This window comes from Kitasatospora sp. NPDC008050 (assembly GCF_042957465.1).
Lineage (GTDB): Bacteria > Actinomycetota > Actinomycetes > Streptomycetales > Streptomycetaceae > Kitasatospora.
Genome location: NZ_JBIBIJ010000025.1, coordinates 56,696 through 113,973 on the forward strand (window position 1 = coordinate 56,696; position 57,278 = coordinate 113,973).

Annotated in this window: 46 protein-coding genes and 2 CRISPR repeat arrays (1 of these 48 cut by a window edge); of the genes, 22 read left to right on the forward strand and 24 right to left on the reverse strand. The window is 71.6% G+C overall.

Annotated elements, in window-relative coordinates; genetic code table 11:
• The 3 genes in view from ACFZB9_RS33360 to ACFZB9_RS33370 are tightly spaced (at most 11 nt apart) and all read right to left on the reverse strand, a layout consistent with a single transcriptional unit that may run on beyond the window.
• On the reverse strand, positions 1-180 hold the 5' portion of the coding sequence (locus tag ACFZB9_RS33360; protein ID WP_391453476.1) for an SDR family NAD(P)-dependent oxidoreductase. It extends 582 nt beyond the left edge of the window; the window shows 180 of its 762 coding nt (coding positions 1-180); the start codon lies at positions 178-180; its stop codon lies beyond the left edge, outside the window.
• Positions 177-1,514: an L-fuconate dehydratase gene (locus ACFZB9_RS33365; protein ID WP_391453477.1), complete on the reverse strand. Its 1,338-nt coding sequence runs from the start codon at positions 1,512-1,514 to the stop codon at positions 177-179. Before ACFZB9_RS33365 ends, ACFZB9_RS33360 begins: the two co-directional genes overlap by 4 nt.
• A gap of 11 nt (positions 1,515-1,525) precedes the next feature.
• Positions 1,526-2,377, reverse strand: a complete 852-nt coding sequence (locus ACFZB9_RS33370; RefSeq protein ID WP_391453479.1) for a fumarylacetoacetate hydrolase family protein — start codon at positions 2,375-2,377, stop codon at positions 1,526-1,528.
• 506 nt (positions 2,378-2,883) lie between these two features.
• Between ACFZB9_RS33370 and ACFZB9_RS33375 the strand changes: the two genes are divergently transcribed.
• From ACFZB9_RS33375 to ACFZB9_RS33400, 6 genes are all read left to right on the forward strand, one after another.
• Entirely contained in the window at positions 2,884-3,927 is a 1,044-nt protein-coding gene (locus ACFZB9_RS33375) for a sugar ABC transporter substrate-binding protein (protein WP_391453480.1), read from the forward strand.
• Between the two features lie 94 nt (positions 3,928-4,021).
• Positions 4,022-5,578, forward strand: a complete 1,557-nt coding sequence (locus ACFZB9_RS33380; RefSeq protein ID WP_391453481.1) for a sugar ABC transporter ATP-binding protein — start codon at positions 4,022-4,024, stop codon at positions 5,576-5,578.
• Complete coding sequence (locus tag ACFZB9_RS33385; RefSeq protein WP_391453482.1) at positions 5,562-6,587, forward strand: ABC transporter permease; 1,026 nt, start codon at positions 5,562-5,564, stop codon at positions 6,585-6,587. Before ACFZB9_RS33380 ends, ACFZB9_RS33385 begins: the two co-directional genes overlap by 17 nt.
• 204 nt (positions 6,588-6,791) lie before the next feature.
• Positions 6,792-7,574 (forward strand): FadR/GntR family transcriptional regulator, encoded by a 783-nt coding sequence (locus tag ACFZB9_RS33390; RefSeq protein ID WP_391453484.1) that lies wholly within the window; start codon positions 6,792-6,794, stop codon positions 7,572-7,574.
• A gap of 3 nt (positions 7,575-7,577) precedes the next feature.
• Positions 7,578-8,618 carry a sugar ABC transporter substrate-binding protein gene (locus ACFZB9_RS33395; protein ID WP_391453485.1) on the forward strand — a complete coding sequence of 347 codons (1,041 nt, stop codon included), beginning with the start codon at positions 7,578-7,580 and terminating at the stop codon, positions 8,616-8,618.
• Between the two features lie 188 nt (positions 8,619-8,806).
• Positions 8,807-9,004 (forward strand): hypothetical protein, encoded by a 198-nt coding sequence (locus ACFZB9_RS33400; RefSeq protein WP_391453486.1) that lies wholly within the window; start codon positions 8,807-8,809, stop codon positions 9,002-9,004.
• An 82-nt stretch (positions 9,005-9,086) separates the two neighbouring features.
• Positions 9,087-9,602: direct repeats of the CRISPR family, unit length 28 nt; unit sequence GAGCAACCCCCGCGAGCGCGGGGCCGAG.
• 18 nt (positions 9,603-9,620) lie between these two features.
• Here ACFZB9_RS33400 and cas2e read toward each other — a convergent pair.
• From cas2e to ACFZB9_RS33450, 10 genes are all read right to left on the reverse strand, one after another.
• Positions 9,621-9,899: a type I-E CRISPR-associated endoribonuclease Cas2e gene (gene cas2e / locus ACFZB9_RS33405; RefSeq protein ID WP_391453488.1), complete on the reverse strand. Its 279-nt coding sequence runs from the start codon at positions 9,897-9,899 to the stop codon at positions 9,621-9,623.
• Positions 9,896-10,912, reverse strand: coding sequence for a type I-E CRISPR-associated endonuclease Cas1e (gene cas1e, locus ACFZB9_RS33410; protein WP_391453489.1), 1,017 nt, complete (start codon positions 10,910-10,912; stop codon positions 9,896-9,898). Before cas1e ends, cas2e begins: the two co-directional genes overlap by 4 nt.
• A 3-nt stretch (positions 10,913-10,915) precedes the next feature.
• Positions 10,916-11,686, reverse strand: coding sequence for a type I-E CRISPR-associated protein Cas6/Cse3/CasE (gene cas6e, locus ACFZB9_RS33415; protein ID WP_391453491.1), 771 nt, complete (start codon positions 11,684-11,686; stop codon positions 10,916-10,918).
• 4 nt (positions 11,687-11,690) lie between these two features.
• The gene (cas5e, locus tag ACFZB9_RS33420; protein WP_391453493.1) at positions 11,691-12,554 is read right to left on the reverse strand and encodes a type I-E CRISPR-associated protein Cas5/CasD; all 864 of its coding nucleotides are present in this window, start codon (positions 12,552-12,554) and stop codon (positions 11,691-11,693) included.
• Positions 12,554-13,690, reverse strand: coding sequence for a type I-E CRISPR-associated protein Cas7/Cse4/CasC (gene cas7e, locus ACFZB9_RS33425; protein ID WP_391453495.1), 1,137 nt, complete (start codon positions 13,688-13,690; stop codon positions 12,554-12,556). The genes cas5e and cas7e overlap by 1 nt, the downstream gene beginning before the upstream one ends.
• Positions 13,691-13,780: 90 nt before the next feature.
• On the reverse strand, positions 13,781-14,347 hold the full coding sequence (gene casB / locus ACFZB9_RS33430) for a type I-E CRISPR-associated protein Cse2/CasB (protein ID WP_391453496.1): 567 nt from the start codon (positions 14,345-14,347) through the stop codon (positions 13,781-13,783).
• A 14-nt stretch (positions 14,348-14,361) separates the two neighbouring features.
• The gene (gene casA / locus ACFZB9_RS33435; protein ID WP_391453498.1) at positions 14,362-16,074 is read right to left on the reverse strand and encodes a type I-E CRISPR-associated protein Cse1/CasA; all 1,713 of its coding nucleotides are present in this window, start codon (positions 16,072-16,074) and stop codon (positions 14,362-14,364) included.
• Between the two features lie 208 nt (positions 16,075-16,282).
• On the reverse strand, positions 16,283-19,156 hold the full coding sequence (cas3, locus tag ACFZB9_RS33440; protein ID WP_391453500.1) for a CRISPR-associated helicase Cas3': 2,874 nt from the start codon (positions 19,154-19,156) through the stop codon (positions 16,283-16,285).
• A 341-nt stretch (positions 19,157-19,497) separates the two neighbouring features.
• A CRISPR array of direct repeats spans positions 19,498-19,771; the repeat unit is 23 nt; unit sequence GTCAGCCCCGCGCTCGCGGGGAT.
• A 165-nt stretch (positions 19,772-19,936) separates the two neighbouring features.
• Positions 19,937-21,853: an ABC transporter ATP-binding protein gene (locus ACFZB9_RS33445; RefSeq protein ID WP_391453501.1), complete on the reverse strand. Its 1,917-nt coding sequence runs from the start codon at positions 21,851-21,853 to the stop codon at positions 19,937-19,939.
• Positions 21,850-23,688 (reverse strand): ABC transporter ATP-binding protein, encoded by a 1,839-nt coding sequence (locus tag ACFZB9_RS33450; protein ID WP_391453502.1) that lies wholly within the window; start codon positions 23,686-23,688, stop codon positions 21,850-21,852. Before ACFZB9_RS33450 ends, ACFZB9_RS33445 begins: the two co-directional genes overlap by 4 nt.
• Positions 23,689-23,991: 303 nt before the next feature.
• On the opposite strand from ACFZB9_RS33450, the gene ACFZB9_RS33455 reads away from it, so the two are divergent.
• The 7 genes from ACFZB9_RS33455 to lanL all read left to right on the forward strand — a co-directional run bounded on the left by ACFZB9_RS33455 (position 23,992) and on the right by lanL (position 32,517).
• Positions 23,992-24,141: a hypothetical protein gene (locus ACFZB9_RS33455; RefSeq protein WP_391453503.1), complete on the forward strand. Its 150-nt coding sequence runs from the start codon at positions 23,992-23,994 to the stop codon at positions 24,139-24,141.
• 146 nt (positions 24,142-24,287) lie between these two features.
• Complete coding sequence (locus ACFZB9_RS33460) at positions 24,288-25,061, forward strand: hypothetical protein (protein ID WP_391453504.1); 774 nt, start codon at positions 24,288-24,290, stop codon at positions 25,059-25,061.
• 71 nt (positions 25,062-25,132) lie between these two features.
• Positions 25,133-25,942 carry a hypothetical protein gene (locus tag ACFZB9_RS33465; RefSeq protein WP_391453506.1) on the forward strand — a complete coding sequence of 270 codons (810 nt, stop codon included), beginning with the start codon at positions 25,133-25,135 and terminating at the stop codon, positions 25,940-25,942.
• The gene (locus tag ACFZB9_RS33470; RefSeq protein WP_391453507.1) at positions 25,930-27,063 is read left to right on the forward strand and encodes an insulinase family protein; all 1,134 of its coding nucleotides are present in this window, start codon (positions 25,930-25,932) and stop codon (positions 27,061-27,063) included. Before ACFZB9_RS33465 ends, ACFZB9_RS33470 begins: the two co-directional genes overlap by 13 nt.
• The gene (locus ACFZB9_RS33475) at positions 27,060-28,259 is read left to right on the forward strand and encodes a hypothetical protein (protein WP_391453508.1); all 1,200 of its coding nucleotides are present in this window, start codon (positions 27,060-27,062) and stop codon (positions 28,257-28,259) included. Before ACFZB9_RS33470 ends, ACFZB9_RS33475 begins: the two co-directional genes overlap by 4 nt.
• A gap of 166 nt (positions 28,260-28,425) precedes the next feature.
• The gene (locus ACFZB9_RS33480; protein ID WP_391453510.1) at positions 28,426-29,646 is read left to right on the forward strand and encodes a cytochrome P450; all 1,221 of its coding nucleotides are present in this window, start codon (positions 28,426-28,428) and stop codon (positions 29,644-29,646) included.
• A gap of 6 nt (positions 29,647-29,652) precedes the next feature.
• Complete coding sequence (lanL, locus tag ACFZB9_RS33485) at positions 29,653-32,517, forward strand: class IV lanthionine synthetase LanL (protein ID WP_391453511.1); 2,865 nt, start codon at positions 29,653-29,655, stop codon at positions 32,515-32,517.
• Positions 32,518-32,745: 228 nt separating this feature from the next.
• On the opposite strand, the gene ACFZB9_RS33490 is transcribed toward lanL, so the two are convergent.
• From ACFZB9_RS33490 to ACFZB9_RS33505, 4 genes are all read right to left on the reverse strand, one after another.
• Positions 32,746-34,020, reverse strand: coding sequence for a glycosyltransferase (locus tag ACFZB9_RS33490; protein WP_391453513.1), 1,275 nt, complete (start codon positions 34,018-34,020; stop codon positions 32,746-32,748).
• A 178-nt stretch (positions 34,021-34,198) separates the two neighbouring features.
• On the reverse strand, positions 34,199-34,528 hold the full coding sequence (locus ACFZB9_RS33495; protein ID WP_391453515.1) for a hypothetical protein: 330 nt from the start codon (positions 34,526-34,528) through the stop codon (positions 34,199-34,201).
• A 65-nt stretch (positions 34,529-34,593) separates the two neighbouring features.
• Entirely contained in the window at positions 34,594-35,979 is a 1,386-nt protein-coding gene (locus ACFZB9_RS33500) for a DUF4331 domain-containing protein (RefSeq protein WP_391453516.1), read from the reverse strand.
• Positions 35,980-36,093: 114 nt separating this feature from the next.
• The gene (locus ACFZB9_RS33505) at positions 36,094-36,447 is read right to left on the reverse strand and encodes a hypothetical protein (protein WP_391453518.1); all 354 of its coding nucleotides are present in this window, start codon (positions 36,445-36,447) and stop codon (positions 36,094-36,096) included.
• 607 nt (positions 36,448-37,054) lie between these two features.
• On the opposite strand from ACFZB9_RS33505, the gene ACFZB9_RS33510 reads away from it, so the two are divergent.
• Complete coding sequence (locus ACFZB9_RS33510; protein ID WP_391453520.1) at positions 37,055-38,680, forward strand: M4 family metallopeptidase; 1,626 nt, start codon at positions 37,055-37,057, stop codon at positions 38,678-38,680.
• 481 nt (positions 38,681-39,161) lie between these two features.
• Positions 39,162-39,908 carry an SOS response-associated peptidase gene (locus tag ACFZB9_RS33515; RefSeq protein WP_391453522.1) on the forward strand — a complete coding sequence of 249 codons (747 nt, stop codon included), beginning with the start codon at positions 39,162-39,164 and terminating at the stop codon, positions 39,906-39,908.
• Positions 39,909-40,101: 193 nt separating this feature from the next.
• On the opposite strand, the gene ACFZB9_RS33520 is transcribed toward ACFZB9_RS33515, so the two are convergent.
• Both ACFZB9_RS33520 and ACFZB9_RS33525 read right to left on the reverse strand, forming a co-directional pair.
• Positions 40,102-41,364 carry a CynX/NimT family MFS transporter gene (locus ACFZB9_RS33520; RefSeq protein WP_391453524.1) on the reverse strand — a complete coding sequence of 421 codons (1,263 nt, stop codon included), beginning with the start codon at positions 41,362-41,364 and terminating at the stop codon, positions 40,102-40,104.
• Complete coding sequence (locus ACFZB9_RS33525) at positions 41,357-42,088, reverse strand: FadR/GntR family transcriptional regulator (protein ID WP_391453526.1); 732 nt, start codon at positions 42,086-42,088, stop codon at positions 41,357-41,359. The genes ACFZB9_RS33520 and ACFZB9_RS33525 overlap by 8 nt, the downstream gene beginning before the upstream one ends.
• Positions 42,089-42,364: 276 nt before the next feature.
• Between ACFZB9_RS33525 and ACFZB9_RS33530 the strand changes: the two genes are divergently transcribed.
• Together ACFZB9_RS33530 and ACFZB9_RS33535 are read left to right on the forward strand one after the other, a co-directional pair.
• Positions 42,365-42,757: a PPOX class F420-dependent oxidoreductase gene (locus tag ACFZB9_RS33530; protein WP_391453527.1), complete on the forward strand. Its 393-nt coding sequence runs from the start codon at positions 42,365-42,367 to the stop codon at positions 42,755-42,757.
• Between the two features lie 163 nt (positions 42,758-42,920).
• The gene (locus ACFZB9_RS33535) at positions 42,921-44,318 is read left to right on the forward strand and encodes a condensation domain-containing protein (protein ID WP_391453529.1); all 1,398 of its coding nucleotides are present in this window, start codon (positions 42,921-42,923) and stop codon (positions 44,316-44,318) included.
• A gap of 9 nt (positions 44,319-44,327) precedes the next feature.
• Here the strand turns inward: ACFZB9_RS33535 and ACFZB9_RS33540 are convergent, their stop codons facing one another.
• The 3 genes from ACFZB9_RS33540 to ACFZB9_RS33550 all read right to left on the reverse strand — a co-directional run bounded on the left by ACFZB9_RS33540 (position 44,328) and on the right by ACFZB9_RS33550 (position 48,234).
• Positions 44,328-46,982, reverse strand: coding sequence for a SpoIIE family protein phosphatase (locus ACFZB9_RS33540; protein WP_391453530.1), 2,655 nt, complete (start codon positions 46,980-46,982; stop codon positions 44,328-44,330).
• Positions 46,983-47,100: 118 nt separating this feature from the next.
• Positions 47,101-47,712, reverse strand: coding sequence for a GDSL-type esterase/lipase family protein (locus ACFZB9_RS33545; protein WP_391453531.1), 612 nt, complete (start codon positions 47,710-47,712; stop codon positions 47,101-47,103).
• A 132-nt stretch (positions 47,713-47,844) separates the two neighbouring features.
• Entirely contained in the window at positions 47,845-48,234 is a 390-nt protein-coding gene (locus tag ACFZB9_RS33550; protein WP_391448536.1) for a lytic transglycosylase domain-containing protein, read from the reverse strand.
• A 598-nt stretch (positions 48,235-48,832) separates the two neighbouring features.
• Here ACFZB9_RS33550 and ACFZB9_RS33555 point away from each other — a divergent pair.
• The 3 genes from ACFZB9_RS33555 (at position 48,833) to ACFZB9_RS33565 (ending at position 52,478) form a co-directional block, all read left to right on the forward strand.
• Positions 48,833-49,351 (forward strand): signal peptide protein, encoded by a 519-nt coding sequence (locus ACFZB9_RS33555; protein WP_391453533.1) that lies wholly within the window; start codon positions 48,833-48,835, stop codon positions 49,349-49,351.
• A gap of 50 nt (positions 49,352-49,401) precedes the next feature.
• Positions 49,402-50,148, forward strand: a complete 747-nt coding sequence (locus tag ACFZB9_RS33560) for a (2Fe-2S)-binding protein (RefSeq protein ID WP_391453535.1) — start codon at positions 49,402-49,404, stop codon at positions 50,146-50,148.
• A gap of 155 nt (positions 50,149-50,303) precedes the next feature.
• Positions 50,304-52,478, forward strand: a complete 2,175-nt coding sequence (locus tag ACFZB9_RS33565) for an MMPL family transporter (RefSeq protein ID WP_391453537.1) — start codon at positions 50,304-50,306, stop codon at positions 52,476-52,478.
• A 238-nt stretch (positions 52,479-52,716) separates the two neighbouring features.
• Here ACFZB9_RS33565 and ACFZB9_RS33570 read toward each other — a convergent pair whose 3' ends face one another.
• Entirely contained in the window at positions 52,717-54,351 is a 1,635-nt protein-coding gene (locus ACFZB9_RS33570) for a flavin-containing monooxygenase (RefSeq protein WP_391453539.1), read from the reverse strand.
• Positions 54,352-54,631: 280 nt separating this feature from the next.
• Here ACFZB9_RS33570 and ACFZB9_RS33575 point away from each other — a divergent pair, with 280 nt between their 5' ends.
• Entirely contained in the window at positions 54,632-55,189 is a 558-nt protein-coding gene (locus ACFZB9_RS33575) for a GNAT family N-acetyltransferase (RefSeq protein WP_391453540.1), read from the forward strand.
• A gap of 104 nt (positions 55,190-55,293) precedes the next feature.
• Positions 55,294-55,995, forward strand: a complete 702-nt coding sequence (locus ACFZB9_RS33580; RefSeq protein ID WP_391453542.1) for a DUF3592 domain-containing protein — start codon at positions 55,294-55,296, stop codon at positions 55,993-55,995.
• A gap of 242 nt (positions 55,996-56,237) precedes the next feature.
• On the opposite strand, the gene ACFZB9_RS33585 is transcribed toward ACFZB9_RS33580, so the two are convergent.
• Positions 56,238-57,278 (reverse strand): IS701 family transposase (locus ACFZB9_RS33585; RefSeq protein WP_391453544.1); only part of this gene is annotated, 1,041 nt, incomplete at its 5' end.

A 57,278-nucleotide genomic window follows, 5' to 3' on the forward strand; every position in this document is an offset into this window, starting at 1 on the left:
CGACGCGTCGTCACCGAGGTCGGCGGTGAAGCCGAGCAGCGGCGGCTGGGCGCCGCGCGGGTCGAGGTCGAGCACCGCCACCCGTGCGCCGCGCTCGCTCAGCAGCCGGGCCGTGGCCAGGCCGATGCCCGAGGCGCCGCCGGTGACCAGGGCGCGCAGACCTGACAGATCGTTCGTCATGCGCTGAGCTCCGTCTCGGTGAGCCGGTCGGCGGCCCAGAAGACGCCGTCGCGGTAGGTGTAGGTGTCGATGCTGGCCTGGTGCATGGTGGCGGAGAAACCGGGGGCGGTGGGCGCCTGGTAGTGGCCGTCGTGGATCACCACGGGGTCCACGAAGTGCTGGTGGAGGTGGTCGACGTACTCGATGACGCGGTTCTCGGTGGTGCCGCAGAGCGCGACGTAGTCGAACATCGACAGGTGCTGGACCAGTTCGCACAGGCCCACGCCGCCGGCGTGCGGGCAGACGGGGACGCCGAACTTGGCGGCCAGCAGCAGGATGGCGAGGTTCTCGTTCACACCGCCGACCCGGGCGGCATCCAGCTGGAGGACGTCGATGGCTCCGGCCTGGAGCAGCTGCTTGAAGATGATCCGGTTCTGGACGTGTTCGCCGGTGGCGACCTTGACCGGCTGGACGCCGCGACGGACGGCGGCGTGGCCGAGCACGTCGTCGGGGCTGGTGGGCTCCTCGATCCAGTACGGGTCGAACTCGGCCAGCGCGTTGGTCCACTCGATGGCCTGGGCGACGTTCCAGCGCTGGTTGGCGTCGATCGCCATCCGGATGTCCGGGCCGATCGCCGCGCGGGCGGTGCGGCAGCGGCGGATGTCGTCGGCCAGGTCGGCGCCGACCTTGAGCTTGATCTGGGTGAAGCCGGCGGCCACGGCCTCCTTGGCCAGGCGGGTCAGCTTCTGGTCGCTGTAGCCGAGCCAGCCGGGGGAGGTGGTGTAGCCGGGGTAGCCGCGCCGGCGCAGCTCGGCCTCGCGGTCGTCGGCGCCCTGCTTGCCCCGGCGCAGCAGATCCAGCGCCTCCTCGGGGGTCAGGGCGTCGCTGATGTAGCGGAAGTCGACCTGGGAGACCAGCCAGGCGGGGTCGGCGTCCGCGAGCAGCTGCCACAGCGGCTTTCCCTCGCGCTTGGCCGCCAGATCCCACACGGCGTTGACGACGGCGCCGATCGCCATGTGCATCACGCCCTTCTCGGGCCCCAGCCAGCGCAGTTGGCTGTCGCCGATCAGGTCGCGGCTCAGCGATCCGGGGTCCGCGCACAGCTCGGCGACCGGACGTCCGACGATGTGCTCGCGCAGTGCGTCGATCGCGGCCACCTGGACGTCGTTGCCCCGGCCGATGGTGAAGGTGAAGCCGTGGCCCTCGTGGCCGCCCTCGGAGGTGCGCAGGACGACGTAGGCGGCGGAGTAGTCGGGGTCCGGGTTCATCGCGTCGGACCCGTCCAGCTCGCGCGAGGTGGGAAAACGGATGTCGTAGGTGTCGACGGCGGTGATCCGTGCGGTGTAGGCGGACAACTCGGTGCCTCTCAAGCGTTGGCGAAGGTCTGGCACTGGGTACCGAGAGCGTCGATGGACAGCTCGACGGTGTCGCCGTCGCGCAGGTACGGGGTGCCGGGCAGGCCCAGCGCGACTCCGGCCGGGGTGCCGGTGTTGATGACGTCGCCCGGGTTCAGCACCATGTACTGGCTCAGGTACCACACCAGGTAGTTGACGTCGAAGATCATGTTCTTGGTGTTGCCGTCCTGGCGTGCGGTGCCGTTGACGGCCAGGCGCAGGCCCAGCAGCTGCGGGTCGCCGGCCTCGTCCGGGGTGACCAGCCAGGGGCCCAGTGGGTTGAAGGTCTCGCAGGACTTGCCGAGATCCCACTGGGCGGAGAATTCGAGCTGGAACTCCCGCTCGGAGACGTCGTTGCTGATCGCGTAGCCGGCGATCACACCGGCCGCGTCGGCGGGGGATCCGAGGTAGCGGGCCTGGCGGCCGATCACCACGGCGAGCTCCACCTCCCAGTCCGTCTTCACCGAGTTCCGGGGGATCAGCACCCGGTCGTAGGGGCCGACCACGGTGGCCGGGTCCTTCATGAAGACCACCGGGCGCGGCGGGATCGCGGCGCCGGTCTCCTCGGCGTGGTCGCGGTAGTTGAGCCCGACGCAGACCACCTTGCCCGGGCGGGCGACCGGGGCGCCGACGCGCAGCCCGGCCGGATCGAGGAGCGGCAGTGCCTCCTCGGCCAGCGCGCGCCGGACCCGCTCGATCCCGTCCGCAGCGAGGAACGCCCCGTCGATGTCGCCGGTCAGGCCCGACAGCGCGAACGTCCGGCCGTCCCCGGTCTGGACCGCAGGAGCCTCCGCTCCCGGATTTCCGAGCCGCAGCAGCCTCATCTCTCGTCTCCCGTCGTTCTGGAGGTGGGAACCTCCGCCATCGAGCGCAGCCCAATACATCGGATCTCTGTGCTGCCGTCAGACCATACGAGCAGAGAGCCCGAGACTGCAAGAAGTCCTCCGATGACTCTTCTCGGCTGAGCACGGGGTCCGATAACACCGCACCCCAGGTGGGATATTCGCTTCTCGCGGCACATGCTGGAAGCTCGGACATAACGGTTGAGATTCATCAGAGGTCTTCTCTTGCCAGCCAGGTTGTCGGCTCATAGGGTCCTCGGTACCGTGATCCATCCGATGACTGCGGGAGACGCACTCCGTCGCCCCAGCAGAGCACCGCAGATCGACACCAGCCGCCCCTCTCGGAAGAGGGCTGAGAGGGGCGGTCGCGTGTCGAACTCCGGAAACAAGCTCACCACAACGGCCGCCGGTTCCCGCGGTCTCGCACAACACCAGTTCCCACCCTGCCCCTTCGGGCACCCGGCATCCCAGCCAAGGAGATCAGCACCATGAAGCCTCGCGTCCCCACCAGAATCGCGGCGACCGCCGCCACCCTCGTCGTGCTGGCGGGGTTCGCCACGGCCTGCAACCGGAGCAGCAGCAGCGCCGCCGGCGGCAAGCCGGCGATCGGGATCGACCTGCCGCGGGCCGACTCCGACTTCTGGAACTCCTACGCGCAGTACATCAAGTCCGACGTGTCCGACCAGGGCCTGCACGCGCTGCCGGTCAGCAACTCGCAGAACGACGTCACCAAGCTGGTCTCCAACGTCCAGGTGTTCGAGAGCACCGGCGCCAAGGCCGTGGTGATGGCCCCGCAGGACACCGGCGCGATCACCTCCACCCTGGACGCGCTCGCCGCCAAGAAGATCCCCGTGGTCAGCGTCGACACCCGCCCCGACAAGGGGCAGGTGTACATGGTGGTCCGCGCGGACAACAAGGCGTACGGCACCAAGGCCTGCGAGTTCCTGGGCAAGCAGCTCGGCGGAAAGGGCAAGGTCGCCGAACTCCAGGGCGCACTCGACTCGATCAACGGCCGCGACCGCTCGGAGGCCTTCGCCGCCTGCATGAAGAGCGAGTTCCCCGGCATCCAGGTGATCGAGCTGGCCACCGACTGGAAGGGCGACGTGGCCTCCGCCAAGCTGCAGTCCACGCTGGCCGCCAACCCCGACCTGAACGGCATCTACATGCAGGCCGGCGGCGTCTTCCTGCAGCCCACCCTCGCGCTGCTGCAGCAGAAGGGCCTGCTCAAGCCGGTCGGCACCCCGGGCCACATCGCGATCATCTCCAACGACGGCATCCCGCAGGAGTTCGACGCGATCCGCAAGGGCCAGATCGACGCCACGATCTCCCAGCCGGCCGACCTGTACGCCAAGTACGCGCTCTTCTACGCCGAGGCCGCCGCCGAGGGCAAGACCTTCCAGGCCGGCCCCACCGACCACCAGTCCACCATCATCACGCTGCCCAACGGACTGGAGGACCAGCTGCCCGCCCCGCTGATCACCAAGGACAACGTGGACGACAAGACCCTCTGGGCCAACAACATCGCCAAGTAGTCCGACCACGTAATCCCACGCCCCCGGTGCGGCGGTACCCGACCACCCTCGAAACCGCCGCCCCCGGGTCTTCTGCGGAAAGGACATCCCCGCCATGGCGGACTCCAGCCCTATCCGGGGCCCCGTTGTCGAGGCCGACGGGATCAGCAAGCGCTTCGGCGCCACCGTCGCGCTGCGCGACGCCCGCATCTCGGTAGCACCCGGCGAGTCGCACGCCCTGGTGGGTCGCAACGGCGCAGGCAAATCCACGCTCGTCTCCATCCTCACCGGACTGCAGAACGCCGACACCGGCACCCTGCGCTTCAACGGCGACCCGGCCCCGGCTCCCGGGGACACCGACGCCTGGCGCTCCCGGGTCGCCTGCGTCTACCAGCGCTCCACGGTCATCGGGACTCTCACCGTCGCGGAGAACCTCTTCCTCGACCGGCAGAGTGCGCGGGCGCTGCGTCCGATCAGCTGGCGGCAGCTGCGGCTACGTGCCGCCGAACTGCTCGCCGAGTACGGCGTGGACGTCGACCCGAGCACTCGTGCCGAGGAACTCACCGTCGAACAGCGCCAGTTCGTGGAGATCGCCCGGGCGCTCTCGTTCGGCGCCCGGTTCATCATCCTGGACGAACCGACCGCCAAGCTGGACGCCCGTGGCATCGAGCGGCTCTTCGCCAAGCTGCGCGAACTCCAGGGCCAGGGCGTGGCGTTCCTCTTCATCTCGCACCACCTCCAGGAGGTCTACGATCTCTGCGACACCGTCACCGTCTACCGCGACGCGCGGCACATCCTCACCGCCCCGGTCGCCGGACTCGACCAGCACGAGCTGGTCGAGGCGATGACCGGTGAGGCCTCGCGGGGCGCGGAGCCGTCCTGGTCGGCCACCGGAGGAACCCGCGCGGCGGGCGACGTGCTGCTCAAGGTCACGGACCTCGACCTGCCCGGGGCCTACCAGGGGATCTCGCTGACCGCCCGGGCCGGCGAAGTCGTCGGCCTCGCCGGGGCCGCGGCCAGCGGCAACGTCCAACTCGGCGAGACCCTGGCCGGACTGCACCGCCCCAAGGCCGGGACCATCACGGTCGCCGACCGCCCGGTGCGCCCGGGCCGGGTGCCGGCAGCGCTGGCCGCCGGGATCGGGTTCGTCCCCGAGGACCGGCACCTTCAGGGCTTGGTCCCGCAGCGCAGCGTCGCCGAGAACGCCACCCTGACGGTGACCGACCAGTTGGGCCCGTTCGGCACCGTACTGCCCTCCCGCACCCGGGAGTTCGCCCAGCGCATGATCACCGACCTGGACATCAAGACCCCCGGACCGGCGACGCCCGTCTCCGCCCTGTCCGGCGGCAACCAGCAGAAGGTGGTGATCGCCCGGGCGCTGGCCACCCAGCCGCACGTCCTGGTCGCGATCCGCCCCACCAACGGCGTGGACATCAAGTCCAAGGAATCCCTGCTCGGCACCATCCGGGAGGTCGCCGACAGCGGCCGGAGCGCCGTCATCGTCTCCGACGAACTCGACGACCTGCGGGTCTGCGACCGGGTCGTGGCCATGTTCCACGGCCGCGTCGTCGCCCAGTTCCCCTCGGGCTGGAGCGACGAACAGCTGGTCGCAGCCATGGAGGGCATGGCCGGCACGACTGACACGAAGGAAGACCATGGCCCCCACCACTGACCTCGCCGCACCCCCCGCCGTCGCCACCGCGGCGGGCCGCCGCTTCGACCTCGCCCGCTACCGCGACCTGTCGCTGCTGCCGGTCCTGCTGGTCCTCGGCGTGATCGGCTTCGCCGTCTCACCGGCCTTCCTGACCAGCGACAACCTGCTCGGTGTCGGCCAACAGGCCACCGAACTCAGCCTGCTGGTCCTGGGTGAGGCCCTGATCCTGATCAGCGGCCGGATGGACCTCTCGCTGGAGTCCACCATCGGTGTGGCCCCCGTGATCGCGGTCTGGCTGGTCCTGCCCGACCACGGCTCCCGATTCAACGGCATCGGCCTCTTCCCGGGCTGGACCGCGATCCCGCTCTGCCTGGCGGTCGGCGCGCTGATCGGCGCGATCAACGGCTTCCTCATCCTCAAACTGCGGCTCAACGGATTCATCGTCACCCTCGGCGCGCTCACCCTGCTGCGCGGACTCCAAGTAGCCATCTCCCAGGGCCAGTCCATCGTCAACCTGCCCGGCTCCTTCAGCTACCTCGGCAGCGCCTCCTGGTTCGGCGCACCCGCCGCGATCTGGATCTGCGCGCTCCTGTTCGCCGTCGGCGGCGCGGCGCTGGCCTGGCTGCGGCACGGCCGGGCGCTGTACGCGATCGGCGGCAACCCCGAGGCGGCGCGGGCCGCCGGGATCCGGGTCGACCGGATCACCTGGATCGTGCTGATCCTCGGCGGCGTGCTGGCCGCCTTCGCCGGCATCCTCTACACCGGCCACTACGGCTCCATCTCCGCCGACCAGGGCAACGGCTGGATCTTCCAGGTCTTCGCCGCCACCGTCATCGGCGGGGTCAGCCTCAACGGCGGCCGCGGTACCCTCTTCGGCGCCCTCACCGGCGTGCTGACACTGCAACTGGTGGTCAACGTGATGACCCTGGCAGGCGTACCGCCGCTGTGGAACCAGTTCCTCAACGGCGCGATCATCATCATCGCCCTGATCATCTCCCGCTTCGCCTCCGGCGAGAAGCAGGAGTGACGGAAGGTCAGGCCCGATAGCCGCCGACGCGGCGCGATCGCACAGGTCGGGCAGCCGATTGTGCCGCTTCGACAACCCGCACGGACCCACGGAGGCCCTCCGGGGGTCCGTCGCGGGTCCGTCGAGGGCCCGTCGGGGGTCCGTCGGGGTCCGCCGAGGGGGAGAGGCCCCGCGAGTCCGATCCACCACGGAGGTGCGAGCAGCATGGCGGTGACCGACCAGGCCATCGAGCGGATCAAGGAGATGATCGTCTCCGGCGTCCTGCAACCGGGCACGCGGCTGCCCAACGAGGCCGACCTCTCCGAACAGCTCGGACTGTCCCGCAACTCGCTGCGCGAGGCCGTCCGAGCCCTCACCGCCATGCGGATCCTGGTCGCCAAGCAGGGCGACGGCACCTACGTCTCCGGGCTGGAACCGCATCTCCTGCTGGAGGCGATGACCTTCGCCGCCGACGTCTCCCACGGCCACAGCGCCCGCCAACTCCTGCAGGTCAGAAGCCTGCTGGAACCGCCGGCCGCCGCCCTCGCCGCCGGCCGGCTGACCGGGGAGCAGCTCGAAGCGCTGCGGAGCATCCTCGACCGGTGCGCCGGCGAGATCGAGGTCGAGGAGTTCGTCGAGCTCGACATCGAGTTCCACCGCACCATCGCCGACTCGGTCGGCAACCCGGTCCTCTCCACCCTGCTGGGCATCCTCTCCACCCACACCCAGCGGCTGCGCATCGTCCGCGGCACCAGCCACTCGACCGCCCGTCAGCAGGCACATCGCGAGCACGAGGCCATCTGGCGAGCTCTGGCCGCCCGCGATGCGGGGCTCGCGGCCGCTACCAGTGCGGTCCACGTCGCCGCAGTGGAGGAGTGGCTGGCCGCCGGGACCACCATCGACTCCGTCGCCCTCGACACGCTCACCTCCCAGCCACGTGCCAGGGCCTCGGTCCTCCGCCCCTCTCCGCCACACGGCGAGAGAAACCCCATCCCCAGGACGGTCTGACAAGTGAAGAGAAGTATCGCCCCTTCCGCAGCGGTCGGCGGCGCCATCCTGCTGCTGACCGGATCACTCAGCGGCTGCGGGGCGACCTCGCCCACCACCCGCAGTGCGTCGGCGGGCATCGGGATCGACATCCCGCGAACCGACTCCGCCTTCTGGAAGGCGTACGCGCAGTACCTGAGAGCGGACATCGCCGAGCAGAAGCTGAACGTCCTGCCGATCACCGAGTCGAACGGTGACGACACCAAGCTCGCCGCCAACGTCAAGGCGCTCGCAGCCAAGCGGCCCACGGCGATCGTGATGGCCCCGCAGAACACCACGGGCACCTCAGCCATGCTGGACGACCTGCTGGCCCGGCACATCGGCGCCATCAGCGTGGACACCGTGCCGGAGAGCGGCGAGACGTACATGGTGGTCCGCGCCGACAACCGCGCGTACGGCACCAAGTCCTGCGAGTACCTGGGCAAGCAACTCGGCGGAAAGGGCAAGGTGGCCGAGCTCCAGGGCTCACTCGGCTCGATCAACGGCTACGACCGGTCCCAGGCCTTCGCCTTCTGCATGCGCAGCGAGTTCCCCGGCATCCAGGTGATCGAGCTGGCCACCGACTGGAAGGGCGACGTGGCGTCCGCGAAGCTGCAGAGCACGCTGGCCGCCAACCCCGACCTGGCCGGCATCTACATGCAGGCCGGCGGTGTCTTCCTGCAACCGACACTGGACCTGCTGCAGCAGAAGGGCCTGCTCAAGCCGGTCGGACAGCCCGGCCACATCGTGATCGTCTCCAACGACGGCATCCCGCAGGAACTCGACGCGATCCGCCAGGGCCAGATCGACGCCACGTCCAGCCAGCCGGCCGACCTGTACGCGAAGTACGCCCTCTTCTACGCCCAGGCCGCCGCCGAAAACAAGATCTTCCAGGCCGGTCCGACCGACCACGGCTCCACCATCGTTCTGCTGCCCAACGGCATGGAGGACCAACTCCCCTCCGTTCTCGTCACCAAGGACAACGTGAACGACCCCTCGCTCTGGGCCAACCACGTCACCTCCTGACCGCCGGGCCGCCACCATCCAGCGGCCGAGCCTCCCCCACTCACCACACCGCGCGCCAGGGCCGTTGCCGCCCTGGCGCGCGGTGCTCGTGGGCCAGCCACCCATGACAGAGACCTGGCCTGGCCCACGCCCGCGAAGGGTTCGACGCCTTCATCTCGTACTGCAACCACGAGAGCCGGCGCTCAGGCATGGGCTACCACACCCCCGCCAGCGTCCACTTCGGCACCGCTGACGAGGTGCGCCACCAGCGGGCCGACACCCTCAACGAGGCCTACACCCGACACCCCGAACGCTTTGGCCGCCGCCCTCGACCGCCCGAGATACCGCACACGGCGTGGATCAACGACCCGGCCAAGCGCCGCGAGCCCGCACCACAAACCTCATAGCGTCACGACCGTCTCGCTGGACTTGAAGTCTTCCGAGCGCGGGGCCGACGCTTGAAGCGCCGTCAGCTCGATGCGGCGCCACGGACTACTCCCGCGAGCGCGGGGCCGAGTTGTTGGCGATGTAGACGTCGCGGAACACCAGGGAGCAACCCCCGCGAGCGCGGGGCCGAGCGCACAGCGCCCTGGCCGCCGGTCCTGCTCGTGGAGCAACCCCCGCGAGCGCGGGACCGAGCTTCTCCGGCTTCACCGGCATCCCGGGCATGCTGAGCAACCCCCGCGAGCGCGGGGCCGAGCCGGTGAGCGCCCACCGGAGCACCGCCCGGCTGGAGCAACCCCCGCGAGCGCGGGGCCGAGCTCCTTAAGGACTTTGGTCCATGCGCTCAGCGAGAGCAACCCCCGCGAGCGCGGGGCCGAGCCGGTCAGGGTCAGGGCGGCGCCGTCGAGACTGGAGCAACCCCCGCGAGCGCGGGGCCGAGTTCCCGGCCGCTGACGTGCTCACCCCCTCGTCGGAGCAACCCCCGCGAGCGCGGGGCCGAGTCCTGGAACTGCTCTGCGGTCAGGTCGTCATAGGAGCAACCCCCGCGAGCGCGGGGCCGAGGCTTCATGACCTGCGACGTTAGCGCTGTGAGCGCGCGGAGAGAATCAGTCCGTCGTAGTCGACCGGGCGCCAGCGGTCCTTGCCGGCTGTTCGGACGGTCCATCCTTGTTCATTGTCAGCAGGTTCCACGAGGACGGCTTGGCCGTCGCCGATGCGGGTGGCGAGGAGGTCCCAGATGCGGTCGCGGATGCGCCGGCTGGGGTTGCCGACGAAGACGCCGGCGTTGACCTCGACCATCCAGCGGGTCAGGTGGCCTCGGAGTCCTTCGGGGGCGGCGATGAGGATGATCACGGTCACGTGCTGGGCCTCTGCGCCGGGGCCTGCTCGAACTCGGGTCCGATGACGGCAAGGTGCTCGTCGCCCATGCCTGGATCGATCAGTGCCGTGGTGTGGGCCCAGTTGGCGCCGCCGGGGACAGCGCCGAGGCGTTCGTCCCAGAGTTCGTTGGCTTCGGTGTCTGGGATCTCGGTTCCCTCGGGGGTGAGCAGCGACTTCACGTCGGTCACGATGCGGCCGAGCAGACGGTTCTCGGCGACGCGGTCGCGTAGGGCGAGGCGGGCATCACGTTCCTCGGTGAGGCCTTGTTTGGCGAGGTCGAAGGCGAGCGGGATGGTGTGGTCGGCTTTGTAGAGGTCGGCGATGTCCAGGACGAAGGAGGTGGCCAGGCCTGTGTGGACGAAGCCGAGGCCGGGGCTGGCGCCGAGCCCGGTGATGACGGCGTGGCAGATGCCGTAGAGGGCGGCGTTGGCGGCTGAGAGCAGGCGGTTGAGGTCGTCGCCAGCTGCGTGGGCGTCGCCGGGTTGGTAGACGCGTCCGTTCCACGGGACGTCGGTGCGGCGCGCTTCGGCTTGGTAGAGCTTGCGGATGCGGGCGCCTTCGCGTCCGCGCAGCTGTTGCATGGTGGCGGTGTCGACGTCCTCACCGGGGAAGCGCATCCGGTACATGGCGCGGGCGACGGCGAGGCGCTCCTTGGTTCGGCTGACCAGCCAGGCCTGCCGGTTGAGCAGGCCGGCTCCGCGGCTTGGGCCCAGGCCTGCAGCGTACATGCGTACGCCCTGCTCGCCGACCCAGCAGACGGTGGTGCCGGAGTCGGCGAGCAGATTGATGGCACCGTGGGTGACGCGGGTGCCGGGGCCCAGGAGGACGACGGCGACCATGGCGGCGGGTACGCGCACCGTCTCGCGTTTGTTGATGATGACGACGGCGTTCTCGTCGCGGTCGAGGTGGCTGCGTTCGATGTAGAGGCTCGAGACGCGGTCGGCAAGGCGATGCAGGTCGTGGGGGTGGGATTTCCACCAGATGTCGGCCACTGGTCAGTGCTCCAGGGGGCGCAGCGGGGCGAGGGTGAGTAGGCCGCAGCCGTAGGCTTTGGAGGGACCGATGCCGTCGAGGAGAGCGGCTTCCAGCAGTTTGGGGTCGGTGATGCGCAGTCGACCTTCGAAGGTGGCGGTGGTGAGGGTGACGCGGGTGCGACTGTCTGGTTTGGTAAAGGTGTGACGGTTGCGGTCGGTGATGCGCACGTCGCGCGCCGGTTCGCCGTCCGGCGGAGTCGGCTGGTCGGCCTCCAGACCGGGGGCGGCGGGGTCGGTACGGGCGAGCGGGATCTCGAACCCCCAGCGTTCGGTGCGCTCGAGGAGCCAGCCGAGTTGGTGGGCGGCCGTGCGGTGCGGGACCCGATAGGAGCGGTGGCGCAGCTCGTCGGCGGTCTTGGTGCGATGGGGGCTGGACCCTGCCGGAGTCGACGTGTTCTGGACCGGGCTGGCGGTGAGCCGGAACGCGAACTCACGGCCGGTGGCGAGCTGGGTGAGTAGCGGGGCGTAGTCGCGGATGGCGTAGTGCTCGCCGTCGGTGTCGGGCCACCCAGCCTGTTCGACGATGTGGTTCCAGTCGGGCCTGGCGGGGGTGAGGACGAGCAGTTGGGGGCGGCGCGGGTTGTCGCTGTCCAGACGCCAGAGGACTCGCTGGGCGGTGGGGGTTTCGGCGATGCCGGCGGTGACGGCGCCGTGCAGGGCGCGGGGGTTGGCGAGCAGGGTGCGGCTGGCGGCGCGCAGCGGGTTGATGCGGATGCGGGAGAGGTAGGTCATCGGGTCACCAGCCCAGCAGGGCGAACGGGTCGTGGCCGGCATCGGTGCCGGTGTCGGCGTCGCGGTGGGAGGTGGTCTGTACCAGACCGGTGGGCACGTCCAGCCAGATGTGGCGGACACGGCGGGTGGTGAAGCTTCGTCGGCGCGGGTCGAAGGTTAGCGGGACGTCCTGCCAGCTGTCCTCGCCGCCCGGGTCTTCCAGGGTGGCGGGCAGGTCGACGCGACTGGTGAGGGTGACCGGGGTGCGACGCTGGAACGCTTCGCGGTCGTGATGTCCGGCCTGCCAGGGCTCATCGCGCAGGGCCCGCTCCAGGCCGGGCCCGCGCAGGTCACCTAGGACGAGGGGCTGGGTGGGTGCGCAGCAGCGCCGGCCGAGGGCGAGGGGGAACGCCGGGTGGCGCATCGCCTCGGCGAGGGCAGCTAGGAGGGGCCGGGGGCCTTCGAGGGCGCAGACGAAGACCGCGTCCTGTAGGTAGAAGCGCTGGGTTACGTGGGTGTCCTTCGCCGGGGAGGTGGGCCTCTGGAGGCCTTTGGCGTTGACCCCGGCCTGGGGCAGCGGCCTGCCGCGGTAGTCGCTGACTGTGTGGTAGTCGCGCAGCAACGTTCCGGGCTGATCGATGCGCATGCCCAGTTGAAGGCCGGTCAGGTCGGTGATGTCGGCCTCGCGGGGGCGGCCGGCGGCTGCGGCGAGCAGCCCGACGACGCCGGACTTCGTAGGCTGCGGACGGGTCTCACGTCGATTGAAGGCGCTGCGATCGCCCCAGGACTGCATGGGACCGGCCAGGCGCAGCAGTAGGACGGCGCGCGTCGGCGCGGCGGTTGGCGGGGGAGCGGTGTCCGCCTGCTGCGGGCGGGAGTGAGGGGGCATCAGCGGGCGTCCAGTTCGGCGCCGAGGGCGGCTTTGAGGGCGTCGAGGAGTTGCGGGAAGGTCTTGTTGGTGCCGAAGGCCTCGGCCAGCTCGGTCCCGTCCGCATCGTCGTCGCCCAGGGTGTGGCAGACCGCGGTCAGCAGCGGGGCGTCGCCCCACTGGCGGGTCGCGGTGCGGTACTCGTCGGCCAGGCGGCGGGCGGAGGCTGAGACGACGCCGTCGCCGTTCGGGACGGGCCGCTCGTAGGCGGAGACCAGGTTGACCGGCTGGTCGGTCCGAACGACAACGGCGACCAGGCTCGGCCGGGTGCGGTGGGCGAAAGAATTCGCGTAACCGGTGGGCATGGAACGGGAGAAGGAGTCGACGAACAGGTCGATGGCCTCGATGGCGGCCTTGTCCTCGCCGAGGTTCTCCTGCAGCTGGTGCACGCCGACGGTGGCGTAGCGGTAGAGCGTGGCGGAGTTGAAGCCGATGGTGCCGATCATGCCGGCGCCGGTCTCGTCCGCGGTGTTCTCGTCGTCCACCGCCGTGTAGTAGTCGAACTCCAACTCGGTGGCGTGCGTGGAGATCGCATGGGCGACCTGGGTTGCTGCGTCGACGTTCAGCCCGGGAATGTCGGCCACCATCCGGCCGAACAGCGCCACATCGGCCGGATGCCCGTTCTGCAACTGCTCGCGAACCGGCAGGCCGGCTACCGCCTCCTCCAGCGCCTTGTCCTCCAGCGCTGACAGGTCGGTGGCGTCATCGGCGACCAGACCGACGATGCTCTCCAGCTGGCGGCGGCCGAAGAAGAGGAGGTAGGCGGTGTCACCGGCCTTCTTGCCCGCGGTGATGCCCATGGGCTTGAGGACTGCCCCGGCGATCCGCTCCGCGTCCTGCGCTGCGATCCCGGTGCGCTCCTGCAGCCGCTTGGCGAGCTGACCGGCGATCCGCTTGGTCCGCGTCGCCAGGTCCTGCGGACCGCACCGCTCGGCGAAGTGCATACGCGTCGCGCGCTTCCAGGCCTGGGAGGAGACCCGGGAGCGGCGCTTGCCCCCGAAGTAGGCCTCCTTCGGGTTCCCGTTGTCGTCCCGGTTCAGGTTCGCTGGCGGGACGGTCTGCAGGATGTGCACGTCGACGTAGAGACGCTTGGTCATGCGTTACTCCTCGAAAGGGCCAACAAGGCAGCCTGGGCGAAAGGGAGTTCGACTCGTGGGGTTGCGTTATGTCTGAGCGGGCTCGTACGGCTATTGCGACCGCCACGCCTGGTAGCCGAGCGCCCAGCGGCGGCGTACCGCCGGCCGGCGCTCGACGCAATGCCAGGAGCGAATGTCAGCCATCAGGTGCGTATAGTCCAACGGCTGTTTGACTGTTCGCAGTTGAGTGACCATCCCGCGCAAGTGGACCAGCAGCGCCGACACGTTGGTGGCGCCCGCCATCGTGGCCACCCGCCGGTCCACCGCTTCCTCGCTGAACTTGCCGCTGCGCCGAAGCGCCAACAGCGCTTGACCTAGTTTGACGCCCTGGCGGTGCATTGGTGCGTCCTGGCTCTGCTGATGCAGGCCGAACAGGGCAAGCGCGCCGTGCTCGGCCTCCTGCTCGTCGGAGATCTGGTCCCGCAGTGCCAGCACATCGTCAACAGGCGTGATGTAGAAGGGCCAGGTCTTTGGGCAGTCCATGGCTGGCCGCCCCAATCCGCCGCGAAGAGCGGCGAGTTCCTCTCCGGGCGGCTGCGCGCGCCCACCGGTCGCCCAGTCGGTGCGCCACCGGTTGTCGGGGCCCACGTACCGGTCCCAGTAGAGGCGCTGCGCCATGATCCGTTCTCCCATCAATTGTCAGCTCCAGCAAGCTCGTCGGCTGATTCTTCGCGGGCCTCTTGCCGCTCTGCCCGGACTGCGCGCAGTGCCTCGGCCTGGCGGGGCAGCAAGGTTTGCAGTTGGCGTTGGAAATGGCTGGCGGACGTGCCCAGTGAGTACAGCGTCGGCTCCGGGCCCTTGCCGGCGGCCGCGGCCCTGCGGCCGGTGAAGGCTGCTGGGGGGGCTGCTTCGAAGAGCGGCTCGGCCGCGGTCAGCGTCGCTCGCCAGGCCGCAGCTTCCCAGGACTGCCTGCGCTGCTCGATGAGATCGTCGTCGGCGGCCTTCTGCAGGTCGAGCAGCAGGCGGCGCACCAGCGGATCGAGTTGGTGTAGAAGGATCTCGCCGGGGCGCTGCCCCTTGTCCCACGGGATCGGGTCGGCACCGACCGCTCGGCGCAAGTCGGCGGAGAGGTTGTTGCAGGCCCAAGCCAGCTTCTCGGCCTGCTCGGTGACCTCCAACAGCATCTCGTGCATCTGCTCGTGCTCGCGCAGGGCCAGCAGGGGCAGCGGGATCGCGTCGTGCAGGACATCCTCCACCACCGCCGACTGCGTGCCGTACACCATGCCGAAGGTCTCCACCCGCAGCGGATAGTTGGCCGTGAGGTGCCCGGCCTCGACCATGCCGGAGAGCTGGTCGAGCAGGACGCTGGTCTCGAACTTCCCCTCCGTCTGCCTGGCGGGTGCCAGCAGTGCCTCCAGCCCGCGCCACACTGCCTTGCCCGGGCTGTGTCGGCGCGGACGGCGCTCACCGACCGCTGTCTTTGCGGGAGTCGACTTGCGCGTGGTCGGCTGGCCCAGGCTCCAGGCGGTGTGCGGTTCCATGGCCGGCCTCGGCGTGAGCCGGTCACCGGCACAGAGGACGATGCGGGTGACCACGGTTCCGGCCTCGCGTTCCTCGGGGATCATCCGGATCCGGCGGGCTTGCCACGTCCACAGGTCCAGTAGCCCCCGGGCTGGGCGCGATTCCCACGCCGGCCCGAGGGGAGGGCGGTACCACTGCGGGTGGCCAACCTGCGACTTCGGAGTCACCGGGAGGTTGAGCAGCAGCGTCTCGTACAGGCTGCGGCCCATCGGCAGCACGACACCCAGCTGCCCGAGCGGGCCAGTCGGGTTGCCCGTCGTCTTCCCAGCCTTCACCTTCGAGTCGCCAGCCGCGCCCGTCTTGATCGCCGCGGTGTCCCAACAGTGCGCGTGCAGCAGCCAGTGGACAGCCTGAGCAGGCGTCAGCTCCAGCGGATTGGCGTCCGTGCGGCTGGCGAACAGCGGAACGTTGTTGCCGCTTGCCGCCGTGGCCACCACTGTCGCCGAGCCCTTTGTCTCGTCCTTCGGTGTCCGAAGACCCGCTACCTGGGCGAATGGGGCGACCGGATCGAACAGATCGAAGCGGGCCCGGTGCTTCTGGAAGTACGCCTGCAACTTGCCTCGCTCGTCGTCGCTGAAGCGCGCTTGCTTGAACCGATCGGCCCAATCAGAGCGGGTGTCCGGCACGCCCAGCGCATGTCCGACCACCGGAAGCAGCACCTGGCGCATCAGGGCCGGCAGCTGGGTGGCGAACTCCACCGTCAAGCCCTCGAACTCGTCAGCGCGCAGCAGTGCGTCCCGCAGCCCCACAGGCTGCGGGACGACGCTTCCAACAAGCGGGCGCAACATCAACCACTGCTCGTCGAGCAGATTGTACTCGGGCACGCGAATTTCCCTCCAACTGGCCTGGTGAAGGCCGCGAGTTGACCTCATCCTGGCACTGTCTGGCGCCGTGCGTGACGCGAACACCAGGATCTCCAGGACCGCCCAGAAGAAGCGGGTCGATATGACTCGTGGCCTGGCAGGAGGCCCCCGGTGAGAGCCCGCCGGGCTCGGCGCACGCGGCAACAATGCACCCAGCAGTGCAATGGCCTCACCTTGTACCGGGCTGGCCTGACACGACCAGACCGAGTGCGTTGTCGTAGGCCACCTTGAACCCGCCCACCTGCGCCTTCCCGTCCTCCTCCAGGACCAGCGCCCGGCTGTACCGCAACCACGGATGGTCCCGCCACCCCGCAAGGGGGTTGAGCTCCTGCTCGGCTGCCGCCGTCAGTGCGGTGGGCAGGCGGACGGTGCCCGCGAGCACGTCGTCCAACAGGTCCGTCGCCACCTCGCCGTTCGGGCCCAGCCGCCGGCCCGACACCGCATACAGCCCCCGGCTGTCGCGCCGAACCAGCACCACCTCCACGCTCGGCTTGCCATCGCGTACCAGTGCCTCGAACTGCCCTTCGCTCAGGCCCCCGTGGGTCCCCGCACAGTGCAGTCCCTCCAGCGTCGGTGCCCCGTGCTCGCCGGCCCGGGTCAGCAGGTAGTCCTGCGCGTCCACAGCTCGCTGGTCCTGCCTGCCAGCCCACTCCTCCCGAGCCAAGTCATGCGCCGCCCGCCAGGAATCGGGCACCAGATCCTGGCTCGTGCCGTATCCCTCGGAGACCAGGCCCGGCACCTGACGCGGGATCTTCCACCCGCTCTCCTGTGCAGTCGCCAGGACCTGAGCGGCGGCACGCAGCAGGAGGTAGCGTCCGTAGATCGCCTCGCTTGCCCTTAGCAGCAACGGAGGAGTGTCCGCTTGCGGTGCGAAGCCGGTCACTACGACCGTGGGGGAGGCCACCCGGTCGGGCCGCTTCACTCCCTCATGCCGGTGCAAGCGGCCGATCCGCTGGAGCAGCAGGTCGATGGGCGCCAGATCGGTCACCAGGAGGTCGGCGTCCACGTCGAAGGACTGCTCCGCGAGCTGGGTGGCGACCACGATCAAGCGCTCAGGACGTTGCCTGTCGGGCCCAGGTGGACCGAGGAGCTCCAAGCACTCCTCCGTGCGCTCCGCCCGATGGCCCGCGTGCAGGCGGCCGTGCAGCAGCCGCACGTCCGCGCCGAACACCGTGCGAAGGGCCTCGAAGGTGTCCTGGGCTCGTACGACGGTGTTCCGGATGACCAGAGCGCAGCCACCGTCCACCAGGCGTTCCGCAAGCATCTCCACCACGTCCGCATGTGCCTGGGCAGCCTGATCCCGCGTGGTGTCCTGTGACTGCGCCGGAGCCTCCGCAAGCACCTCCACGCGGACATCCAGGTCCTGGCGCCACGACTCGGTGCTCTCCACAATGAACTCCGCACCGTCCTTGCCCAACCAGGCTGCCGTCACGCTCGGATAGCCCGCCGGCTCCGCGAGCCTCACCAGATCTGCCTCGGCGACCTCGTCGACCTCGGAGGCCAGGGCACCGGACAGGTAGGCCGCCACCAACTCCCGGCGCTGCGCAGGCGGAAGAGTCGCCGAAAGGAGCACCACGGGCACCCGCGCCTGTCCCAGCCACCACAAGCCCTCCTTGAGGAACTGGGACATGTAGACGTCTGCGGCGTGCACCTCGTCCAGCACCACTACCTTCCCGCTCAACCCCGCGGTGCGCAGCATGACGTGTTTGGTACGGGTGGCGGCGAACAGTAGCTGGTCGATCGTCCCGACCGCGAACGGGCTCAGCAGGCCGCGACGGCGGCCCAGGAACCACTCCGCCGGCGCGCGCCGGGCATGACTGCCCTCAGCTGACCCGAAGTCAGACGCCATACCGTACTCGTCAGGCTCGTCCTCACTCACCGAGGCGAAGCAGGCATCCGCATCCTGACCCCAGTCCCCGAGATCCGCCAGCAGAGCACGCCACTCCTGGTTGAACATGCGCTTGCCGTGCAGGAGGGCGACCTGCTCGTCCAAACCGCTCCCGAGCCCTTTCAGCCAGCCACGGACCTGACTGAACATCGGGTCGCTGGTCGCCTGGGTGGGCATGCCGACGAACACGCCATCCGCGCCGAACCTGGCAGCCAGCACCTCGACCGCCGCCAGCGCGGCATTCGTCTTCCCCTCGCCCATCGGCGCCTCCACAACCAGCACCCCGGGCCCACCCATCCGCGCCGCCACATCCAGCAACAGCTGCTGCGAAGCCCTGGGACGAGCGCCGAACCGCTCGAGGAACGCTGTCGGGACCGGCGGCGCCAACCGCCCCCACCCACCCCGCAGCCCGAGCTTCGACCAGGCAGCGGATGCTCGCTGTTGCGCAGCGGGCATCCGCACCCTCGACAGCTCGTCCACCCCTTGGAAGTACCGCTCATCGCTGGCGATCCAGTCGCACATCACCACCAGACCGGACAACTGGAGCTGAAGCGCGCGAGACGGCCGAAGCCGCGGCTGAACACTCCGCAGAGCTTGCTCGCCCGTGAAACCTACCTCGTAGCTGAACAGCTCCACCAGGGCCGCCTGTGTCGCCTCCCAAGCGGGACCCTGTCCCTGCAACTTCGGTTTCCCCACGCTGAGCTGACCAAGCGTCGGAAGCCTGCCGTGATGGCCGGCGATCAGCGGCCACACCCAATCAATGTGCTCCGGGTCCCACTGATTCTCCGCCAGCAGGCGACGGATCAACTTGCCGCCCGCCTTGTCGTGCCGCCACGACGTGCGGCCTACCGCGAACCGGTCCCACGCCAGCCCCGACGCCAGGACAGCCCGCGCCCCGGCCGGATCCATGTGCTGAAAGGCCGGCGTCGCCTTCCCGCAGTCGTGCACCCCGCACAACCAGGCGAAGAAGCGCCGACCCTGCCCCGGCTCCCCGGCCAACTCGTCCAGCCGCCAACGAGTCACGGGCGCCAAGTACCGCTCCCACACCAGCTCGGCCACCGCCGCCGTGTCCAGCATGTGCGACAGCAGAAGGTTCACCGTCCCGCCGCCCCGCCCGGCCGACTTCCCCCACAAAGCGCCCAAAGCGGTCAGCACCCGGGGCTCGTAACGCCCCCACCAGTCGTCCAACAGTCTGCCCCGCCCCTGTCCTTGGTTCCCGCGTGAACTACCGACCACGGTAAGTGACGCCTCTGACCGGCCGGACACGTGAACACCGAAATGGATGGAGCCTGAGAGAAAGGCACTTGTGCGATGCCCGAACACGCTAGCCTGCGCACCGCAAGGCGCTGAACGGGAGTCAACTGATCAATGCGACGTCGCAACCGCGTACCTGAGAGCGTGACGCCGCGCCTACCAAGGTCGACGGGGGGAGAGCGACTGCGTATCGAACTGAATGAAACGCAGCCAGCAACGCGGTAACGTCCCAGCTCACGAAGTGTCAGCCCCGCGCTCGCGGGGATGGTCCCCCAGTGGACGGGTGGTTGGCCTCGCCCAGGCTGTCAGCCCCGCGCTCGCGGGGATGGTCCCCGGATGGTCGAGGTGTCCGTCCCCCAGGGCCTGTCAGCCCCGCGCTCGCGGGGATGGTCCCGGGACGATGGAGGTGGCCGCACTCCTGGACATGTCAGCCCCGCGCTCGCGGGGATGGTCCGTGGGAGTGCAGCAGCCACGCCTGCTCGATGACGTCAGCCCCGCGCTCGCGGGGATCGTTCCGATGCGTGGGTGCTGGTGGTCTGGGGTGAGCTGGTGCTTCCGTGGTCAGGGGTTCCCGGTAGTGGCGCGGCGTGGTTCGGGTGAAGGCTGTGCGGTCTTGGGTCGGTCAGGCTCTTGATCGGGCGTGACAGGAAAGCAGGTTGTGGCTGGGTGTGTGCGGCGGGGTCAAGCGGACGGTTGCCCGGCCGCCACGGAGGGCGGTGCTGTCGAGGTGGTCCGGGCCGGCGGGAGGCCGTGGAGGCGGGCGTAGGGGCCGTCGGCGGCGAGGAGGTCCGGGTGGGTGCCCTGTTCGACGATGGCGCCGTCGTGCAGGACCAGGATCGTGTCGGCGGACTGGACCGTGGTGAGGCGGTGGGCGATCAGGAAGGTGGTGCGACCGGCGCGCAGGGCTGCCAGGGCTCGGCGGACGAGGGCTTCGGTGCGGCCGTCCACCGAGCTGGTGGCCTCGTCGAGGACGAGGACCGGGGGGTCGGCGAGGAAGGCGCGGGCGATGGTGATCAACTGCCGTTCCCCCGCGCTGATGCCCGATGATCCGGCTCCGGCGCCGTCGTCCTCGCCGAGCACGGTCCGGTAGCCGGCGGGCAGGGTCCGCACGAAGTGGTCGGCATGGGCGGCGCGGGCCGCCGCCTCGACCTCGGCGCGGGTGGCCCCGGGCCGGCCGTAGGCGATGTTCTCCTCGATCGTGCCCTGGAACAGCCAGGTGTCCTGGAGGACCAGGCCGACCCGGCGGCTCAGCTCGGCGCGGGTCATGGCGGCGATGTCCACGCCGTCGAGAGTGATCCGGCCGCGGGTCGGTTCGTAGAACCGCAGCAGCAGGTTGGTCAGGGTGGTCTTGCCCGCGCCGGTGGGCCCGACCACGGCGACGGTGTGCCCGGGGGCGACCTCCAGGGAGAAGTCCTCGATCAGCGGCTGCTCCGGGTCGTAGCGGAACGAGACGCGTTCGAAGGCCACCGCCCCGCGGGTCTCGGCCGGGCGTGCGGGCAGCGACGGGTCGGGCTGCTGTTCCTCGGCGTCGAGCAGCTCCAGGATCCGCTCACCGGAGGCGAGGCCGGACTGGACCAGCGCGCTGACGCCGGCGAGTTGGGTCAGCGGCAGGCTGAACTGGCGGGAGTACTGGACGAACGCCTGGACCTCCCCGACGCTCAGTGCGCCCGAGGCGATCCGCAGGCCGCCGACCACCGCGATCAGCACGTAGCCGAGGCTCCCGAGGAAGCCCATCGCCGGTTCGATCAGGCCGGACATCAGCTGGGCGCCGGACGCGGCGTCGCGCAGCTCGGCGTTGTGCCGGCGGAACCGCTCGGCGGCCTCGTCGCGCAGACCGAACAGCCTGACCAGGGCGTGGCCGGTGTACATCTCCTCGACGTGTGCGCTGAGGGCGCCGGTCGCGGCGGCCTGGGTGGCGAACCGTTGCCGGGCGCGCTTGCCCAGCACCCTGGTGACGCCGGCCGAGACCGGGACCAGGACCAGGGTGAGCAGGGCCAGCAGTGGGGAGAGCCAGAACATCATCGCCAGGACACCGGTGATGGTGACCACCGAGTTGACGATCTGTCCGATCACCTGGTGGCCGGTCTGGGCCAGCGAGTCCAGGTCGTTGGTGGCACGGCTGAGCAGGTCGCCGCGCGGCTGCCGGTCGAGGTGGGCGAAGGAGAGCCGGGTGAGCTTGGCCTGGAGCCGGGCGCGCAACCGGTACACGGTGCGCTCGACGGCGCGGATCGCCAGCCGCACGCCGAGCAGGTTGAACAGCGCCGCACCCGCGTAGACGGCGAGGACGAGCAGCAGCAGGCGGTCCAGGGCGGCGAAGTCGAACCGTCCGGTGCCGGTGCCGGTGCCGGTGCCGGTGCCGGTGCCGGTGCCCGTGCCGACGCCGGTGCCGGTGGCCGTGTCGGTGCCGTGGTGGGCAGGGCCGGTGGTGGCGTGCCGGATGCCGGAGACGATCAGGTCGGTCGCCCGCCCGAGCAGCAGCGGACCGAGCACCGAGAGGGCGGCGCCGGTCGCGCACAGGGCGAGTGCGGCGGCGAGCGCGGGCCAGTCGTCGCGGAACAGGGCGGCCAATCGGCGGTTGGTGCTGTGCGGCTTGTTCATCCGGCACCTCCTGCGGGCTGCGGGGTGATCGTCGCCTGCCGGTGGCCGGCACCGTCCGGCTCGCCGTGCTCCTGGGAGGCGTGTCCCTGCTCGCCGTACTCCGACTCGCCCGGCCAGTCCTCGTCCTGCTGGCTTCGGGCGAGCTCCTGGTAGGTCCTGTTGTCGGCCAGCAGTTGGGCATGGCTTCCGGTGCCGACCACCCGGCCCGCTTCGAGGACCACGATCCGGTCGGCGTCGCGGACCGCGTCCACGCGCTGGCCGGCGATGACCACCGTGCGGGTGGCCGTCGTCCGGGCCAGGGCCGCCCGCAGGTCGGCGGCGGTGGCCCGGTCGAGGGCGGAGGCGGGGTCGTCGAGCAGCAGTACGGCGGGTTCCGCCAGCAGCGCGCGGGCGATCGCCAGTCGCTGCCGCTGGCCGCCCGACAGGTTGGCGCCGCCCTGGGTGACCGGTGCCGCCAGTCGCTCCGGCAGCCGGACCACGAACTCCCGTGCCTGCGCGGTGTCCAGGGCCTGCCAGAGTTCCTCGTCGGTGGCCCCGGCACGGCCGTGGCGCAGGTTGTCGGCGATGGTGCCGGAGAACAGGTAGGACCGCTGCGGCACCACGGACACGGCCCGGGACAGCTCGGCAGGGTCGAGTTCGCGGACGTCGACGCCATTGATCAACACGGCGCCCTCGGTGGCCTCGTGGAGTCCGAGGATCAGGTTGAGCAGGGTGCTCTTGCCGCTCCCGGTCGGGCCGACCAGGCCGATCGTCTCGCCCGGCCGGGCCGTGAGCCGGATCCCGGCCAGTACCGGATCCTGCGCGTTCGGGTAGCGGAAGTCGGCGTCCTGGACTTCCAGCAGTCCGGGGCCGGCGGAACGGGGCAGGGCACGGTCGGTCCCGGGCGGGGTGGGCGCGTCCAGCACCTCGGCGATGCGCCGCGCGCTGACCTCGGCCCCGGGCAGCACCACGAACAGGTATGCCGCGAGGGAGACCGAACTGAGCACCTGGGCGAGGTAGCCGAGGAAGGCGGTCAGCGCGCCGATCCGCAGGTCGCCGGAGGCGATCCGGTGGCCGCCGAGCCAGAGCACGGCGACGCCCGCGCCGTTCAGCACCAGGCCGGTCAGCGGCGACATCAGGGCCATCAGGCGGCCCATTCGCAGCGCGAGCTGGAGCAACTCATCGTTCTGGTGCGCGAATCGACTCTGCTCGTGGTCCATCCGGGAGAAGGCCCGGATCACCCGCTGGCCGCCGATCTGCTCCCGCAGCAGCCGGCCGACCTCGTCCTGGGCGAGCCGGCTGCGGGCCATCACCCGGCGCATCCGCCGCACGGCCAGCGCGGTCGGCAGGCCGAGCGCCGGCACGACGAGGGCGAGTAGCGCGGTGAGCGGCAGGTCCTGCCCGAGCGCCAGGACCACTCCCCAGACCAGGGTCAGCGGTGCTGCCACGGTCATCACCAGGCCGAGCAGCACCAGCGCCTGGATCTGCTGGACGTCGCCGGTGGTCCTGGCGATCAGCGTGGCGGTGCCGAACCGCTCCAACTCGCGTGTCGGCAACGACTGCGCCCGCTGGAAAACGGCGGCGCGCAGGTCATGCCCGACGGCGGCGGCGACCCTGGCACCGATCAGCAACACGCCGCCCGCACAGAGCATCTGACAGAGCGTCACACCGAGCATCGCGGCGCCGGTGCGCGTGATCGCTCCGGCGTCCGCGGCGGCCACGCCGTGGTCGATGATCGAGGAGTTGAGCCGGGGCAGGGCCATGGCCGCTGCGGTTTCGAGCAGTTGGAGCGCCATCAGCAGCACGAGCGCTCGCACATGTGTCCGCGCGTGGGCGCGGAGAAGTCTGGTCAGCACAGCCGACTCCTCGGTGGGACGCGGAACCGGGCCGTCGCGACAGCGATTCGCGGCCTCCGCACCATAACCGACAAGCTGCCGGTTCGGTACGAATCTGCCCCAACTCACTTACCAGTCAGTAACGTTAACGGATCGTCATAGGAGCTCGGTTCACCGATCGACCGTGGGGTTGCCCACACAACCGGGTCGTTTACCGGCGGGACAGTGGCGGGTAACTCTGATTCCAGCGGTTGGACAACGAAGTGACCGTCCAGCGGCAGCGCAATGTTTCACGTCATCTCAACTCTGAAAGGAGAACAGAGCATGGACATGGACCTGCACAACGAGACCCTTCGGGTGGACGCCATCATCGACAGCCTGCGGGCGATCGACGCCACGGCCGACGGTGAGGCGAGCCTCGCGGCGGCGCAGGCCGGGGCGACCTGGCCGGAGTCGAAGAAGACCGCGAAGTAGGACTGCGAAGTAGGACCACGAAGTAGGACCACGAAGTAAGGCCGTGAAGTAAGGCCGTGGCTGGGCCGATCCGTTCCCGGGGCGGTCGGCCCAGCTCCTCCCGTCGTGCCGAGAGCGAAGCCAGATGGAAGCCAGATGGAAGCCTGATGACTGCCGGAACCGCTGAGAGCACCGCCATCGAGCCCTTCGACTGCCGTGCGATCCTGCTCCGCTATCGGGACCTGGCGCGCCAGATGAGCGGCCGCTACGGCGCGGGCTCGCAAGCCGTGGTTTTCGTCCGCTACGAGGAACTGCTCGCCATTCGTTCCATGCTGCTGTCCCGTCGCGGTCACCCGGAACTGGAGGCGCGGTTGAGCGAATTGCGCCCGCTGGTCCAGGAGCTCTACAGCGCCAGTGCGCCGCCGAACAGTGTCGACATGCCCTGGCGGACCGTGTTGCGCGATTCCCCACCCCTCATCGAATACAGCCGCGAGCATTTCGACAGCCATTACGGGGTGGTTTCCGGGCAGGTCATGGCGGACACCGTGACCGTGACCGGAGCGCGGCAGGCCTTCGAGCGGCTCAGCCCGCGGACCTGCTACATGTACGCGGTCACCGACCACGGCGAACTACGCATCTGGAACCGGGCGTTCGAACTGCACGACCTCGCCTTCGGGCGTAATCGGGCCACCGTCGACGCGGTCCCGGTGGCCCATCCGATGCTGGTGCCGGAACGCCTGCGCGTCCTGGCGGCGGGCGAGATCGTGTTGCTCGGCAGGGAGCAGGTGGAGATGGTGGTGGCCAACACCAAGTCCGGCCACTTCCGGCCGCCGCCCGCCTCCGCCGGGGTGGTGCGCCGACTGTGCCGCTCGCTGCTCGGCCTCGCGGACCGGGACGTCGATGTGTTCACGCTCTTCACCGAGCCCCCGCCCGCCCGATAGCCCCGCCCGATGCCCCCGCCCGATGACCCCGATCCCGATGATCCCGCCCGATGACCCAAGGAGGCCCACCGGTGACCACGGTGAACGCCAGCGCAGTCACCGAGCCCCGGACGCCGGCCGTCCGTCGGGTCATCAGCACCGAGTTCGAGCACAAGTGGCAGCTGGACGTCGGCCAGGCCTCGCCGCCCGGCCTCCTGGCCGCCGAGGTGTTCGAACGCCATCTGCATGCGCTCACCGATCCGCTCACGGTCTCCCAGTCCACCATGTACGTGGACGACGCCGAGTTCAGCCTGGCCCGCGCCGGCCACGCCCTGGGCTGCATCGTCAACACCGGCCGGGCCTCCGACATCGCCTGGCTGCGGCTGAAGCAGACCGTGCTCTGGGACGGGCGCCGGGACTGCCTGGAGATCGCCGAACGCGTGGACCCCGGCCGGATCGGCCAGGTGATCAACGACCCCGCCGTGCTGCCCGTGGGCCATGTCCGCCGCTACGGCATGGCCCAGGGGCCGCTCGTCCCCGCCGGGGTGCTCACCCAGATCCGGCACAAGCGCACCGGTTCGCTGCACGGCCTGCCGTCATGGGTGACCTTCAGCATCGACGAGGTGGAGTTCCGGGCCCCGCGGGGCGGCATCGCGCCGCTGCGGCGGTACGCCTGCCTGGAAGTCGAAGTCGACGACTCGGACCCTGACGTGCTGGCCGGACTGGACAAGCTGGCAGCCGACTTGGACGAACTCCTGGGACACGATCGACGGGAGAAGCTGACGAAGGGTCAGCTGGCCTGCCTGGCCGCCCATCCGGACCGGCTGACCGAGCAGCAGCTCGTCACCTCGGTCAACTGGCTGAACGCGCCTGCGGAGGAGGGGACTTCGTGCATCCCGTGAGCAGCCGGCCGACCAGCCGGCCGACGAGCCTGCCGACCGGCCGGGCGCTGATCGTCGACCTGCCGTACGGCTTCGCCGACGATCCGCCCGAGCGCCTCGGGCTGGCCGCCCTGACCGCACGCCACCTGATGCACCCGCAGGCGGACGGTCCGGGCGCGCTCGCCCGCGAGCGGGCCTGGCACACCCGCCATCAACTGCTCGCCGACTGCTCCTCGTTCGCCTTCTGGTCCGGCCTGGACGACCTCGCCGAGGTGGTGCAGCGCTTCAACCGGACCGCGTCGCCCGACACCGCCCGGCTCCAGGCCTTGGTGGCTGCGCAACTCCGGCTGGCCGATGCCTGTCTGGGGGATCCGTACACCCAGGTCATGGACCTGCTGGAGGCCACCGCCTGGGGCCCGGACCGGCCCTCACTCGGCACGGCGCAGACACTGGCGGCGATCACCCCGCAGGACCTGCGCGAGGCGCTGGAAGCCTCCTGCGGCGACGGGGTGAGGACGTACGGCCAGGACGACGAGGCCGCGCCGGTGCGAGTGCCGCAGCCCCGGGCGCACTGGCGGGGTGGACGGCAGGTGCGCGAGCAGCCCGGCGGTTCGGCGGTGCGGGTGGCGGTCGCGCTGCCGGTGACGCTTCCCGCACCCGGTGCCGCGGAGCTGGCCGTCGAACTGCTCGGCAGCCACGGCATCGGCGGCCGGCTCGCCCCCGCGCTGCGCGGTGACCGGCCGCTCGCCTACGGACTCGGCGCCCTCCAGCTGAGCCGTCCCGGTGCCGGTGCACTCGGCGCCCATGCCCAAGTGGCCCCCGAGCATGCCCACGAGGCGCTGCGCATCCTGCTCGACACCCTCCGCACGGTGCTGCGCGAACCCGTCCCGGAGCCCGAACGGCAGGCCGCCGCAGCGCGGTTGCGCACGGCTCTGCTGCTCCAGGCGGACCAGCCGTTCGGCGCCGTGGACGAGCTGCGGCGCCGGTCGCGGGGCGAGACCGAGCTGGCGGCGCTGGCCGCCGCGGTGCGGGAGCGGGCCGACGACGGCGTCCTGCCGGTCGAAGTCACCTCCGGCCAGCCCGCGTTGGTGGCGGTGGGCGCGGTCTCGGCGGACCTCCTGGAAGGCTGGACAGCGGCATGAGCAGCACCTCGGTGGACATCTCCGGGCTGCGCCTCACCCTGCTGGAGCAGCCCGGGGCCCACACGGCCGGTGCCGTCCTGCGGATCGGTGCCGGCTCGGCCGACGACCGGGCGCCGTCGTTCGGCGCCGCGCATCTGGCGGAGCACCTGAGGATCGCCGCCGGTCCGCCCGGGCCCGCCTCGATGCCGCCGGTTCGCGGCGTCACCGACAACACCGGGACGACGTTCAGCGCGGTCTGCCTCGCCGAGGACGCCCCCGCACTCGGAGCCCGCCTCGCGGCGCTGCTGGGTACCTCGGAACTGCCTGCGGACACCGTCGAGGCCGAACGGCAGGCGGTCCTGGTGGAGTTGCGCCAGGCAGCCGGCCAACCGCTGCTCGCGCTCGGCCCTGCCGTCGCCGCGGCCGCCTGCCCGGGCCACGGTCTGGCCGCGACCGGGTGGGCGGACCCGGCCAGCGTGGCCCGGCTCGATCCGGCACAGGTGCACGCATTCACGGATCGGCACTACCGGCGGGAGAACGCCGAACTGGTCCTGGCGGGAGCGGGGTTGGCGATCGATCGGATCCTGGCGGCGGTCGACGCCGCGGCCCGGCCGGGCGCCGGCACGTCGGTGGCTGCGACGGCGGACGCTGCCACGTCGGTGGCTGCGACGGCGACCGCCACCGGCGCGCCCAACCACCAGCCGGCTGTACCCAACCACGAGCCGGCTGCACCCGACGACGAGCCGGCTGCGCCCGCACTCGCCGCGGAACTGGACGGTCTGGTCGTCCTCTCGCTGGTGCGCGGCCCGGAGCGGACCGACCACTGCGCCGCCCTGCTGGGCCGGCAGGGCACCGCCGAGGCAGCGGCCGCCCGGCTCGGGCATCCCGTCCTGGGTCGGACCGCTGTCGCCGGGCGCGGCGTGGCCGTCGAACTGCTCTGCTGGCGGGCCGGATCGGACACGCCTGCGCTCGCCGCCGCGCTGGCCCGCGAGTCGGCCGAGCTGTGGTCCGCTGCGGCCCGCCCCGAGGCGCTGGCCCGGGCCGGGCTGCAGCGCCGCCAGGACGCCGGCTACCGGGCCTGGACGCCGCTTGGCGCGGCCGCCGCCCTGCTCGACCGCAGCCGCGTCCCGAGCGCCCCCCGGGTCCTGCCACCGGCCGGGCCGCACTCCCTCGCCCTCTGGCGGGTCGAGCGAGGAGCCCTGCGCCGTCATGCGTGACCCGCTGCCCCGCCTGTCCGGACCCGCCTGCCCGGACCTTCGCCCCGCCTGCCCGGCCCGGCCCGCCCAGGCCTTCGCCCCGCCTGCCCAGCCCCCTGCCCAGCCCCCGGCCGGCCCGCCCCACCCGCCCAGCCGGCCCGTCCCCGTCGAGCAGGAAGGCACCCGCATGCCCTTCGGAACCGAGCAGTTTCCCGTCATCGACCTGAGCCCCCAGCGCGACACGCTCGCCTCGGACCCGTACGCCGTCTTCGCGGAACTTCGCGCGCAGGGCCCCGTCCACCTGGTGCAGTTGCCCGACGGCGACCGGACCTGGCTGGTCGTCGGTTATCGTGAAGTGCTCGACGCGCTCAAGGACCCGACCCTGAGCAAGAACTGGCTCAAGGCGACCGGACAGCTCGGTCCGAACGTGATCGGCACCAACATGCTCACCGCCGACCCGCCGGACCACACCCGGCTGCGCCGGCTGGTCTCCCGGGAGTTCTCGGCCCGCCGCATCGAGGCGCTGCGCCCGCACGTCGAGAAGGCCGCCGCCGAGCTGCTCGACGGGCTCCAGGACGCCGGATCGGCGGAGCTGATCGAGGACTTCGCCATGCCCCTCTCGCTCGGCGTGGTCACCGATCTGCTCGGTGTGCCGTTCCTCGACCGTGCCGCCTTCCGCGACTGGACCAACGACATCATCGTGCCGTCGGAGGATCCCGCCCGTGAGGATCAGATCCTGGAGGAGATCACCGCCTACCTCGATCAGCTGATCGAGACCAAGCGGCACCGGCCCGGCGACGACCTGCTCAGCGCGCTGATCCGGACCATGGACGAGGACCACGGCCGGCTCGACCACGACGAGTTGCGGGCCACCGCCTTCCTGCTGCTGCTCGCGGGGCACGAGACCACGCTCAACCTGATCGCCAACGGTGTCCACGCGTTGCTGCGGCACCCGGCCCAACTCGGAGCCCTGCGGGCGAACTGGACGCTGATCGACCAGGCCGTGGACGAAGTCCTGCGCTGGGAAGGATCGTTGACCTACGCCACCAACCGCTTCACCACCGAGCCCTACCGGGTGGGGGAGACCGTCATCCCCGGTGGTGGTTCCCGGGTGCTGATCGCGCTCGGCTCCGCCAACCGCGACCCGGGGCAGTTCCCCGACCCCGACCGTTTCGACATCCACCGCCCGCCGCGTGCGCACCTCGCGTTCGGCCACGGCATCCACCACTGCCTCGGCACCCCGCTCGCCCGCCTGGAGGGCGCGGTGGCGATCCGGGCCCTGCTGGAGCGGTTCCCCGATCTCGCCCTGGAGACCGAGCAACCCCGGTGGCGCCCCAGCATGATGGCGCGCGGCATGGAAACCCTGCGGGTGCGGTGGAGCCCGCTCACCGGCGCAGGGGAGCGGTGAGCGCGGATGAGCTATGACCGACTGGTGCGGGAGGTTGTGGCCACGGATCCGGCCGGCTGCTGGGAGTTGACTCCCGGCGCGTACTGGCAGCGGGTCAGCCCGTCGCGGTCGCGCACCCGGATGCAGGGGTGGAAGGTGCACGTCTCCGCCGTGCCGGTCGACGCCGAGCCGATCCTGCGGGCCGCGACCGGTGTACTGGTGGCGCGGAGCGTCCCGTTCAAGTACGTCGCCACCGCGGAGCTGCTGCTGGAATCGCTGGGCCGGCAGAAGGACCCGTCGGCAAGCGGCAAGTTCATCACCGCCTACCCGGACAGCGACGGCCAGTTCACCGAGCTGCTGGACGAACTCCACGCCGCGCTCGGCGGATTCCGCGGACCGCGGATCCTCTCGGACCGGCAGTACCGGGGCGGAATCGTCCACTACCGGTACGGCCAGATCACCGGGTACAGCCGCTTCGACGACCAGGGCGTCCGGCAGGAGCTGATCATGGCGCCGGACGGATCCCTGACGCCGGATCGGCGGCGCGGCTGGTTCTCGGCGCCCGACTGGGCCGGTGACCCGGTCGGCGCCCGGCCGGCCGGCGTACCCGCCACGAGGCGGGAGCCGGACTCGGGCACCAGGGCCTCGGAGCCGGCGTCAGGTCCGGCGTCGGCGCGCGCGTCGTCCGGCGCCGGCGCGGGCGAGGCGCTGATCGCCGGACGATACCGGGTGACCGCCACCATCCGGCACAGCAACCGCGGTGGAGTACACCGGGCGACGGACGCCGAGACCGGACGGCCGGTGGTGATCAAGCACTGCCGGGCCTGGATCGAGCCGGAGCCGGACGGCACCGACACCAGGGACCTGCTGCGGCACGAGGCGGCGATGCTGCGCAGGCTCGCCGGTGCGGTCCCGCTGCCGGAGCTCGTGCAGCTCTTCGATCTGGGTGAGAACACCTTCCTGGTGGAGACCGAGCTGCTCGGACGCCCACTGCGCGAGCTGATCGTCTCGGCGGACGACGATGCCGAGCCGCTGTCCGAAGAGCGGATCGTCGACCTCGCCCGGCAACTGCTGTCCGTGCTGCGCGCAGCGCACCGGCACGGTGTGGTGATCGGCGACGTGACACCGGACAACTTCCTGGTGGCACCGGACGGTCGGCTCCAACTGATCGATCTGGAAGGCGCCGCCGAGACCGGCAGGCCCATTCCGCAGCTCAGCACCAAGGGCTACGCGCCACCCGAGAAGGTCGCCGCCGAGCGCGGGACGCCCCTGCTCGCGACCGAGGCCATGGACCGCTACGCGGCCGGCGCGGTCCTGGAGTCCCTCTGCCTCCAACGACCACGGGACGCCCGTCCCGGTGACGTGGTGCCGGGCGCAGCAAGCCTGTTGGACCTGTTCGCGGAGCATGGCGGCGCAGTGAGCCGGCTGGCCCCGGTGGTGCACGGGCTCACCCGGGAGGACCCGGGGGAGCGGTGGAGCTGGGAGCGGGCCGAGCGGGCGCTCGCCGGGCAGGCCTCCCCGGCTCGGCAGGCGGCGCCCGGAACTCCGGTCGCGGACTGCCTCCCCACGCGTGCCGCAACCCCCACGTCCGGTGGTGTCGACAGCGACCAGCTGATCCACGATGTGCTGCTGGACGTGCTGAACGCCCTGCGCCCGCAGGGCGAGGAACTGATCGCCATGCGTGGCGCCAACAGCCGCCTCGACCCCCGCTTCGTCCAGGCGGGGGCCGCCGGCGTCACCGGGGTGCTGCTGCAGGCCCAGCGCGCCCTGCCCCGGATGCCCGCCCCGTACACGGCCTCCCTCGCCGACGCGCTGCACGAGGCACTGGGCCGGCTCAACCGCTGGTGGGACCGCAACCTCGGCGGCACGGACCAGAACCTGCTGCCCGGCCTCCACAACGGCTTCGCCGGGGCCTGCTGGGCCGCTGTCGACGCCGCGCAGGCCGCCGACGACCCGATCACCCTGGACCATGCCCTCGGCCTCGCCGAACGGCTCCCCACCCGGTGGCACATCCCGACCATCGCCCACGGTCTCGCGGGCACCGGCATCACCCTGCTGCACCTGTGGCACGCCACCGGTGAGACGGCGTTCCGCACCCGCGCCCGTGACTGCGCCGAGTTCCTGGTGCAGGCCGCCGTGGCCGACGGCGTCGGCGGTCTGTACTGGCCCGCGGAGACCGGCAAGTCCGCGGCCTACCACGGCTTCGCGGTCGGCACGGCCGGGATCGGCCACTTCCTGCTCGCGGCGGCCGACGCCTGCCAACAGCCGGACTTCGCGGTGACCGCCTCGCGCGCGGGCGACGGCCTGGTCGCCGCCGCCCTGACCCGCAAGCTCCCGGCCCAGCGATTTCCGGCCCAGCGGTTCCCGGCCCGGGACCTCCAAGGCGCCGCATCGGCTGCGGGGCCGGATGGCGAACCGGTTGTCGCCGCCTGGTGGCCCGAGAGCCCCGCCGGTGGACCGCGACGCCATGGCTGGTGGGCCGGCGCAGCCGGTATCGGGGCCTTTCTGCTGCGTCTGGGCCGGCACACCGGCCGACCCGTCTACCTGGACACCGCCCGGGCCGCCGCAGCGGCGGTCCGTCACTCCGCGGCCCGCGCGCCGCTGGGGGCCTTCTGGGGCATCGCCGGCGACGGTGAGTTCCTCCTCGACGCGGCGTCCGTGACCCACCTGCCATTCGCTTCTGACGCATCGTCAGATCTGGGCAGCTGGAGCACCCGTGGGCTGGTCCCGCTGATCGAATCCCACGCCGGCCTGGCCGACGGGGCTCTGACCCTCGGGGACAAGCACGACTTCGCAGCGGGCACCACCGGGATCCTGGCCCACCTGCTCAGCCATCGATACGGCATCCCCGCCCCCTGGTTGGTTCCCGACCCGGCGTCCCCTGACCGCTGAACACAGGCCGCTGACCGCAGGCCGCTGACCGCAGGCCTCCGGCGGTGCCGCTCCCTCGAACTGCCGACCCGCCGACCCGCCGACCCGCCGACCCGCCGACCCCTCGGCCGTCGTACGGCCGGAGCGTGACGCGCGTGACGCGCATGACGCGCGTGAGGTGCACCGGCCCACGGGTTCTCGGCTCGAAGTCCGTTCGTACGCTGCACAGCCGGCCGTACCGGTGGCGCGTCAGTCCGATGTCGCAGGGCGTGCCGGGGAGTTGCCGAGGCGGTTCACGGCGGCCAGGATCGGGCCGGTTCCGTCTTCCTGGCGGAGGCGGGTGGCCAGGGCCCGGGAGCGGCGGAGGTAGGACGGGTCGGTCGTGGCCTGGACGAGAGCCGCCGTCAGAGCCTCAGCGGTGAGCCGACGCAGCGGGATCGCGGTGGGAGCGACACCCAGGGCGGTGAGGCGGGCGGCCCAGAACGCGGCGTCGAACTGCACGGGGAGGGGGACGGCCGGAATGCCCGCGCGCAGTGCGGCCGCGGTGGTGCCCGCCCCCGCGTGGTGGACGGCCGCGGCCATGTGGGGGAACAGCAGTTGGTGCGGCACTTCGTCGACGGTGAACATGTCGTCGTCCTCGCAGGCCAGTCCGCTCCAGCCGCGCTGGATCACGCCCCGCAGCCCGGCCGTCCGCAGCGCGCGCACGACGGTGCGGCTCAGTTGCTCGGGGTCGGGAACGGTGGCGCTGCCCAGGCCGACGAAGACCGGTGGCGGGCCGGCGGACAGGAAGGCGCGCAACCGGGCCGGGAGTTGTGCCTGGGGCGGGTCGTGGGGCCACCAGTATCCGGTGATCCGAAGGCCGGGGCGCCAGTCGCGGGGGCGTTGCACCACGAGGGGGCTGAAGCCGTGGTAGATCGGCCAGTCCTGGCGCTCGCGGGCTCGGCGGGCGGCGCGCGGCCGGGTGAGGGGGAGGTCGAGGCGGCGCTGCAGGGTGCGGGCGCTGTCGGCGAAGATGCGGTCCACGGCGGCGTTCACGGCCTGTCCGGTGAGCCGGTTGCCCAGCGGTCCCCAGGACCGGGTACCAGTCACAGGGGGAGCGAACTCGCCTGTGGCAGCGAGTGGTTGGAGGTACACGCCGATGCTCGGAAGTCCGAGCCCTTCGGCGATGGTGTGGCCGAGCGGGCCGAGTGAGCTGGACAGCAGCAGGACGTCGCTGCTGCGGGCGGCCTCCAGCAGGTCGTCGGCCGTGCGGCCGATCGCGGACCGGGCCAGGGCGATGACCCGGACCAGCTTCCCGGCGCCGGTGGTACTGCGGTGCAGGGCCTGCCCGCGCGCGGATCGCAGTTCCGCGAGCGGGTCGACCGGCAGCGCGTGGAAGTCCGTGCCCGCAGCGGCTGCGAGCGGCGCGAAACGGGCGTGGGTGACGAGCGTGACCTGGTGCCCGGCCTGTGCCAGAGCGTGGCCGAGCCCGGTGTAGGGCGCCACGTCGCCGCGTGAACCCGCCGTCATCACTGCCACTCGCATGACGGCCAGTATTGCGCAGGGGACACCCCCGGCAGCCACGCCACGCAGGGCGTTGAGGCTCACGGTGTTCGGCGCGGGTTGCGTCGGGGCGGTCACCATTCCCGGAGAGGTGGCCGCTGACCGTGGCCGGGCCCGCCGTGCCGGCGGGTGAGGTCCGGCGCGGCCTGTGGCGTGCTCGTCAGCGTGCCGCGCGGTATTCGGTGACCTCTCCGCCGCGGACGGTGATGGTGGCCTCGGGGGTGTCGGCGGTGCGCCAGATGGTGTAATCGCCTTGGGGCAGTGGGGAGATCACCACGCAGTACACGGTTCGGTCGGCGAGGTGGCGGGGGCGGACCGCGGCGTGGGTGCGCGGCGCTTCGGTACCGGTGGGGCTGACCTCGATCTCCAGGCCGTCCTTCGCGCCGTCGGTGTGGATGATCAGGGCGCCCAGCTCGCCGCCGATCTCCAGGACGACGCTGCCCTCCCGGGAGGGTGCGGGCAGGGGCGGGTGCTCGTGCGTGTGCGTCATGGGTTCCTCCGGGAGGTGTGGTGGTGCGAGCGGTCGACGGCTGCCCGCACCACCACGCTGTCAGGTCAGTTGGACGGGTTGTGGTAGCCGTCGTAGGGCAGGCCGAGGTAGGGGAAGGCGGTGAGGTACGGGTTCTTGACATCCGCGGGGGTGAGGCCGTCGGTGATCACGCTGGTCGCGCCGTCGGGGGTGAAGGTGGAGTCGACGAGGTGGTAGATGAGACCGGCGATCACGCGCAGCTCGACGGTCACCACGTCGTCGAAGACCCGGCGCCCGTTGGGGAATCCGGCGGGGTCACCGGCGACCAGGCCCAGGATGTTGGGATCGGCGCTCGGCGGGACGGCGAGGTTCAGGCGCAGCATGTCGGCCTGGGTGTCGCCGGTGTAGTTCTGGAAGCCCGTGACGATGCCGGAGGGGATGCCGGTGAGCAGGACGGCGAGCAGGTCGGCGCGGGACTTGCCGGAGGCGTCCAGGGCGGCCAGGTTGGGGAAGACGCCCGGGTAGAGCGCGGGCAGCAGGTTGGCGAGCTCGGGGTGGGCGACGTACTGGGCGAAGTTCTTGTCGTCGGCCGGGGGCTGGGAGTTCCACAGGTCCTTCTTCCCCATGGGGACGATGACCTCGTTGAAGAGCGGGTTGCCCAGGCGGGAGACCTGGACGAAGGGGCCGGACTCGGTGTCGCGTCCGTCCGGGTTGATGATGCGCGCCCGGCGCCGGCTCGCGGTGGTCCACACGCCGATGGTGGCGTGCGGGTCCATGACGTCGGTGGGCTTGCGGTGGTCCCGGGTCAGGTCGGTGATCGGGACCTGGAGGGCGATGCTGTGGACGTTGAGCGCCTTGGTGGTGTTGACGCCGGGGGCGGGCTGGGTGAAGGCCGGCATCACGTGCAGCTGCTGGAAGGGGCGCAGGGTGCCCAGGTCGAAGATGGCGCCGAGGTCGACGTAGAAGCCCTCGGCGCGCTGGCCGGCGAAGACATGGCGGTTGCCGTCCAGCTTGTGGACCGCCATGTTCGCCAGCGAGGTGTAGTCGGGGGTGGAGAGCGGGCCGATGTTGCACGGCGGGCAGGCCAGGTTCTCGGCCAGGACCTGCTGGCGTCCGCCGGCCTCGACCCGGGTGATGCTGTAGGTCTGGCGCCGGTTCCAGTGGGGGTCGTCCAGCGAGGTGATCGGGCCGGTGTTGTAGAGGAAGGAGTCGGGGTTGCGGACCTCGACGTGGAAGCGGAACTCGTAGCTGACGTCGGGGCGGCCGTCGTTGTCGTTGTCGATGTGGACGGCGTAGAGGACGTCCTCGCCGAACTCGTAGAAGTTCGGGCCGCCGGCCGGGCCCTGCAGGGGGATGTAGTTGGCGATCAGGGTGACGGTGTCGCAGTTGTCGGGGCTGACGAAGGCGTAGACGTCGGTACTGTCGGCGACCGGGTCCTTGGAGATCTCGGGGGCTTCGCGGTGGGACGACACAGGGGCCTCACAGGGGCTGGGAGTTAGTGGGGGGGAGGAGGACGGCGGACCGGCCGGCCCGAGGAGGTTCCGCCCGCTGGGGCCTGTCGGGCCGACCGGTGTTCGCGGGGTCGGTCAGCCCATCGCGCGGGCCAGCGCCGCGGCCAACGCCGGGTCCTGGACCCGCTGGTGGCTCTCACCGCGGTACAGGTCGAGGTGGCCGGCCCGCACGTCGCGCACGTGCACGACCATCGGCTGGGCCTGCTCGGCGGCGTCGGCCGGGGCCGCGGGATCGGACGCGCCTGCGGAGTTCTGACCGGCGGGCTGCGCGTTGGCGGACTGCGTGTCGGCGGGTCTCGCCTCGGCGCCGGCGGACGCGAGCAGGTTGACGGCCAGACCGGCGGCCCCGACCGCGGCGGCCTGGCGCATCAGATGCCGGCGCGACAGGCCCTCGGACGGTGTGTCGGTTGCGGGAGTCTCCAGGGACATGGTGTTCCTCCGAATCGATGAAGGGATATCGATGAAAGGGATGGGGTGCCGCCCGGCTCAGCCTGACCTGCCGCACACAAAGGTGGCCGGTCCCGGTCCGGGACGCGCCGGGCGGGAATGACGATCGAAGGTGACGGCCATGGCCCCAGGAAGTGGCGGGCGGTCAGGGGGAAGTGAAATGGCGACACATTGTCCACGTCAAGGCGACACGCGCCGGTCCGGGCGGGCCTCCGCTCGCCTGGCCCAACTGCGCCGCAGGACAGGTCCCTTGTTTTCGTCTCTGCGAGTGAACCTGGAAGTTCGGTGCCGACAGGGACAATCCGCGAAGCAGTGGGGGCGCGTGACACCTGACGGGACGCCGCCGGGAATGCGCGGGAAAGCACATCGGCTGCGCCGGATGTCATGACGCCAACGTGCCGGGAAATGAGGGTTATTCCGGAAGGTGCCAGAGCTGCGGTCTGGAAATCATCATGATCGAGTGGGGTCCACCGAGGGACTCTCAGCTGCCATTCGGATGACCGGTGCCGCCCGGCGGGCCGGTGCGGGATGCCGTACGGCGTGATCATGTTGTCTACGAACTTTCCCGTCGTGCGATGAGGAGTCCCCCTTGCGCCACACATCCCCGCGCGCCCTGTGCCGAGGACGCGGACGGCCCGCTCGAACTGCGGCCGCTCTCACCGTCCTTGCCGCCGTGGTGCTGACGGGCCTGCAGCCCACCAGCGCGACCGCCGCCCCGCGTTCTCCCGCCGTCCCCGGCCAGGGCGCCCTCCCCGCCGCGCTCTCACCCGGGGAGCACGCGGCACTGCTCAAGGAGGCCGCCGAGATCGCCGCCTCCGTCGCCGCCCAGTTGAACCTGGACCCGCGCGAGCTGCTGAAGCCCGTCGACGTCGACAAGGACGCGGACGGCACCCTCCACCTTCGCTACAACCGCACCTTCGCCGGCCTGCCCGTGCTCGGTGGCGATCTGGTCGTCCACCGGACCAGGCAGGGCGCCCTCACGGCCACCCGCGCCCACGCGGCGCCGATCGCCGTCCCCAGCACCACGCCCGTGATCCCCGCCACCCAGGTCATGACGACGCTCCACGCCCCGGCCCTGCCGCGCCTGGTCCTGTGGGCCGCCGCCGCGACTCCCGCTCTGGCGTGGGAGTCCGTCCTCGTGGGAACGCAGGACGACGGCACCCCCAGCGAACGGCACATCGTCACCGACGCGACGACCGGGGCACAGCTGTACGCCTTCGAGGCGGTGCGCTCCGGCGTGGGTCAGGGCCAGTACAACGGCACGGTCACCCTCGGTACCAAACGCAACTTCCTGCTGTACGAGATGGACGACACCGCCCGCGGTGGACACCGGACCTACGACCTGAACCACGCGACGTCCGGCCAGGGGTCCCTCTTCACCTCCCGGAGCGACAAGTGGGGCAACGGCACGCCGAGCGACCCCCAGACAGCCGCCGTCGACGCCCACTACGGCGCGGCCGAGACCTGGGACTACTTCCAGCAGGTACACGGGCGCAGCGGCATCCGCGGCGACGGCGTGGCGGCCTACAGCCGGGTCCACGCCGGCGACAACTACCAGAACGCCTTCTGGAAGAACGACTGCTTCTGCATGACCTACGGCGACGGCGCCGGCAACGCCAAGCCGCTGACCGAACTGGACGTGGCCGCCCATGAGATGGCCCACGGCCTCACCGCCGCCACCGCCGGGCTGGAGTACGCTGGCGAGTCAGGTGGCCTCAACGAGGCCACCAGCGACATCTTCGGCACCGCGGTCTCCTTCTATGCCGACAACGCCCACGACCGGCCCGGCTACCTGATGGGCAAGCTCCTGGACCTCAACGGCAACGGCACCCCGCTGCGCTACCTGGACCGGCCCTCCAGGGACGGCCACTCCCCGGACTACTGGTACGCCGGCATCGCCGGCATCAACGTCCACTACTCCTCCGGACCGGCCAACCACTTCTTCTACCTGCTCGCCGAGGGCAGCGGACCCAAGACCATCAACGGCATCGCCTACGACAGCCCCACCGTGGACGGCAAGGCCGTGCCGGGCATCGGCCGGGAGAACGCCGAGCGGATCTGGTACCGGGCGCTCACCACCTACATGACCACCACCACCGACTACTCCGGCGCCCGCGCGGCCACCCTCCAGGCAGCCGACGACCTCTTCGGCCCGGGCGGCGACCCGGCCGCCACCGTCGCCGCCACCTGGGACGCCGTCAACGTCACCGGCTGACAGCGCCGCTGCCGCCGGACCGCCGGCCCGAACGCTCCTCCGCCCCGGTAGGGCCCTCTTCGACCGATGAACAGGTCGCCTTCTTCCAACGGGAAGGCTACGTCCGGCTGCGGGAGGTGGTGCCGCTCGATGTGCTGGGCACCCTGGCCGCCCGGGCGGACGAACTCCTTCTGGCGGCCGGGCCCCGGACGCGCGAGCCTTCGAGGCCGGGCAGGCGTCGTTCCACGCGGCGCACTGCTGCCACACGGCCGGCCCGAACCTGACGGCCGGTCCGCGGCGCGTCCTGTCGACGACCTACTACGGTGACGGCGACGTGATGCGAGGGTGCGGTGGTCGCAGCGCCGCCGGAGGGCGGGTCAGCCGAGGAGGCCGAGTGCGCCGTACCGGAGCGGGCCGGGTTGAGCCGGTCGGGGTGCAGCTGGAGCATGGCGTCGAAGAACGCGCGGGGGTGGTGTTGAGCAAATCCTGGCAGGCTGGGGGCATGTGCGGTCGCTTCGTCTCCACCACCACTCCCCAGGACCTCGTCTCGCTGTTCGGGGTGACCCGCTGGGACCCGGCCGAGGCCCTGGCGCCCAACTGGAACACCGCGCCCACCGACCCGGTGTGGGCCGTGCTCGAACGCCTTGACCGCGAGACCGGCGAGCTCGGCCGCCGACTGCGCCCGCTGCGCTGGGGCCTGGTGCCGTCCTGGGCGAAGGATCCCGGGGGCGGCGCACGGATGATCAACGCCCGGTCCGAGACCGTCCATGAGAAGCCGGCCTTCCGCAAGGCCTTCGCCGCCCGGCGGTGCCTGCTGCCCGCCGACGGCTACTACGAGTGGGCCCCCGTCCCGGCCGCCGCCGGCCGGAAGGCCTACAAGCAGCCCTACTTCATCGCGCCGGCCGACGGCACGCTGCTCGCGATGGCAGGGCTGTACGAGTTCTGGCGCGACCCCACGCGTCCCGACGGCGACCCGCTCGCCTGGCTGACCACCACCACGATCATCACCACCCAGGCCACGGACGACGCCGGACGCGTCCACGACCGCATGCCGCTGACGGTCGACCAGGCCGACTTCGACGCCTGGCTCGACCCCGACCACACCGACCCCGCCGGGCTCCGCCTCCTCCTGCACACCCCCGCCGGAGGTCACCTCACCGCCCGACCCGTCCCCACCACCGTCAACAGCGTGCGCAACAACGGCCCGCACCTGCTGGACGAGGCCCCCGACGCCCCACCGCTGACCTGAGCGGGGGCCTCGGCGGCGTCGGGCACGTCGATCCGACCGGATGTGACGGTCGCCGTGGTCGCCGAAATGGCCCGCCGGCGCTCTCGGGGCGCTCTCTCGGGGCGCGCTCGGGCAGCGGTTGCCCGGCCGGCCGCGCCCGGCCGGCCGAGCTGACCCCGCAGGAACTGCCCCGGCTGACCAGCTGACCGAGCGATCAGCTGCCGGCCACGTGCCGGTCGCGGCTCGCGCCGAAGCCGACCGCCACCTGGGGGAGCAGCAGGAGGAGCAGGACCGTCAGCGGCAGCGTCCAATTGCCCGAGGCGTCGTGCAGCGCACCCAGCAGGGCGGGCCCGCCGGCCGCCAGGACGTAGCCGAAGCACTGGGCCATGCTGGAGAGTTGGGCGGTGTGCCGGATGTCGGGGGAGCGCTGCACGATGAACAGCAGCGCGAGGCTGATGCTCACGCCCTGGCCGAGGCCGAGCAGGACCATCCAGAGGTAGGCCCCGCCGGCCGGTGCCGTCAGCAGCCCGGCGAAGCCCAGCGCGCAGGCGAGCGCGCCGATGGCCGCCAGCACTCCGGCGGGCAGTCGCCTGCCGACGATCACGGGCGCCACGAAGGACCCCAGGATGCCGAGCAGCGAGGAGAAGGAGAGCATCCACCCGGCATCGCCCTCGCTCAGGCCCGCGTCCTTGAGCAGGCTCGGCAGCCAGGCCGCGGCCGCGTAGTAGTTGAGCGACTGCAGCCCCATGAACGCGGTGACCTGCCAGGCCAGCGGGGAGCGCCACAGGCCGCGCACCGGCCGGCCGGCCTGCTGGGCCGCCGCGGCGGAGACGGTGGTGCGGCTGCGGGTCTGCGGCAGCCACACCACGGCGGCCACCACGGCGAGCGCGCCCCAGCAGGCCAGCGTCGAACGCCAGGAGAGTCCGGCGGTGTGCTGGACGGGGACGGTGACCCCGGCGGCCAGGGCGGCACCGGCGAACAGCGACATGGAGTACAGGCCGGTCATCAGGCCCGCCCGGCTCGGGAAATCGCGCTTGATCAGGCCGGGCAGCAGCACGTTGGCCACCGCGATCCCGGCGCCGATGACCACCGTGCCGGCGAACAGTGCGAGGACGGAGTCCAGCAGCCGCAGCGCGGTGCCCGCGCAGACCAGCGCCATGGTCATGAGCAGGGCGCGTTCCACACCCAGCCGGCGTCCGATCCTGGGCGCGAGCGGGGCGAGCAGGCCGAAGCAGAGCAGGGGCAGCGCGGTCAGCAGACTGGTGGCGGTGGCCGACATGCCGCTGTCGGTCCGGATCGTGTCGGCCAGCGGGGAGACCGCGACGAGCGCGGGGCGCAGGTTGACCGCGAGCAGGACCACGCCGAAGCCCAGGAAGAGCAGGCCCCGCCCTGCTGCCAGCGGCGCGCGGGCCGTGGCGGGAGCGGTGGCTCCGGTGGTCACGGGTGCGTCGGCGGTAGCCGATATCTCGTCAGGCACGGTGTTCCTCAGGGGAGTTGAGCGGCTGGTCGGGGTCCGTCCCGCGCAGCGTGGCCATGGCTTCGGCCAGATGGGCCAGTGCGTGGCGTTCCGCGGCGTCGGTATCACGGGCCTCGATCGCGTCGACGATCGCCGCGTGGGCGTCGAACTGGTGGCGGACCGGGTCGGGCAGCGGCTGGTCGACCACCGCGTGCAGCGCCGAGCGCAGGGCATCGCTGAGGTGCTCGTACAGTTCGGCCAGCACGGCGTTGTGCGCGGCGGCGGCCACGGCGCGGTGGAAGCAGACATCGGCATCGACGAAGGCGGCCACGTCACCGGCCCGCCAGGCGTCGTCCCGCTGGGCCAGTGCCGCTCGCAGCGCCCGCAGGTCGTCCTCGGTGCGGCGCTGGGCGGCGTACCGGGCGGCGTCGCGCTCCAGGGCGGCCCGGACCTCGTACATCTCCAGGTCGGCGGCCCGGCGCAGGCGCCGCTGCACGGCCGCGCCGAAGTCGCTGCTGGCGCGGACGTAGGTCCCGTCCCCCTGGCGCGGTTCGAGCAGGCCGGTGTGCACCAGGGCGCGCACCGCCTCGCGGACGGTGTTGCGGCCGACGTCCAACTGCTCGACCAGCAGCGGCTCGGCCGGGATCTTGCTCCCGACGGGCCACTCGCCCTCGCTGATCAGGCGTTCGAGCTGCTCGATCACCAGGTCGACGAGGCTGGCGCGAGCGGTGTTCCGCAGTGGCATCGGGTGTCCCCCCTGATCTGTTGGTGGGCCTGCTCACCGGCCTGTCACTGGCCCGTTCACCGGCCTGTCACCGGCCTGTCCGCGGGTCTGAAGCCTCCGCGATCCTGAAAACATGGGAACATCCCATGTTTGGACGTGTCAAGCGGGATCGTCAGGGGCGCAGGACCAGGGGGCCGCGCCGTCGATCATCCGGGTCGGCCGCCGTATGCTGCGCGTCGACCCAGCTGGGCAGCCTCACCGGGCGTGCACAGCGTCCGACCGCCCAGGAGCGCCACCATGAACCTGCCCGAAGAGCTGCTCGACCTGCTGAAGGCCCCGAGCATCTGCTATCTCGCCACCTCGATGGCCGACGGCTCGCCGCAGCTGACCCAGACCTGGGTCGACACCGACGGCGAGCACGTGCTGATCAACAGCGTGCAGACCCACCTGAAGACCAGGAACATCGCCCGCGACCCCCGGGTGGCCGTCACGATCTCCCACCCGGACAACCCCTCGCGCTACTTCCAGGTGCGCGGCCGGGTGGTCGAGGTCACCACCGAGGGCGCGGTCGACCACGTCGAGGCGCTGTCGCAGAAGTACCTGGGGACGGCGTACCCGTGGTACGGCGGCCGGGACCAGGTCCGGGTGATCTTCGTGATCGAGCCGGAGAAGATCAGCAGCATGGGGTAGTGGCGAGGCCGCCCGGTACGTCCGAGCAGTGAACCGGCGCGGTTCATCGGTCCGGCCGGTTGTTCGGGGGCTGTCACTCGAAGGAGGGATGGCAGTGTCGGACCGCCGTGCTGGAGCGTTTGTCACGGGCACGAGGCGATGGCCGGTGGCGGAAGAGGGCGGCGTGCTGCAGATTTCAGTTGAGGACAGCGGGATCGGCCCGGGGGAGGTCCACCGGTGGCACCTCGTCGCGCTGACCGGTGACGGGGGGCCGGTGGCGCGGCGGATGGCGGGCTACAACCAGGTGAAACATTTCGCCGTCGCCGACCGCGCGCAGAGCATGAACGAGCCGATCCGCTCCTATGTCGCCGCGACGTTCGACCTCGTCGGACCGGTCGACCTGGACGCGCTCCGGGAGGCCCTGCTCCACCTGGTGCGGCGCCACGAGGTGCTCCGCACCGTCTACCAGCCGCTGGGCGGGGACCTGTCCTGCGAGATCATCGGCGCGGACGAGATCGCTCTCAAGCACGTCGAAGCGGGCACCCTGGAGACGCCGGAAGAGGTCGGCGCGCACCTGCACCGGGCGTTCCAGGAGGTCGACACCCTGTCCTGGCCGCTGATCGCGATGGGTGCGGTGGTGCGGGACGACTCGGCCACCGTGTGGTTCTCGTGCGACCACCTGGTGACCGATGGGCTCTCCAGCGCGATCGCGGTCAACGACATCGTCGGCGCCTACCGGGCTCTGAGCACCGGTGAGGCAGCCGGTCCGGCTGTCGGTCCGGCCGCCGATCCGGTGGAGGCGGGCAGCTACCTGGAGTTCAGCCGCAGCCAGCGCCGCACCAACCAGGCGATGAACGCCGAGGATGCGCGGCTGGACTACTGGCGGGCCTTCATCGACCGCAACGGTGGCCTGTTTCCCCGCTTCCCCCTCGATCTCGGCGTCGAGCCCGGCCGGCTGTACCCGCCGGTGGCCGCCACCGAACGGCTGCTGACCAGCCGGGAGGTCGAGGCGTTCGAGGCGGTGTGCCGGGCGCACGGCGGGCGGCTGTCGATGGGTCTGCTCGCCGCCCAGGCCATCGCACTGCGCGGGCAGGGCGGGCCGCGGACGTACCGGGGGCTGGTCCCGGTCAACGAGCGCGGCAGGGGCGCCTACGCGCAGTCGATGGGCTGGTTCATCAACACCCTCCCCATCGAGTTCCGCACCGGGGACGGCCCGGACTTCGGCGAGGCCCTGGCAGCCGCCCAGCGCGCCTACGCGGAGTCGCGGTCCCATGCCGGGGTGCATTTCGTGGAGGCCTGGCGCCTGCTGGCCCCCGCCGAGTACGCCAGACTCAACTTCTGGCCGCACGCGGTGAACTTCTTCTCCTACATCGACTTCCGGCGCATGCCCGGCGCCGAACACCACCGCGCGCAGCGGGCCCGGATGCACGTGTGGGTGTCCGGCTGCAACGGCATCCTGCACTGGCTGCACCGCACCGACGACGGTCTCCACGTCAACACGATCCACGTCGACACCCCGCAGGCCGGCGCTGCCAACCGGGCCCTGCTCGACGGCTTCACCCGCATCGTCACCGCTGGGTGACGGCGGGGGTCAACTGATGGACTGCTCGCACCAGATGGTCTTGCCGCGGGCGTGGTAGCGGGTGCCCCAGCCTTCGGTGAGCTGGGCGATGAGGAACAGGCCGCGGCCGCCCTCGTCCTCGTCGGCGGCGTAGCGCAGGTGCGGCGAGGTGCTGCTGCCGTCGGAGACCTCGCAGATCAGCGAGCGGTCGAGGAGCAGGCGGATCTGGACGGGGTCGCCGGTGCCGTAGCGGATCGCGTTGGTGACCAGTTCGCTGAGCACCAGCTCGGTGGTGAAGACCTGCTCCTCAAGGCCCCAGCGGGTGAGCTGTTCGGTGGCCTCGGCGCGCACCCGCGCGACGGCGGAGGGGTCGGCGGGGACCTCCCAGGCGGCGATCCGGTCGGGGGCCATGAGGTGGGTGCGGGCGACGAGCAGGGCGATGTCGTCGCGCTGGTGGGCGGGCAGCAGCGCCTCCAGGACGGCCCCGCAGATCTGCTCGGGAGTGCGGGACGGGCCCGCCAGTGCGGTGGCGAGCAGGCTCAGCCCGGTGGCCGTGTCGCGTTCGCGGTCCTCGATCAGGCCGTCGGTGTAGAGCACCAGGCAGCTGCCCTCGGGCAGGTGGAGTTCGGCTGCCTCGAAGGGCAGGCCGCCCACGCCGAGTGGCGGGCCCGCGGGCAGGTAGGGGAAGGTCACGGTGCCGTCGGGGTGGACCACCGCGGGCAGCGGGTGTCCGGCCCGGGCGATCGTGCAGGTGCCGGTGGTCGGGTCGTAGACGGCGTAGAGGCAGGTGGCGCCGGCGACGGTCGGTTCGGCCTCGGCCGCCTCCGGGCGGCGGTCGATGCGGGTGACCAGCTCGTCGAGGTGGCCGAGGAGTTCGTCCGGTGGCAGGTCGAGGGTGGCGAAGTTCAGCACGGCGGTGCGCAGCCGGCCCATGGTGGCGGCGGCGTGCAGGCCGTGGCCGACCACGTCGCCGACCACGAGCGCGACCCGGGCGCCGGAGAGCGGGATGACGTCGTACCAGTCGCCGCCCACGCCGGTCTGGGCGGGCAGGTAGCGGTGGGCGACGTCGAGGGCGTTCTGTTCGGGCAGGTCGCGGGGGAGCAGGCTGCGTTGCAGCGCGACGGCCACGGCGTGTTCGCGGGTGAAGCGGCGGGCGTTGTCGATGCAGACGGCCGCCCGCGCCGCCAGCTCCTCGGCCGGGGTCAGGTCCTCCTCCCGGAGTGGCTCGCTGCTGTGCAGCCGCCAGAAGTTGACCACGCCCAGCAGGACGCCGCGGGCCTGGAGCGGGACGGTGATCAGTGACTGGAGGCCGTGCTCCAGGGCGGCCCGCACGCGTTCGGGGTCGCCCGCGCGCCACTCGGTGGCGGCGGACAGGTCGGGGACGAGGACGGGCCTGCCGTGCACGAAACCCCGCGCCATCGGCGTGGCCGGCAGGTACCGGTGCACCTCGCCCACCCGGTAGAGGGGGTTGGGGTAGGGGCCGCTGTACGCGACCCGGCACAGCTCCGGTGCTTCGGTGTATCCCCCGGGCTGCGGCTCGTCGCCGCGCAGGACGGGTTCGGCGAGGTCCACGGTGACGTAGTCGGCGAACCGGCCGGCGGCCAGCTCGGTGAGCTCCTCGGCGGTGCGTGTGACGTCGAGGGTGGTGCCGATGGCCACGCTCGCCCGGTAGAGCAGGCGCAGCCGGCCCTGGGCCGCCTCGGCCTGGCCGGCGAGCGCGCGCAGCTCGGTGGAGTCGCGCAGGGTGGCCACGCTGCCGGTGGCGCCCGTGCCGTCGCTGGTGGGCCGGTTGTTCACCGCCAGCAGCCGCTCGCCGACCGGGATCACCTCGTCGGTGGCGGGTCGGTGGGAGACCAGGAGCGCGGCGATGCGGGGGTCGAGGCCGAGGTCGGCGACCGACCTGCCCTCCACCGTCGGGGGCAGGTCGAGCAGCCGGCGCGCCTCGTCGTTGGCGAGCCGGATCCGGTCGTCGGCGTCGACGATGACCACGCCCTCGCGCACCGCGTGCAGGACCGCGTCGTGGTGCTCGTACATCCGGGCCAGCTCGGCGGGGTCGAGGCCGCGGGTCTGGCGCAGCAGCCGCCGGCTCACCAGCGCCGTGCCGGCCACCGCCAGCACGAGCGCGGCGGCCCCGGCACCGAGGATCACCGGCAGCTGCTGGTTGATCGCGCCGCTGATCTCGCCGACCTGGAGCCCGGCCGCGACCAGGCCCACGACGGCCCCGCCCTCCGTCACCGGGACGACGGCCTGGACATCACCGTTGGCGGGACCGCTGACGGTCTCGATGGTGGTGTGGCCGCCGAGCGCCGGTGCGATGGTGCCGATGAACTTCTGTCCGATCCACCCCGGGTTCGGGCTGGTGTAGCGGATGCCGTCCGTGTTCATCACGGTGATGAAGTCGAGCCCGCCGGTCTTGCGGGCATCCTCGGTCAGGGGCTGGAGGACGGCGGTCGGGTCGGGGGCGCGCAGCGTGGCCGGCAGCCCGGGGGCGTGGGCGAACGCCTCGGCGGCGGCCAGCGAGCGCGCCCGGGCAGCCTGCAGCCGGTCGTTGTGCGCCTTGAGGACCAGCGTGATCACCGCGGCCACGACGAGCAGCACCACGATCAGCACCTGGAGCGCGAACATCTGACCGGCGAGGCTGCGGACACCGACGGCCGGTACCTGGCGCCGCGGGAGTCGGACCATACCCCCTGTCTACCCGCCCTCCACGAGCCGACGGCCCCCACCACGCCGAGGGCTCACACGACCGCGTGACGACCGGCGCGACGGTGGGCGCGACGGTCCGGGAGCGCGCCGCCGCCGGTCAGCGGCCCGGGTGGGCGATCCATGCGTGCCACGGGCCGGCGAGGACGATGTCGGCCAGCCGCTGGTAGCCGCCGGCGCCGGGGTGGGCGCCGTCACCGGCCATGGCCTCCCCGGCCCAGGTGGGATCGTCGGCCAGTGCCCGGGTCGTGGCGATGAACGGGACGCCTCGCGACCGGCAGCGGGCCGCCATCTCCTCGGCGAGCTCCGTGGTGCGCCGCAGATGCTCCGCACCGGCGTCGACGACCGGCGGGGGACCCACTACCAGTGCGGCGACGGACCGGCGCCGGCTCTCGTCCAGGAGCGCTGCGAGGTTGTCCAGGCAGCGGGTCGCGTCGACGCGCGGGCGGCCGTCCTCCTCGACCATGTCGTTGCTGCCGACCGAGACGACCAGCCGGTTGTCGGCCTCGGGCAGGGTGCGGCTGCCGACCTCCGGCCAGCAGCGGCGCAGGACGTCCTCGGAGGTGTTGCGCCTGATGCCGAGGTTGAAGGCCGTGATGTCGCCACGGGTGGCCTGGAGCACCCGGCCGACCCAGCCCCGGTACTGCGGATCGCCGATGCCCTGGACGAAGGAGTCACCGATGAAGCACACGCGTATGTCCCTGCTGCTCATCCGGCCAACCCTACGGGCGTGCCCCGCACGGGACTGTGGCGCGGTGGCGGCAATGCCGAGGGGCCCGGTACGCGTGCTTCGCGTACCGGGCCCCTCGGTTGCGGCCCCGTGTCGGGGCCGGTGACCAGGCGATCAGTAGTTGTGGTGGATCTGCCAGTAGGCCCAGGCCTGGTTCGGGCTGCCGTAGCGGCTGTTCATGTAGTCGTACGTCCACTTGATCTGGGTGGACGCGTTGGTCTGCCAGTCGGCGCCGGCGGAGGCCATCTTGTTGCCGGGCAGGGCCTGGCCCAGGCCGTAGGCGCCGGAGGAGGGGTTGGTCGCGGTGACGTTCCAGCCGCTCTCGTGGGAGACGATCTGGTCGAAGGAGGCCAGCTGGTCGGCGGGCACGATGGCGGCGGCGATGGACTGCGGGGTCTCGGCCGAGGCGACGGTGGGGGCCACCGCCGCGCCGATGGCGACGATGCCGGCGGCGGAGGCGAGAAGGGCGGCGGACTTGCGCATGCGGGTGGAGATCACGGGCATGTGGAGTTCGACCTCAATCAGTTGGGTGCCTGGCCCCAGCAGGGTCCGCAGGCCTGGCAGGGCCTGTCGGGGTCCGGGGTTCGGCGTGGCGCTCTGCTGTGGAGAGAGCGCCGGGCGGGAGTTGCGACGGTGGGTTCGACCTCCGCCGCATCTGACGACTTCGCCATTGTTAGCGGGGTCCGGGGCCCGCTCCAAGGGGCGCTGATACGACGCTGCGTCGTAGCCGGCGGCACCCCCGCCAGCCGTCCGGTCGGGCCGAATACCCGGGCTCCGGGGGTTCAAACATCGCCCTCGGCTGCGTTCCACCGTTCTGGATCACGGCTGTGACCTGCACGGATGCCGATCGGCGCGATGGCCGTGGGAATCGGCGCGGTTGGCGGTGAGCGTGGGTGGAACCGGCCCGGTGCTGCTCCAGGAAGGGGCTACTAGGAAAGGTAGTGGGCTCCCAGGGCGCGTGAGTAGCGTCACGGGTCAGCGCGGCTGGGCGCCCGGTTTTTACCGATTCGGTATGAATTTCAGGGCCGGGAAAAGCGGCGGCGGCTCGGTGGGGCGTCCATGCTGGTCGTATGACTCGACGAGTCGAAAGGGGACTCACAGCATGCTGTCGATGCGTAACCGTCTGGGAGTAACCGCAGCCGCCGCAGTCGCTGCTGCCGCTGCCTTCGTTTCAACAGGGCCGGCGATGGCGGCGGGGCAGCAGGTGGCCGCTCCGGCGTCCGCCGGCGTGCAGGGCCGGGTCTCTGCCGTACCGATCGACTTCGTGGACATGCCCGCAAGCCCGCTGGCGGCCGGCCCGCAGGCGCATGACTACACGGTCACCTACCGCAACAGCTCGTCGACGGACCGGATCGTGGCCCCGCAGCTCCTGGTGGAGTCGCCGAATGCCGGTCCGTTCCTCAAGCCCTCGGACATCAAGGTCCAGCAGCTCACGAGTACCGGGCACTGGAGGACCGTGCGGCTCGCCAGCCAGACCGGGACGCTGTACACGGACCTGTCCCACGTGAAGCACCGGCTGCACAGCGGCGAGACCCTCACCCAGCGCTACCGCCTCGTCGTGCTCACGGCAGGGGCCGCCGGCACGGTCGCGCCGCGGGCCGCGATCTTCGGAGCGGTATGACCGAGCCGGAACGTCGGTTCGTCACGACGCAGCCGGAGCCGAGAGCCGCGATGCCGGAGAGGATCGCGGCCCTCGGGCCGTTCTTCGCCTTCGAGACGCACGCCCCCGGCCCGGTCGAGGGGCCCTGGCGGAGCATGGGCGAACTGCTCGACGAACCCTCGGTGTTGCGCGACCGGGTGGCCGCCGTGCGCGGCTACCTGGCCGCCGGCGGCGGGCAGCCGGCCGAGGCGGTCGAGCTGCGGGTGGCCGCCTCGGTGACCCAGCTCGGCCTGGCCTCCCGGCTGCTCTCCCCGGGCTTCGCCGTCGCCGCGCTCACCGGTGCGGTGCTCTCCTACGGCCTGCGGGACGCCAGATGGCAGCCGACGCCCGGCAGCCTGTTCCCCCTGTCGCTGCCCGACCGGACGGCCGCACCGGTGGCCGACCCGGCCGAACGCGCGGCGCGGCTGGGGAGGGAGCTGTTCGACGGGCCGATCCGCGAACTGGCGGCGGCCACCGGCGGGTTCGCGCTCTCGCCGCGCATCCTCTGGGGCAACGTCGCCTCGGCCGTCAACGGCGCGGCCTCGGCCATCGCCCGAACCGAACCCGAACTGGCCGGGGAGGCACGGGAGTTCGCTGACCGGTTGCTCGAACAGCCGCCCCTGCGCGGCGCCGGCGGCCGGACGGACGACGGCAGCGGGTTCCGCCGCCGCAGCTGCTGCCTCATCTACCGGGCCGCCCCGGACCGCGCGGGCGCGCTGTGCGGCGACTGCGTTCTCACCTCGCCGCCGCGGACCCGGGCCCGTTCCGCGCCCAGCTGATCCGACCTGCTCGCACGGTTGCGGGCGTTGCGGCTGAGCGCGGGCGGGCAGTAGCGGCAGGCCCCGGAGGATGAGGCCCGGCGTCCCACCGGGCAGCACCCCGGACGGCCCAGCCCGGCGGGCTGACGGACGGCGCGGCGTGTGACGGTGGGCGCGTGTCGACCTACTTGTTCCGCCTGGCCCAGTGGGCGTTTCGGCGCCGGCGCCTGGTGCTGAGCCTGTGGCTCATCGCCGCGGTCGCCACGATCGCCGTCTCGGTCGCGAGTGGTGGTAAGACGAACGACAACTTCACCATCCCCGGTACCGAGTCGCAGCGGGCGGTCGATCTGCTCAAGGCGAAGCTGCCGGCCCTGGCCGGAGGCCAGACGCAGGTCGTCTTCGCCACGCACGGGGCGGCCAAGGTCACCGATCCGGGGCCGCGGGCCGGCATCGAGGCCGCGGCCGCCAACCTGGCCAGGGTGCCGCAGGTGGCCTCGGCCACGAACCCGTTCCAGGCGAAGGCGATCTCCCCGAACGGCCAGGTCGCGCTCGGCCAGGTGCAGTTCACCGCGCAGCCGGCCGATGTGAAGGACGCCACGCTGGACGCCGTCCAGGTGGCTGTCGCTCCGGCCCGAGCGGCGGGTGTCCAGGTCGAGTACTCCGGCAGCGTCTACCCGGGGTGGCGGGTCGTCCCCTCGGAGCTCCCGGAGATCATCGGCCTGGTCGTCGCCTTCGTCATCCTGGTGATCACCTTCGGCGCGCTCGTCGCCGCCGGCCTGCCGATCCTCACCGCGATCATCGGCGTGGCCATCACCCTGACCGGCGTCACCGCCCTCGCCTCGGTCGTCACCATCGCCTCCGCCTCGACCACCGTCGCCCTGATGCTGGGCCTGTCCTGCGGCATCGACTACGGCCTGTTCATCCTGTCGCGGCACCGCAACAACCTGCTGCAGGGCCGTGCGGTGGCGGAGTCGGTCAGCCTGGCCGCGGGCACGGCCGGCAGCTCGGTGGTGTTCGCCGGACTGACCGTCATCATCGCGCTGTGCGGGCTGTCCGTCGTCGGCATCCCGTTCCTGACCATCATGGGCCTGGCCGCGGCCGCCGCGGTGGCCATCGCGCTGCTGATCTCGCTCACCCTGCTCCCCGCCCTGCTCGGCTTCGCGGGGGAGAAGGTCACCCACTTCATCAGCACACCGCTGCGCCGCGGGCACCACGAGGAGGTCGCGGTGACGGCGGCCACCGCACCCCAGCGGACCTTCGGGGCGGCCTGGGCCCGTACCGTCGTCCGCTACCGCATCCCGGTCCTGTTCGGCGGCGTCGGGCTCCTGCTGCTGCTCGCGGTGCCGGCCCTGGACGTGCAGCTGGGGCTGCCCAGCGGTTCGTCCAAGCCGACCTCCGACACCTCGCGCCGGGCCTATGACCTGACCACCGCGGCCTTCGGCCCGGGCTTCAACGGCCCGCTCCAGGTGGTCGCGGACGGCGTCACCTCGCCCGTGGCGGCGCAGACCATGGCGACCACGCTGAGCAGGCTCCCCGGCGTCGCGGCGGTGACCCGGGTGGCCCTGACCAACGGCATCGCGGTCATCCGCGTCGTCCCCACCACCGGCCCGAGCGACCCGGCCACCGCCGACCTGGTCCACGCCCTGCGCGACAACCGGGCCGTGATCGAGGGGACGAGCGGCTCGACGGTCCTCATCGGCGGCGTCACGGCCTCGAACATCGACGTGTCCGCCAAGCTGTCCTCGGCACTGCCCGTCTTCCTGGTGGTCGTGGTCGGTCTGGCGTTCATCCTGCTGACGTTCGCGTTCCGGACGATCCTGGTGCCGATCAAGTCGATCATCGGCTTCCTGCTGTCGGTCTCGGCCGCGTTCGGCATGCAGGTCGCGCTCTTCCAGTGGGGCTGGGGTCAGAAGGTCTTCGGCATCACCAAGGCCGAGACGATCAGCTTTCTGCCGATCATCATGCTCGCCATCATCTTCGGTCTCTCCAGCGACTACGAGGTCTTCGTGGTCTCCCGGATCAAGGAGGACTTCACGAAGACCGGCGACGCCCGGGGCGCCGTCGAACGCGGTACCGGCCTGTCGGCGCGCGTGGTGACCGCCGCCGCGCTGATCATGTTCTCCATCTTCGTGGCCTTCATGTTCAGCAAGGACCCGACCATCAAGGCCATCGGCTTCAGTTTCGCGGCGGGTGTCTTCCTGGACGCCTTCGTCGTGCGGCTGACCCTGGTGCCCGCGGTACTGGCGATCGTCCGTTCGAAGATCTGGTACCACCCGCAGTGGTTCGCCAAGTACGTCCCCAACCCCGACATCGAGGGCGAGAAGCTGGAGGAGCAGCTGGCCCGGGAGTAGCTCCAGTACTAACTCGGGCCCGCCGGATACGAATTCGGGGGGCGCGCGGAGTAGGCTGGAACCTGCCGGAGGACTTGCCGGCGAGTCGGCTCCAGGAGGTGCCTATGGAATTCGGCAGTACAGGGTCGCCGATTCTGCGCCTCGTGACCGCGATTTCTTCGCCCGGCTGTTCAGCGGGACATCAATAGAATTCTCACGTGGTCCGCAGGGCGCAGGGGCGGTCCGTTCCGACCAGCGTTCACGTTGGCCGCAGGCCGTTTCCGCGGGACGCGGAGGCGGCCTCTTCGTGGGGGGACCCGGTGGAACCGTCCGAGGGCAGGGGCAGGGGCAGGGGCAGGGGCACGGGTGCGGGTGCGGGGCCGGTCGGGGCGGGCGAGGCGTAGTCGGCGGGGTCGAAGCGGCTCAGCTGCCGCACGAGCCGCCCGGTGGACCAGGGCCAGGCGAAGGTGTTCCGCCCGCTCGGGCTGAAGTAGTAGCTGGTGCAGCCACCGGAGTTGTAGACGGTGGTCGCCAACGCCTCTTGGACCGCCGTGTTGTGCGCGGCCTGCACGGCCGGCCGCACCTCCAGGGCGCCGTGGCCGCTGTGGTCGAGATGGGCCAGGGCCTCGGTGAGGTAGCCGAGTTGGGCCTCCAGGACGGTGATCGCCGAGGTGGAGCCGCCGAGCAGGTTGGGCCCCAGGAGCAGGAAGAGGTTGGGGAAGCCGCTGACGGTGGTGCCCAGGTACGCCTCGGGTTCGTCGCCCCAGGCGTCGTGCAGCGTCCGGCCGCCGCTGCCGTGCAGGTGGCGGGCCAGCGGCAGCTCGCCGATGCGGAATCCGGTGGCGGTGACCAGCACGTCGGCCCGGGTGGTGGTGCCGTCGGCGTCGACGATGCCGTTGCCGCGCACGGCCGTCACGGCGGTGGGGTGCAGGTGGACGTGCGGCTCGGCGAGGGCCTGGTAGTAGGTGCTGGAGGTGAGCAGACGCTTGCAGCCCAGCCGGTAGGTGGGCGTGAGCGCTCGGCGTAACTGCCGGTCGCGGACCGCGACCCGCAGGTGGGCACGTGCGCCCGCCTCCAGGAGGCGGGCCAGGCCCGGGTGGCGAAAGGCGTATCCGAAGCCCTCCTGGAGGGCGTACTGCCCGGCGCGCAGCGCATTGCGGGAGCCGGGCAGCCGGTCGAGGAGCCGGTTGACGGAGGGGGGTACCGGCAGATCGGGTTTGGGGAGCACCCACTGGGCCGTGCGCTGGAAGAGGTGCACGGCGGCCGCTCGGGAGGCGAGGGCCGGGACGAGCTGGACGGCGGACGCCCCGCTGCCCACCACGGCCACCCGACGCCCCGTCAGGTCGATGTCCTGGTCCCACTGGGCGGTGTGCAGCACGGGCCCGTCGAACTCCGCGACCCCGGGGACGTCGAGATGGCGCGGTACGTGCCAGGGCCCCGTGGCCAGGACCAGGACCGCCGCGCGGTAGGGGCCCTCGCTGGTCTCCACCAGCCAGCGCCCGGCCGCCGGATCCCACCGGGCTCCGTGGACCCGCACACCGCAGCGCAGCACCTCGCCGAGCCCGTGCCGCTCGGCCGTCGCCCGCAGATAGGCGTGGATCTCCGGCTGTTCGGCGAACACCCTGCTCCAGGCGGCATCCGGGGTGAACGAGTAGCTGTAGAGCGTCGAGGGCACATCGCAGGCGCAGCCCGGATAGGTGTTCTCCCGCCAGGTGCCGCCGAGTTGGGGCCCCTTCTCCAGGACCAGCACATCGCGCACCCCCGCCCGGCGCAGCCGGACCGCGGCGCCGATGCCCGAGAACCCCGCACCGACGACCAGGACCCGTACGTCCCTCCCGGGCCGGGTGGCCTGAGCCGGGATCACGGCGCTGGTCCGCGGGGCGGTATCGCTCATCGGTGCCTCTGACTTCCGTAGCGCAACAGGACGGATCCGGCGCGGAGCGTGCCGGAGTCGTGCCCTGGAGAACGCGGGAGGAGGCCGGAGGTCACCCCCTCGCTCCGGCTCCTGGCAGGTCCCCGTGGACGCACTCCCGCCGTGCCGCTGGCTTGCGAACGTTCGTACGGGAAAGGCGCACTGATGCGACGGGCTGCCGCGCCGCGTACTCCTGGTTCGCCTCGCTCGCCCTGCGGTTATTCCCTCGTCAGCGTGCGTGCCGAGGTGAGAGGCTCCTGCCATGTTGATCGAGTTGATCGGGACGCCCCGACTCCGGCTGCGCCGCTTCGGCCCCGAGGACGCCGCCGCGCTGGCCGCCTACCGCTCCGACCCGGCGATCGCCCGCTACCAGGGCTGGAGCGCGCCCGTCACCTCGGCGGCCGCGGCCGAGCTGGTCGGCGAGTTCGCCGCCGGGGACCCCGGGCGGCCCGGCTGGTTCCAGTACGCCGTCGAGCTGCGGGCCACCGGGGAACTGGTCGGCGACGTGGGGGTGTGCCTGGCGGAGAACCTGCGGCAGGCCGAGCTCGGGGTCACGTTCGCCGCCGAGCACCAGGGGCACGGGTACGCCACCGAGGCGCTGCGCGCGGTGCTGGCCGACCTGTTCGAGCGGCGCGGCCTGCACCGGGTGTCGGCGGAGTGCGACGCACGCAACCTGAGGTCGGCCCAGCTGCTGGAGCGGGTCGGCTTCCGCCGGGAGGGACTGCGCCCGGACCACACCTGGCTCAAGGGCGAATGGACCGACGATCTGCTCTTCGGCCTGCTCGGCGCGGACTGGACCCCGCCCCCGCCGACCCGGTAGCAGGCCGGCCACCCGCGAGGTGGCGGCAACCGGTAAGCGTTGCTGAATGCGGGGGTGAGCAACGCTGTCTGTCGCCCGACGCGTCCCCCTGCCAGCCTGGCCGGGTGACCACGATCGAGGACGAGCGACCCCCCACCCCCGAAGACCGGCGACTGCCCGCTGCCCTGGCCGACGGGGCCCACCCGCCCAGGCGGACGCGCGGGTGGGCCCGCGGCACCGTCCGCACGCTCCAGGGCCTGGCCGGCGCCGCCGTCCTGGTGGGCGCGCTGGTGACGGCCTTCGCGCGGTGGGGATCGGACACCTGGTACGCCGGCTGGGTCGGCGCGGGCATCGCGGCGGCGCTCATGGCGCTGGCCGCGCCGGTGCGCCTGCTGCTGGCCGGGAGCCCCGGCGGTGTGATCAGCAGGCTTTCCGGCAACGCCATGCTGGCCCTGCTGCTCGCCGTCTTCGCCGGCCTGTTCGCCTTCGGTGTCAGCGGCTGGTGCCACGAGCACGACCGCGACCAGCACGCCACGTTGCGGGTGTCGGCCACCGTCACCGACTGCCGCAGTGGCCCCGACTCCGGCATCGACTGCGCCTACCACTGGTCGGTGGCCGGGCGTGCCTACAGCTCCCGGGCGGGAGCCTCCGACCTGTGGCCCGACGGGCACCGGGTGAGCGTGCGGATCGATCCCGTGCACCCGGAGCGGTCGGTCGTGACCGGCGGCGGCTACTGGGCGTGGTGGTTCGCGGTGGGCATAGGCGCACTCGGCACCCCGCTGGCGCTGGGTGCCTGGTGGCTCATGGAGGTGTCCACGGACGACTGACCGCGCGGCTCTCCCGCTCCTCAACTCCCATACGGCACAGCCTAGGGCTTGCCGGACAAGCCCTAGTACTCCAGCAGGACTTCGACGTTTTGCCTGTTCAGAGGCTGCGCGCGGTGAGTGTAGCGGGCTGATGGCCCATCAGGGGCGGTCTTCATGGGGCCGCCCCTCGATCGTGTGCAGCCGACGCTGGTAGTGACAGCGGCGGGCGACGGCCTGGCGTTGTCGGCGCCAGGTAGACCAGTTCAAGGCATGAGCGCGCGGCGAGCACTGCGGCGGACGTGGGCCGTGGGGACGGCCAGCCGCCAGGAGTCGCCGGATCTCTGCCACGGTGAGGTCCACCAAGGTACGGGAACCGTTTCTGCAGCCCCCTTTGATGCCGCGGCCGCCGCCATCGCGGCCAGGAAGGCGTGAGCGAGCATGGCCAGGGTGATATGCCGCATCCAGCCGGTGTAGCGACGCACCTCGTACTGGTCCAGGCCGCACTCGTTCTTCGCGGCCTGGAAGCACTCCTCGATCGCCCAGCGCATCCCGGCGATCCGCACCAACTTCTCCACGGTCGTGTCGAGTTGTGAGTAGGCGAGGTAGTATGCGATCTCGTCGGGCCTGCTCAGGCTGCGGCGGGCCATCGCCCACCGCTGACGGACCTGGACGTCTCCCTGGTAGTCGAACTCCGCCACGGCTGGCAGTCGGATGGCCGCCCAGTGATAGTCGCGCGGCCCTTTGGCGCCGTTGCCGCACGAGATCCGCTGCCAGGCGTCGGCCGGGGCTTGGGAGAACAGCCAGTCGATGCGTGGACAGCCCACGCTGAACTGGGACTTGGGCACCGCCAGAACGTAGCCGACACCGGACTGTTCCAGCATTCGGCGAAAGCGCCCTTCCTGTCCGTAGGCCGAGTCGGCGGTGGCCCAGGCGATGGGCAGGTCGGAGGCGAGCGCGCGTAGCACCAGGGCCTTGGCGAGCTGGCCCTTGGTGCGGAACTCCCGCTCGTCGGGGATCTTCGCCGCGCGGCAGCGGTCCCGGTCCTCGGTCCAGGATTTGGGAAGGTAGAGCTCGCGGTCCACCAGGGCCCGGCCGCGACTGGTGGCGTAGGCGGCGAAGACCCCGATCTGGCAGTTCTCGGTACGGCCGGCGGTGCCGGAGTACTGGCGTTGCACGCCCGCGGAGGTGGTGCCCTTCTTGACGAAGCCGGTGTCGTCGATGATCAGGACTCCGTCGTTCTCGCCGAGGCGTTCGGCGACGTAGTGCTGGAGCTCGTCGCGGATCTCGTCCGCGTTCCAGCGGGC

Bases quoted from the DNA above. Each gene is read 5' to 3' on its own strand.
- ACFZB9_RS33370 (WP_391453479.1), bottom strand. From the start codon at position 2,377: ATGAGGCTGCTGCGGCTCGGAAATCCGGGAGCGGAGGCTCCTGCGGTC.
- ACFZB9_RS33375 (WP_391453480.1), top strand. From the start codon at position 2,884: ATGAAGCCTCGCGTCCCCACCAGAATCGCGGCGACCGCCGCCACCCTC.
- ACFZB9_RS33380 (WP_391453481.1), top strand. From the start codon at position 4,022: ATGGCGGACTCCAGCCCTATCCGGGGCCCCGTTGTCGAGGCCGACGGG.
- ACFZB9_RS33385 (WP_391453482.1), top strand. From the start codon at position 5,562: ATGGCCCCCACCACTGACCTCGCCGCACCCCCCGCCGTCGCCACCGCG.
- ACFZB9_RS33390 (WP_391453484.1), top strand. From the start codon at position 6,792: ATGGCGGTGACCGACCAGGCCATCGAGCGGATCAAGGAGATGATCGTC.
- ACFZB9_RS33400 (WP_391453486.1), top strand. From the start codon at position 8,807: ATGGGCTACCACACCCCCGCCAGCGTCCACTTCGGCACCGCTGACGAG.
- cas6e (WP_391453491.1), bottom strand. From the start codon at position 11,686: ATGACCTACCTCTCCCGCATCCGCATCAACCCGCTGCGCGCCGCCAGC.
- cas5e (WP_391453493.1), bottom strand. From the start codon at position 12,554: ATGCCCCCTCACTCCCGCCCGCAGCAGGCGGACACCGCTCCCCCGCCA.
- cas7e (WP_391453495.1), bottom strand. From the start codon at position 13,690: ATGACCAAGCGTCTCTACGTCGACGTGCACATCCTGCAGACCGTCCCG.
- casB (WP_391453496.1), bottom strand. From the start codon at position 14,347: ATGGCGCAGCGCCTCTACTGGGACCGGTACGTGGGCCCCGACAACCGG.
- ACFZB9_RS33445 (WP_391453501.1), bottom strand. From the start codon at position 21,853: ATGAACAAGCCGCACAGCACCAACCGCCGATTGGCCGCCCTGTTCCGC.
- ACFZB9_RS33455 (WP_391453503.1), top strand. From the start codon at position 23,992: ATGGACATGGACCTGCACAACGAGACCCTTCGGGTGGACGCCATCATC.
- ACFZB9_RS33460 (WP_391453504.1), top strand. From the start codon at position 24,288: ATGACTGCCGGAACCGCTGAGAGCACCGCCATCGAGCCCTTCGACTGC.
- ACFZB9_RS33475 (WP_391453508.1), top strand. From the start codon at position 27,060: ATGAGCAGCACCTCGGTGGACATCTCCGGGCTGCGCCTCACCCTGCTG.
- ACFZB9_RS33480 (WP_391453510.1), top strand. From the start codon at position 28,426: ATGCCCTTCGGAACCGAGCAGTTTCCCGTCATCGACCTGAGCCCCCAG.
- lanL (WP_391453511.1), top strand. From the start codon at position 29,653: ATGAGCTATGACCGACTGGTGCGGGAGGTTGTGGCCACGGATCCGGCC.
- ACFZB9_RS33490 (WP_391453513.1), bottom strand. From the start codon at position 34,020: ATGCGAGTGGCAGTGATGACGGCGGGTTCACGCGGCGACGTGGCGCCC.
- ACFZB9_RS33495 (WP_391453515.1), bottom strand. From the start codon at position 34,528: ATGACGCACACGCACGAGCACCCGCCCCTGCCCGCACCCTCCCGGGAG.
- ACFZB9_RS33505 (WP_391453518.1), bottom strand. From the start codon at position 36,447: ATGTCCCTGGAGACTCCCGCAACCGACACACCGTCCGAGGGCCTGTCG.
- ACFZB9_RS33515 (WP_391453522.1), top strand. From the start codon at position 39,162: ATGTGCGGTCGCTTCGTCTCCACCACCACTCCCCAGGACCTCGTCTCG.
- ACFZB9_RS33525 (WP_391453526.1), bottom strand. From the start codon at position 42,088: ATGCCACTGCGGAACACCGCTCGCGCCAGCCTCGTCGACCTGGTGATC.
- ACFZB9_RS33530 (WP_391453527.1), top strand. From the start codon at position 42,365: ATGAACCTGCCCGAAGAGCTGCTCGACCTGCTGAAGGCCCCGAGCATC.
- ACFZB9_RS33540 (WP_391453530.1), bottom strand. From the start codon at position 46,982: ATGGTCCGACTCCCGCGGCGCCAGGTACCGGCCGTCGGTGTCCGCAGC.
- ACFZB9_RS33545 (WP_391453531.1), bottom strand. From the start codon at position 47,712: ATGAGCAGCAGGGACATACGCGTGTGCTTCATCGGTGACTCCTTCGTC.
- ACFZB9_RS33550 (WP_391448536.1), bottom strand. From the start codon at position 48,234: ATGCCCGTGATCTCCACCCGCATGCGCAAGTCCGCCGCCCTTCTCGCC.
- ACFZB9_RS33555 (WP_391453533.1), top strand. From the start codon at position 48,833: ATGCTGTCGATGCGTAACCGTCTGGGAGTAACCGCAGCCGCCGCAGTC.
- ACFZB9_RS33560 (WP_391453535.1), top strand. From the start codon at position 49,402: ATGCCGGAGAGGATCGCGGCCCTCGGGCCGTTCTTCGCCTTCGAGACG.
- ACFZB9_RS33570 (WP_391453539.1), bottom strand. From the start codon at position 54,351: ATGAGCGATACCGCCCCGCGGACCAGCGCCGTGATCCCGGCTCAGGCC.
- ACFZB9_RS33575 (WP_391453540.1), top strand. From the start codon at position 54,632: ATGTTGATCGAGTTGATCGGGACGCCCCGACTCCGGCTGCGCCGCTTC.